Annotated in this window: 52 protein-coding genes, 5 tRNA genes and 2 pseudogenes (2 of these 59 running past the window's edge); 25 read left to right on the top strand and 34 right to left on the bottom strand. The window is 59.3% G+C overall.

Annotated features, from left to right (window positions below; genetic code table 11):
* The 5 genes from CKW15_RS16805 to CKW15_RS16825 all read right to left on the bottom strand — a co-directional run.
* Positions 1-1502, bottom strand: partial view of an FAD-binding protein gene (locus CKW15_RS16805; RefSeq protein WP_095059641.1) — the 5' portion only. 202 nt of this gene lie to the left of the window's left edge; the window shows 1502 of its 1704 coding nt (coding positions 1-1502); it begins with the start codon at positions 1500-1502; the stop codon falls past the left edge of the window.
* Between the two features lie 8 nt (positions 1503-1510).
* Positions 1511-3220: an FAD-dependent oxidoreductase gene (locus CKW15_RS16810; RefSeq protein ID WP_095059642.1), complete on the bottom strand. Its 1710-nt coding sequence runs from the start codon at positions 3218-3220 to the stop codon at positions 1511-1513.
* A gap of 298 nt (positions 3221-3518) precedes the next feature.
* Complete coding sequence (locus CKW15_RS16815; RefSeq protein WP_095059643.1) at positions 3519-5087, bottom strand: amidase; 1569 nt, start codon at positions 5085-5087, stop codon at positions 3519-3521.
* 89 nt (positions 5088-5176) lie between these two features.
* The gene (locus CKW15_RS16820) at positions 5177-5368 is read right to left on the bottom strand and encodes a hypothetical protein (RefSeq protein WP_256580363.1); all 192 of its coding nucleotides are present in this window, start codon (positions 5366-5368) and stop codon (positions 5177-5179) included.
* Between the two features lie 35 nt (positions 5369-5403).
* Complete coding sequence (locus tag CKW15_RS16825) at positions 5404-6867, bottom strand: coniferyl aldehyde dehydrogenase (RefSeq protein ID WP_256580365.1); 1464 nt, start codon at positions 6865-6867, stop codon at positions 5404-5406.
* A gap of 169 nt (positions 6868-7036) precedes the next feature.
* Here CKW15_RS16825 and CKW15_RS16830 point away from each other — a divergent pair, with 169 nt between their 5' ends.
* The 5 genes from CKW15_RS16830 (at position 7037) to CKW15_RS16850 (ending at position 12271) form a co-directional block, all read left to right on the top strand.
* Complete coding sequence (locus tag CKW15_RS16830) at positions 7037-8020, top strand: flavin reductase family protein (protein WP_095059645.1); 984 nt, start codon at positions 7037-7039, stop codon at positions 8018-8020.
* 17 nt (positions 8021-8037) lie between these two features.
* Positions 8038-9345 (top strand): MFS transporter, encoded by a 1308-nt coding sequence (locus tag CKW15_RS16835; RefSeq protein ID WP_095059683.1) that lies wholly within the window; start codon positions 8038-8040, stop codon positions 9343-9345.
* Between the two features lie 3 nt (positions 9346-9348).
* The gene (locus CKW15_RS16840) at positions 9349-9960 is read left to right on the top strand and encodes a TetR/AcrR family transcriptional regulator (RefSeq protein ID WP_095059646.1); all 612 of its coding nucleotides are present in this window, start codon (positions 9349-9351) and stop codon (positions 9958-9960) included.
* Between the two features lie 136 nt (positions 9961-10096).
* Positions 10097-11227 (top strand): carbon-nitrogen hydrolase family protein, encoded by a 1131-nt coding sequence (locus CKW15_RS16845; protein WP_095059647.1) that lies wholly within the window; start codon positions 10097-10099, stop codon positions 11225-11227.
* Positions 11228-11230: 3 nt separating this feature from the next.
* Positions 11231-12271, top strand: coding sequence for an AraC family transcriptional regulator (locus CKW15_RS16850; protein ID WP_095059648.1), 1041 nt, complete (start codon positions 11231-11233; stop codon positions 12269-12271).
* Between the two features lie 342 nt (positions 12272-12613).
* On the opposite strand, the gene CKW15_RS16855 is transcribed toward CKW15_RS16850, so the two are convergent.
* The 12 genes from CKW15_RS16855 to CKW15_RS16910 form a co-directional block, all read right to left on the bottom strand.
* Positions 12614-13459, bottom strand: coding sequence for a DUF2242 domain-containing protein (locus CKW15_RS16855; protein WP_095059649.1), 846 nt, complete (start codon positions 13457-13459; stop codon positions 12614-12616).
* 203 nt (positions 13460-13662) lie between these two features.
* Complete coding sequence (locus tag CKW15_RS16860) at positions 13663-15534, bottom strand: SurA N-terminal domain-containing protein (protein WP_095059650.1); 1872 nt, start codon at positions 15532-15534, stop codon at positions 13663-13665.
* A 102-nt stretch (positions 15535-15636) separates the two neighbouring features.
* A tRNA-Leu gene (locus CKW15_RS16865) sits at positions 15637-15717 on the bottom strand.
* Positions 15718-15770: 53 nt separating this feature from the next.
* Positions 15771-16043 carry an HU family DNA-binding protein gene (locus tag CKW15_RS16870; RefSeq protein ID WP_002552737.1) on the bottom strand — a complete coding sequence of 91 codons (273 nt, stop codon included), beginning with the start codon at positions 16041-16043 and terminating at the stop codon, positions 15771-15773.
* A 148-nt stretch (positions 16044-16191) separates the two neighbouring features.
* Positions 16192-18588, bottom strand: a complete 2397-nt coding sequence (gene lon, locus CKW15_RS16875; protein ID WP_095059651.1) for an endopeptidase La — start codon at positions 18586-18588, stop codon at positions 16192-16194.
* A 247-nt stretch (positions 18589-18835) separates the two neighbouring features.
* Positions 18836-20119, bottom strand: a complete 1284-nt coding sequence (gene clpX, locus CKW15_RS16880) for an ATP-dependent Clp protease ATP-binding subunit ClpX (protein ID WP_007982210.1) — start codon at positions 20117-20119, stop codon at positions 18836-18838.
* A 112-nt stretch (positions 20120-20231) separates the two neighbouring features.
* Entirely contained in the window at positions 20232-20867 is a 636-nt protein-coding gene (gene clpP / locus CKW15_RS16885) for an ATP-dependent Clp endopeptidase proteolytic subunit ClpP (protein ID WP_017339698.1), read from the bottom strand.
* A 93-nt stretch (positions 20868-20960) separates the two neighbouring features.
* Entirely contained in the window at positions 20961-22271 is a 1311-nt protein-coding gene (gene tig / locus CKW15_RS16890; RefSeq protein ID WP_095059652.1) for a trigger factor, read from the bottom strand.
* Positions 22272-22657: 386 nt separating this feature from the next.
* A tRNA-His gene (locus CKW15_RS16895) sits at positions 22658-22733 on the bottom strand.
* 76 nt (positions 22734-22809) lie between these two features.
* Positions 22810-22894, bottom strand: a tRNA-Leu gene (locus CKW15_RS16900).
* A gap of 57 nt (positions 22895-22951) precedes the next feature.
* Positions 22952-23027, bottom strand: a tRNA-His gene (locus CKW15_RS16905).
* A gap of 32 nt (positions 23028-23059) precedes the next feature.
* Positions 23060-23136 (bottom strand) — tRNA-Arg (locus CKW15_RS16910).
* A gap of 274 nt (positions 23137-23410) precedes the next feature.
* Between CKW15_RS16910 and folD the strand changes: the two genes are divergently transcribed.
* Positions 23411-24265 carry a bifunctional methylenetetrahydrofolate dehydrogenase/methenyltetrahydrofolate cyclohydrolase FolD gene (gene folD / locus CKW15_RS16915; RefSeq protein WP_095059653.1) on the top strand — a complete coding sequence of 285 codons (855 nt, stop codon included), beginning with the start codon at positions 23411-23413 and terminating at the stop codon, positions 24263-24265.
* Positions 24266-24489: 224 nt separating this feature from the next.
* On the top strand, positions 24490-25428 hold the full coding sequence (gene pbpG, locus CKW15_RS16920; RefSeq protein ID WP_095059654.1) for a D-alanyl-D-alanine endopeptidase: 939 nt from the start codon (positions 24490-24492) through the stop codon (positions 25426-25428).
* A gap of 118 nt (positions 25429-25546) precedes the next feature.
* Here pbpG and CKW15_RS16925 read toward each other — a convergent pair whose 3' ends face one another.
* The 3 genes from CKW15_RS16925 to CKW15_RS16935 all read right to left on the bottom strand — a co-directional run bounded on the left by CKW15_RS16925 (position 25547) and on the right by CKW15_RS16935 (position 26800).
* Positions 25547-25762, bottom strand: coding sequence for a hypothetical protein (locus CKW15_RS16925; RefSeq protein WP_095059655.1), 216 nt, complete (start codon positions 25760-25762; stop codon positions 25547-25549).
* 11 nt (positions 25763-25773) lie between these two features.
* The gene (locus CKW15_RS16930; RefSeq protein WP_095059656.1) at positions 25774-25986 is read right to left on the bottom strand and encodes a DUF6021 family protein; all 213 of its coding nucleotides are present in this window, start codon (positions 25984-25986) and stop codon (positions 25774-25776) included.
* Between the two features lie 94 nt (positions 25987-26080).
* Positions 26081-26800, bottom strand: coding sequence for a peptidase C39 family protein (locus CKW15_RS16935; protein WP_095059657.1), 720 nt, complete (start codon positions 26798-26800; stop codon positions 26081-26083).
* Between the two features lie 178 nt (positions 26801-26978).
* Between CKW15_RS16935 and CKW15_RS28500 the strand changes: the two genes are divergently transcribed.
* Positions 26979-27149 carry a hypothetical protein gene (locus CKW15_RS28500; RefSeq protein ID WP_177408841.1) on the top strand — a complete coding sequence of 57 codons (171 nt, stop codon included), beginning with the start codon at positions 26979-26981 and terminating at the stop codon, positions 27147-27149.
* Positions 27150-27228: 79 nt separating this feature from the next.
* Here CKW15_RS28500 and CKW15_RS16940 read toward each other — a convergent pair whose 3' ends face one another.
* Together CKW15_RS16940 and CKW15_RS16945 are read right to left on the bottom strand one after the other, a co-directional pair.
* Positions 27229-27975 carry a TerC family protein gene (locus tag CKW15_RS16940; RefSeq protein WP_095059658.1) on the bottom strand — a complete coding sequence of 249 codons (747 nt, stop codon included), beginning with the start codon at positions 27973-27975 and terminating at the stop codon, positions 27229-27231.
* A 28-nt stretch (positions 27976-28003) separates the two neighbouring features.
* Entirely contained in the window at positions 28004-28246 is a 243-nt protein-coding gene (locus CKW15_RS16945; RefSeq protein ID WP_095059659.1) for a hypothetical protein, read from the bottom strand.
* A 161-nt stretch (positions 28247-28407) separates the two neighbouring features.
* Here CKW15_RS16945 and nhaR point away from each other — a divergent pair, with 161 nt between their 5' ends.
* A complete protein-coding gene (gene nhaR / locus CKW15_RS16950; RefSeq protein ID WP_095059660.1) occupies positions 28408-29307 on the top strand; it encodes a transcriptional activator NhaR in 900 nt (299 codons plus the stop codon).
* A gap of 4 nt (positions 29308-29311) precedes the next feature.
* Here nhaR and CKW15_RS16955 read toward each other — a convergent pair whose 3' ends face one another.
* Positions 29312-30466 carry an MFS transporter gene (locus CKW15_RS16955; protein WP_095059661.1) on the bottom strand — a complete coding sequence of 385 codons (1155 nt, stop codon included), beginning with the start codon at positions 30464-30466 and terminating at the stop codon, positions 29312-29314.
* 308 nt (positions 30467-30774) lie between these two features.
* Between CKW15_RS16955 and sstT the strand changes: the two genes are divergently transcribed.
* Positions 30775-32007 (top strand): serine/threonine transporter SstT, encoded by a 1233-nt coding sequence (gene sstT / locus CKW15_RS16960; RefSeq protein ID WP_095059662.1) that lies wholly within the window; start codon positions 30775-30777, stop codon positions 32005-32007.
* Positions 32008-32192: 185 nt separating this feature from the next.
* Here the strand turns inward: sstT and CKW15_RS16965 are convergent, their stop codons facing one another.
* Entirely contained in the window at positions 32193-32702 is a 510-nt protein-coding gene (locus tag CKW15_RS16965; protein WP_095059663.1) for a DUF1993 family protein, read from the bottom strand.
* A 125-nt stretch (positions 32703-32827) separates the two neighbouring features.
* Between CKW15_RS16965 and CKW15_RS16970 the strand changes: the two genes are divergently transcribed.
* Positions 32828-33475 carry a YceH family protein gene (locus CKW15_RS16970; RefSeq protein ID WP_095059664.1) on the top strand — a complete coding sequence of 216 codons (648 nt, stop codon included), beginning with the start codon at positions 32828-32830 and terminating at the stop codon, positions 33473-33475.
* 116 nt (positions 33476-33591) lie between these two features.
* Here the strand turns inward: CKW15_RS16970 and CKW15_RS16975 are convergent, their stop codons facing one another.
* The gene (locus CKW15_RS16975; RefSeq protein ID WP_095059665.1) at positions 33592-34410 is read right to left on the bottom strand and encodes a shikimate 5-dehydrogenase; all 819 of its coding nucleotides are present in this window, start codon (positions 34408-34410) and stop codon (positions 33592-33594) included.
* 244 nt (positions 34411-34654) lie between these two features.
* Between CKW15_RS16975 and CKW15_RS16980 the strand changes: the two genes are divergently transcribed.
* The 3 genes from CKW15_RS16980 (at position 34655) to CKW15_RS16990 (ending at position 35767) form a co-directional block, all read left to right on the top strand.
* Positions 34655-35020 (top strand): hypothetical protein, encoded by a 366-nt coding sequence (locus CKW15_RS16980; protein ID WP_095059666.1) that lies wholly within the window; start codon positions 34655-34657, stop codon positions 35018-35020.
* Positions 35021-35265: 245 nt separating this feature from the next.
* Positions 35266-35460 carry a hypothetical protein gene (locus tag CKW15_RS16985; protein ID WP_095059667.1) on the top strand — a complete coding sequence of 65 codons (195 nt, stop codon included), beginning with the start codon at positions 35266-35268 and terminating at the stop codon, positions 35458-35460.
* Positions 35461-35575: 115 nt separating this feature from the next.
* Positions 35576-35767 (top strand): hypothetical protein, encoded by a 192-nt coding sequence (locus CKW15_RS16990; protein WP_095059668.1) that lies wholly within the window; start codon positions 35576-35578, stop codon positions 35765-35767.
* On the opposite strand, the gene CKW15_RS16995 is transcribed toward CKW15_RS16990, so the two are convergent.
* Entirely contained in the window at positions 35764-36825 is a 1062-nt protein-coding gene (locus CKW15_RS16995) for an AI-2E family transporter (RefSeq protein ID WP_095059669.1), read from the bottom strand. The genes CKW15_RS16990 and CKW15_RS16995 overlap by 4 nt on opposite strands.
* Positions 36826-36987: 162 nt before the next feature.
* On the opposite strand from CKW15_RS16995, the gene yegQ reads away from it, so the two are divergent.
* On the top strand, positions 36988-38313 hold the full coding sequence (gene yegQ / locus CKW15_RS17000) for a tRNA 5-hydroxyuridine modification protein YegQ (RefSeq protein ID WP_095059670.1): 1326 nt from the start codon (positions 36988-36990) through the stop codon (positions 38311-38313).
* Between the two features lie 101 nt (positions 38314-38414).
* On the opposite strand, the gene CKW15_RS17005 is transcribed toward yegQ, so the two are convergent.
* Positions 38415-39278 (bottom strand): LysR family transcriptional regulator, encoded by an 864-nt coding sequence (locus CKW15_RS17005; RefSeq protein WP_095059671.1) that lies wholly within the window; start codon positions 39276-39278, stop codon positions 38415-38417.
* A 96-nt stretch (positions 39279-39374) separates the two neighbouring features.
* On the opposite strand from CKW15_RS17005, the gene CKW15_RS17010 reads away from it, so the two are divergent.
* On the top strand, positions 39375-40286 hold the full coding sequence (locus tag CKW15_RS17010; RefSeq protein WP_095059672.1) for a DMT family transporter: 912 nt from the start codon (positions 39375-39377) through the stop codon (positions 40284-40286).
* Between the two features lie 85 nt (positions 40287-40371).
* On the opposite strand, the gene CKW15_RS17015 is transcribed toward CKW15_RS17010, so the two are convergent.
* Positions 40372-41082: a FadR/GntR family transcriptional regulator gene (locus CKW15_RS17015; protein ID WP_095059673.1), complete on the bottom strand. Its 711-nt coding sequence runs from the start codon at positions 41080-41082 to the stop codon at positions 40372-40374.
* A gap of 280 nt (positions 41083-41362) precedes the next feature.
* On the opposite strand from CKW15_RS17015, the gene CKW15_RS17020 reads away from it, so the two are divergent.
* From CKW15_RS17020 to CKW15_RS28150, 4 genes are all read left to right on the top strand, one after another.
* Positions 41363-42697, top strand: coding sequence for an MFS transporter (locus CKW15_RS17020; RefSeq protein ID WP_095059674.1), 1335 nt, complete (start codon positions 41363-41365; stop codon positions 42695-42697).
* A 12-nt stretch (positions 42698-42709) separates the two neighbouring features.
* Positions 42710-44053 (top strand): glucarate dehydratase, encoded by a 1344-nt coding sequence (gene gudD / locus CKW15_RS17025; protein ID WP_095059675.1) that lies wholly within the window; start codon positions 42710-42712, stop codon positions 44051-44053.
* Positions 44054-44158: 105 nt separating this feature from the next.
* Entirely contained in the window at positions 44159-45292 is a 1134-nt protein-coding gene (gene ampC / locus CKW15_RS17030; RefSeq protein ID WP_095059684.1) for a class C beta-lactamase, read from the top strand.
* Positions 45293-45460, top strand: coding sequence for an autotransporter outer membrane beta-barrel domain-containing protein (locus tag CKW15_RS28150; RefSeq protein ID WP_143498461.1), 168 nt, complete (start codon positions 45293-45295; stop codon positions 45458-45460).
* 143 nt (positions 45461-45603) lie between these two features.
* Here the strand turns inward: CKW15_RS28150 and CKW15_RS17035 are convergent, their stop codons facing one another.
* The 3 genes from CKW15_RS17035 to CKW15_RS17045 all read right to left on the bottom strand — a co-directional run bounded on the left by CKW15_RS17035 (position 45604) and on the right by CKW15_RS17045 (position 48054).
* Positions 45604-46155 carry a DUF4174 domain-containing protein gene (locus tag CKW15_RS17035; RefSeq protein ID WP_095059676.1) on the bottom strand — a complete coding sequence of 184 codons (552 nt, stop codon included), beginning with the start codon at positions 46153-46155 and terminating at the stop codon, positions 45604-45606.
* A gap of 253 nt (positions 46156-46408) precedes the next feature.
* On the bottom strand, positions 46409-47194 hold the full coding sequence (locus CKW15_RS17040) for a sulfite exporter TauE/SafE family protein (RefSeq protein WP_095059677.1): 786 nt from the start codon (positions 47192-47194) through the stop codon (positions 46409-46411).
* Between the two features lie 110 nt (positions 47195-47304).
* Complete coding sequence (locus tag CKW15_RS17045) at positions 47305-48054, bottom strand: hypothetical protein (protein WP_095059678.1); 750 nt, start codon at positions 48052-48054, stop codon at positions 47305-47307.
* Positions 48055-48155: 101 nt separating this feature from the next.
* Here CKW15_RS17045 and CKW15_RS17050 point away from each other — a divergent pair.
* Positions 48156-48635 (top strand): annotated as a pseudogene (locus CKW15_RS17050) (aldo/keto reductase); the annotation flags it as partial.
* Between the two features lie 29 nt (positions 48636-48664).
* Positions 48665-49135 carry a DUF1810 domain-containing protein gene (locus tag CKW15_RS17055; protein ID WP_095059680.1) on the top strand — a complete coding sequence of 157 codons (471 nt, stop codon included), beginning with the start codon at positions 48665-48667 and terminating at the stop codon, positions 49133-49135.
* Here CKW15_RS17055 and CKW15_RS17060 read toward each other — a convergent pair.
* Entirely contained in the window at positions 49100-51460 is a 2361-nt protein-coding gene (locus CKW15_RS17060) for a DNA polymerase II (RefSeq protein WP_177408842.1), read from the bottom strand. The two genes, CKW15_RS17055 and CKW15_RS17060, sit on opposite strands and share 36 nt — an antisense overlap.
* Positions 51461-51729: 269 nt before the next feature.
* Between CKW15_RS17060 and CKW15_RS17065 the strand changes: the two genes are divergently transcribed.
* Positions 51730-52170, top strand: coding sequence for a CBS domain-containing protein (locus CKW15_RS17065; protein ID WP_015094223.1), 441 nt, complete (start codon positions 51730-51732; stop codon positions 52168-52170).
* Positions 52171-52286: 116 nt separating this feature from the next.
* Here CKW15_RS17065 and CKW15_RS17070 read toward each other — a convergent pair whose 3' ends face one another.
* A complete protein-coding gene (locus CKW15_RS17070) occupies positions 52287-52910 on the bottom strand; it encodes a glutathione S-transferase (RefSeq protein WP_095059139.1) in 624 nt (207 codons plus the stop codon).
* Between the two features lie 134 nt (positions 52911-53044).
* On the opposite strand from CKW15_RS17070, the pseudogene CKW15_RS28810 reads away from it, so the two are divergent.
* A pseudogene (locus tag CKW15_RS28810) lies at positions 53045-53170 on the top strand (phage infection protein); the annotation flags it as partial.
* Between the two features lie 31 nt (positions 53171-53201).
* Here the strand turns inward: CKW15_RS28810 and CKW15_RS17080 are convergent.
* Positions 53202-54299, bottom strand: a complete 1098-nt coding sequence (locus CKW15_RS17080) for a DUF1615 domain-containing protein (protein WP_095059141.1) — start codon at positions 54297-54299, stop codon at positions 53202-53204.
* A gap of 208 nt (positions 54300-54507) precedes the next feature.
* Here CKW15_RS17080 and CKW15_RS17085 point away from each other — a divergent pair, with 208 nt between their 5' ends.
* Positions 54508-56613: the 5' portion of a TonB-dependent siderophore receptor gene (locus tag CKW15_RS17085; protein WP_095059143.1), read on the top strand. Its footprint extends 105 nt past the window's final position; the window shows 2106 of its 2211 coding nt (coding positions 1-2106); the start codon lies at positions 54508-54510; its stop codon lies off the right edge, out of view.

Below are 56613 nucleotides of genomic sequence, written 5' to 3' on the forward strand. Positions count from 1 at the left end.
CCGCTGCGCTCATCCACGCGCAAGCCGCCCAGGGTCAGGGCACCGAGGGGGAATACCGGATTGGTCACGGAGATATCGCAGGCATAGAAAGGTCCTTGCTCCAGCACCTGGCGCCCGCCCTCGGACTTGCCGAACGGCTCCGGCGCCTCGCCACGGGCGGCGGCGTTGGCGGCCAGCACCGAGGCCCGCAGCACGGCAGGGTCCATGGACGTCGCGTCGGCCAGCTCGCTCAGGCTCTTGCCCTTGCGCACCTTGAACAGCATCAGCGCCAGAGCCGGAAAACTCTGGAACCACCAGTAGCCACCAAACAGCGCCTCGCGAATGGCCTTCTTGCGCAACGGCGCATCCAGCACCAGCCACGCCTTACCGCCCTGCTCTTCCATCAAGGGTTGGCCGAGGGTGGCACCATAGACCTCTTCATTGCAGAAGCGCCGCCCCTCGCGATTGACCACAATGCCTTTGTGCCAACTGTACGGAGGGTTGAGGAATCGCCACGCCGATACCCGCTCAAGCCCACGACTCTGGCCGCCGACACTGGCACCCAGGCGCAAACCACTGCCATCGCAACCGGTGGCTCCAACCTTGAAGTTGCGCAGGAACTTCGGTGCATGCTGCTGAATCATCTGGCGATTGAAGATGAAACCACCGGTACTCAGGATCACCCCGTTGCGCGCAAGCACCCGGCGTGACTGGGCGAAATCCCGTTCAAGCTGACAGACTTTCTGGCGAAGTTTGTTGCAATAGCCAGGGGCGAAGTTTTGCAATCGTTCGGCGCGGGCCGCCAGTCGTGCATGCAACTGCGCTTGCTTGCTGCCAACGGGCATACACCAAAACTCGGCACCCAGTACCCGCCCCCGGGGATCGATCACCAGCCGTCGCGCCGCCGCCTGCAACAGCGTCTTCGCTCCGGCCTTCAGGCACGCTGCCTTGAGGTGGGAATAGAGCACCGCGCCGCCCTGCCCCTTGCCCACGGTGCGATGCCCTCGTGGTGCCGGAGGCAGGGGACCACCGTGGTCAGGTACCAATTCGTTACCCGAGTAATAGAGGAAGTAGCCGTCGGGCGGGTACGAGGTCTTGCCCCCGCCCGGTGGCATCTGGTGGGCGTAGGGCGCGCCGTGGCTTTCCAGCCAATTGAGGTTACTCACGCTGTCATCACAGAAGCGCCGCAACGTGTCGTCACTGACAACGCCCTGGGTTTCGTGCTTGAGGTAATCGAACATGGCATCGGGACTGTCGTTAAAGCCCGCAGCCTGCTGATGGCGAGTGCCGCCACCGGCGTAGACCACCCCACCACTTTTGGCGCTGGCACCGCCGCCGGTGAAGCGGTCGGCGATCAGCACATCGGCGCCTTGGGCGCGAGCTTCTAGCGCGGCGCAAGCACCGGCCGCGCCCCAGCCAACGACCAGCACATCGCATTCTTCGTCCCAGGTCACGCTGTTGCTATCAGCCACCTGCAAGGGCGGCAGCGCTTCGGTGCTGGGGAGGTTATCGGACATTGACATACACGCTCCTATCGCTGGCTGGCCAAGTGGTTGGCGGCGACATAGCCGAAAGTCATCGCCGGCCCCAGGGTGCCACCCGCGCCCGGATAGCTGGTGCCCATCACCGACGCCGAGCAGTTGCCGATGGCGTACAAGCCGGCGATGGTCGTGCCGTCATCACGCACCACCTGGGCGTGCTCGTTGGTTAACAGGCCACCCTTGGTGCCGATGTCACCGGCATCCAGGCGCATGGCGTAATACGGACCTTTGCGCAGCGGCGCCAGGCAAGGGTTGGGCTTGACGTTGCAGTCGCCGTAGTAACGGTCAAAGACGTTGCCGCCACGGGCGAAGTCGAGGTCGACACCGCTTTGGGCATAGGCGTTGACCTTGCTGACGGTGGCTTCCAGCCCGGCACTGTCGACGCCGATCTGCCGGGCCAGCCCGGCCAGGGTGTCGGCCTTCCAGTACAGGTTGTTGAGCCACTCTTTGCGCAAGCGGCTGTCGGGCATGATCTGGCCGGGCATCAAAGGGCCCATGGCGTAGTTGAAGCGGAAATGCGCGTCGAAGACCACCCAGGCCGGCACCGACTTGCCACCGGTTTTCTGGTTGTCCTGATGCATGGCATCGACGAACTCCAGGTACGGCGCCGCCTCGTTGACAAACCGCTGCCCCTCACCGTTGACCACGATGGCGCCAGGGAACGCTCGCTCGGCGAAGATCCCCCGGGGCTTGTCCTCTCCCGGTACGGCAATGGTCGGCGCCCACCAGGCCCAATCCATCAATGCGGTGGCCGCGCCCTGAGCCATGCCTGCTTCCAGCGCCGCGCCAGTATTGTTGCCAGGCGGTGTCGCGCTCCAGGACTTGCGGGTCGGCTTGGGCAGGTACTGGTCGCGCAGCACCTGGTTTTGTTCGAAGCCACCCGAGGCCAGAATCACCCCCAACCGCGCGCGCAGTTGCAGCTCGGCGCCGTCACGCCGCACGGTGATGCCGCTGATCCGTCCGTTGTCAGTGATCAGGTCGCAAAAATCGGTGTTGAGCCACAGCGGCACATTGCGGTCCATCAGCGAGCGACGCAACGAGGCGACCAACGAACTGCCCAGGGACGCACGGCGATCAATCTTGCTTTTGCGCCGCCACTTGAAGTCCAGCTTGTAGCGCAGCATCAGTTTCATGATCAGCAGACGCCAGCCGAAACTGCGGGCCATGACCTTGTGCGCATCACGCGCCGTCCAGGCGATACAACCCATCAGCAGCGTTGAAGGCGACGGCTTGCGCAGGTTTGCCAGTTCGTCACCCAACAGACTGGTGTCAAAAAATTCAGGGTCCAGGGTTCGCCCACCGGCAAGGGCTCCCGGTAGATGCGGATAGTAATCAGGGTATTTGGCCGCTACTGCATAACGCACCCGACTGTTACGGGTGAGCAGTTCGATCATCTTTGGCGCATTGTCCAGATAGGCACGCAGGCGCACTTCATCGACATGCTCCCCTGCCGCCGCCTTCAGGTAGGTCAGCGCCGTGGCGTAGCTGTCGGTGCCACTCATGCGCGCGAAGTAATGGTTGTTCGGAATCCAGATACCGCCGCCGGAGATCGCCGAGGTGCCACCATACTGGTCGCTTTTCTCCACCACCAGCACGCGCAACCCCTGGTCGGCGAGGAACACCGCCGAAGTCATCGCACCTGCACCCGAACCGACGACGATCACGTCGTAGTGGGTCTGAGACTGAACTTGAGCCGTCATTGTTGTTATGCCATTAGCTGAGGTCAGAAAGAAACCGCCGACCACGCAGGGTGCGCTGGCGGAGTGCAGCCCATGATCGGGGCTGCGGGGGGATGGGCTCATCGTCAAAGTGGACTAGGGGGTGCCCAGCTGGCTTACCAGCGATACGGTCGGCACATCCAACATCTCACTCGCCTGACACACCGCCTTCGCCGGCAAGCCGGCTCCTACAGGGGATCACCGTCAGGCGCAAATCCCGGCAACGCCCAATAAACCTGTAGGAGCTGGCTTGCCGGCGCCTACAGGGTGAGGGGGCGGGTTAAAGAGTGGCACGTCTGGCAGCCCACGGGTGGGCCTGTTCCAGTTGACTGGCCAAGCGCAGCAGCACGTCTTCGCCACCCAGGCGAGCGGTGAACATCATGCCCACCGGCAGGCCGTCGTCGCTCTGGCCCAGCGGCAGAGAAATGGCCGGCTGGCCGCTGACATTGGCTATCACGGTGAAACCGGCGCTGCCCATGGCCTGATGGACGTAGCTGTCCCAAGGCTGGTCAAGCGACAACAGACCCAGCTTCGGGGTCAGGCTGCCGGTAACCGGCGACAGGATCACGTCGTAGCGTTCGAAGTGCTGCTCCATCGTCGCGCCAATACGCTCGAATGCTTGCCGCGCGCGGTACAGGTCTTCGCCGCTGGTCGCTTTCGAACGTTCGAGATTGACCAAGGTGATCTTCTCCAGATCCTGAGCCGTGGCAGCCCGTCCGAGTACCTGCTCGCGGTCATGAATCTGCACACGCAATGCCATGCCGAGCGCAGCGCCATGGGCACCGAACAACTGGCGTGGATCGATGTTCAGCGTCAATTCGTCGAGTTGATGCCCAAGGGCCAACAGTTGCTTGATGGTCTGTTCCAGCGTGGCGGCAATCGCCGGGTCCAAGGGGGCGCCGGTCAGTGATTGGCGCACCACGGCCACGCGCAACTTGCCCGGATCACGTTGCAATTCTTCAATATAAGGCCGAACCAACGGTGCGCACCAATAGGCACTGCCCGCCTCATGACCCTGACCGGCATCGAGGAACAGCGCGGTATCGCGCACCGTGCGCGACACCACATTGGCAGCGCTGGCTCCAAACGAACCCTCGAATTGCAGTGGCCCGCTGGGGGTGCGATAGCGGGTCGGCTTGAGCCCGACCACGCCGCAGTACGAAGCGGGAATGCGGATCGAACCGCCGCCATCAGTGGCATGAGCCACGGGAACGATCCCCGCCGCCACCGCAGCGGCCGAGCCCCCCGAAGAACCGCCTGCGCTCATGGCCAGGTTCCACGGGTTATGAGTCTGGCCCCAGGCCAGGGATTCGGTGGTGGTGGTCAAGCCGAACTCGGGGGATGTGGTCTTGCCGAATGGCACCGCACCAGCCTGCTCGTACCGGGCGATCAGGGTACTGGTGCGAGCAGCGGGCGGTGAGTCCTTGAACATCCGGCTACCGTTACTGGTGATCGTACCTTGTAGCGTGGTGTTCAGGTCCTTGAACAGCAGCGGCACACCGGCCAGAGCGCCCTGGTTATAGGTGCCGGCGGCGCGACGCTGGGCGAGCAGTGTACGTGCGTAGGCTTCATGCAGCATGTTCACCGCATTGACCTTGGGGTTGACCTCGTTGTAGCGGGCCAGCGCCGCTGCCAACAGGTCCTCGGCGCTGAGTTCGCCACTGCGGATTGCCTGGCTCATGGCCCAGGCATCCATGGCTTGGTAGTTGCTCGCCGACAGCCCCGCCGCGCGGGCATCGGCAAACCGTCCCAGAAGCCCGACGCCGACAGCCACGGCACCGGCCTTGAGTACGCTGCGGCGCGGCCAGCCGGTGATGGAGTTGAGTGGTGCGTTTTCGTGGTTATCCATGGTGATGAGCGCGCCCTGATTGTGGGTTGTTAAGGGATTGAGGTCCTGCTCCTTGTGGGAGCGGTATTCAGACGGAACAAGGCAGATGATCACGCGACATTAAAGCGTGCCGACAACTGATCCAATGCCCGCGCCAGTTGTTCCAGGTCCGCGGCGGCCACCGCGCTGCGCCCGGCGTTGGCCGGCAGCGCTCCGATGCCGGTCGAGACACTCTCGACCCGGCTGACCATTTCCCGCGTGACGCGCACCTGTTCGGTAATCACGGCGGCAATGGTGTCCACGCTGCGGATGAGGGCGCAAGGCCCCCGCGCTGAAATCAGTCGGAGGTGACCCCGGCCAGCATGGCCGCCAGGTAGTGCTCGCCATAAGGCGGCAGCAGGCCCCATTCGCGGCGCGGGTCATGGGCCGACGCCTTGAATACCGTGCGCATATGACTGAACTCGAGAAAGCCTTCGCGGCCATGGTAATGACCCATGCCCGAAGCGCCGACACCACCGAACGGCGCATCGTGCAAAGCGGCATGCATCATCACATCGTTGAGGGTGACGCCGCCGGACAGGGTGTGCTCCAGCACATGACGTTGTTCTTGTGCATCCTCGCCGAAGTAGTACAACGCCAGCGGACGCGGTCGGCCGTTGATTTCAGCGATGACCTGATCGAGGTCGTCATAGCTGAGCACGACCATCGCAGGGCCAAAGATTTCCTCGTGCATGATCAGGCTGTCCGGAGCCGGATCGATCACTACGCGCAGCGGACGACGACGGTCCTGGGTATCCACGGCCAGAGGTTCGGGCAGGCACTCAATACGCGCACCGCGTACCTGCGCGTCCTCGATCAGGTCCTCGACCCGGTCCAGATGACGCTGGTTGACCACCGCCACCACATCCGGGTTACCGGCCACTGTCGGGTTGAGATCGCGATAGACACTGCGAAGCGTGTCGAGAAACGATTCAAGTTGAGCCGTGGGCACGTAGACCAGATCCGGGTTGATGCAGACCTGCCCACCATTGCAAATCTTGCCCGCCGCGATGCTGAAGGCCGTTTTGTTCAAGTCAGCCGTACGCGAAACGATCACCGGCGACTTGCCGCCGAGTTCCAGGGTCACCGGCACCAGGTTTTTTGCAGCATTGCCCATCACTAGCCGGCCAATCGCTGTACTGCCCGTGAACACCAGGTGATTGAAGGGTTGGCTGCTGAATGCTTCGCCCAGTTCCGGCCCACCGTTAACCACCGCCACCACCAGCGGATCAAGGTATTCGGCGCACAGGCGCGCCACCAGTTCGGCGGTGCGAGGCACGACTTCGGAAGGCTTGAGGATGGCCCGGTTGCCGGCCGCCAAGGCCGAAGCCAATGGGCTGAACAATGTGTACAAAGGCGCGTTCCAGGTCCCGAGGATGCCCACCGTACCTTTCGGCTGGTGCATGACCCAGGCCCGGGCGCCGAGCTGGTCATAGGGGGAAAACATCTCGCGCGGTTCGTCCTGCATCCATTCCTGCAAATGGTCACGGGCATATTTGAGCGAGGCCAGTGCACCCAGCACGTCATTCATCAACGAAAATCCGGCGGGCCGCCCGCCAAAATCCAGGTCGATCGCCGTGGTCAATGCTTCGTGGTTTTGGACCAGCAGGTCGATCACTTGCTGCAGCCGCTGGCGGCGGGTGTCGGCGCTGACACTGCCAGCGCTGGCAAAGGCGCTTTTCTGTTGCGCCAGCAGGCTGGAAAGGTCTTGGACACAAGATGCGGCTGTACTCATTGTTATCCCCTTGCAGGTTGGCTCGATGGCCGTTGAGCGCCCGATGCGCCTGGCGCCACCCTAGCCTCGCCGCCACCTGCGCCGCCTCGTCCAATCGGACGAGGCCGTACATTAGCGTTAGTCCGTTGAGACGATGTTCTGCGCCTGCAAACGCACAATACTGGCCATACGAAAACCCCACTCCATGAGGCCAGTCATGGCAATGCAAAACATCAGCTTCGACCCCCAGGCATTTCGTGCCGCGCTCGGCACGTTCACCACCGGGGTCACGATCATCACCACCCAGAACGAAGACGGCTCGCCCGTGGGCATCACCGCCAACAGCTTCAACTCGGTGTCACTCAACCCGCCGCTGGTACTCTGGAGTTTGTCCAAGCAAGCGCGCAGCCTTCCGGTGTTCAGCAACGGCAAGCATTGGAATGTGCATGTGCTGTCCACGGAGCAGGAGACGCTGTCGGGACGTTTCGCCACCCAGGGCGAGGACAAGTTCGCCGAGATCGAACTCGATCATGGCGTCAGCGAGGCCCCCCTGCTGCAGGATTGCACGGCTCGCTTCCAGTGCCGCACGGCGTTTCAATACGAGGGTGGTGACCACGTGATCTTCGTTGGCGAAGTGCTCGCCTTCGATCACAGCGACCGCGCGCCGCTGGCGTTCCAAAGTGGCCAATATGCCTTGGCCACGCGCAAGCCGCGCAGCGAACTGCGCCTGGCAACTACGCCGCCACCTCCGGAGTGCAGCTACACCGAGGACTTGCTTGGCTATCTGTTGGGGCGCGCGCATTACCAGGCACTCAACGCCTTGCGCCAATTGCTGAATAGTCAGCAACTGGACGAACAGACGTTTTTCGTCCTGTCGATCTTGTGTATCCGCGACAACCTGACCCTTGAGGAAATCAACACATTCGTTAACTACACCGGTCGCGAAGTGACACTGGCGAGCATGCGTTTTCTCGAGCGTCAGCGTCTGGTCGCGTTCGAGGGCTCAGCCGATTCCATCCGGTTTGTTCTCACGGCCCAAGGTCGTGAGGTTTCACTGCATCAACTGGCATTGGCCAAGGCCGTTGAAGAGGACCTCTCGGTCAAACTCGGTCCCGCTGACGCCCAAGCCTTGAAGGTCTTGCTCAAGCGTCTGATCGTCGTCAGTGACCCGGGCTTGCCTGATCTGTGGGCACCGCGGTGACAGCCCGCGCAGGATTGTTGTCACCGGTCAGTGTTGGCTGGGGCAGCCATGGCTTGCTATTGCTGCTGGCCATGGTATTTGCCGACAACTTCGTCGGACGACAAATACTCGCAGTCATGGTCGAACCGATCAAAGCGGAATTCGCAGTCGGCGACACCGCCATCGGCCTGATCTCGGGCCTGGCCTTCGCTGCAGTTTATGCACTGATGGGCCTGCCAGCGGGGCGGTTGGTGGATCGCATGCCACGTATCCGCCTGCTGGCTATGTCTTGCCTGTTGTGGTCTGTGGCGACCATGGCTTGCGGGTTGGCCGGCAGCTTCCTGGCGCTGGCCTTTGCACGGATGCTGGTTGCCGTCAGCGAATCGCCGACGACGTCGGCCTCGCTGTCCTTGATCGCTGACCTGTATCCACCACAACGACGCTCATTCGCGATCAGTTGTTTTACCGCCGCACCGACCTTTTCTTCGATCATCGGTTTAAGTATTGGCGCCTGGGTGGTGGAGCACTATGGCTGGCGCAGTGCGTTCGTTGCCCTTGGCGTGCCGGCGCTTTTGTTCAGCGCCATCCTGGCGTTTGCCGTGCGCGACCCGCAACGTGGCCGCTGGGACCTCACGCCACACTCCCATACGCAACCTGCACTACTGGGCATGCGTGCCGAAGCACGCAAACTCTGGGCATTGCCAGCCTTTCGTTGTCTTATCCTCGCGGGCGGCCTGACCACGCTCAGCTCCTATGCCATTGGCATGTGGAACACCAGCTTCCTGGTGCGCTCCCACGGCTTGTCACTGCAACACGCAGGGTTGCTCGCGGGTGTGATCTGCGGAACCTCAGCCGGGATCGGTGGCTTGTTCAGTGGCTGGTTGAGCGACCGTCTCTGCCGCCGCCATCCACACTGGCAAATTTCGATTCCAGTGGTGGGCCACCTGGCGGCCATCTGCGCGTTGGTTCCCTACTTGCTTTGGTCTGACTCCCTGCTGGTGCGTCTGGGTGATGTGCCGATTCCTGGCGCCATGCTCTGGTGCGCGCTTTATTCGTTCTTTGCCGTGTGGTGGGTTGCCCCGTCCTACAACCTCGTCACCCAATTGGTCCCCGCGGGTCGACGCGGGACCGCCATGGCGCTGCAAACGATTGTAAGCACGCTGCTCGGCGTCGGTGTCGGGCCACTGATAACCGGCTTGTTCAGCGACATGCTGCTACCGGCGTTTGGCCACGAATCACTGCGCTATGCGTTGCTGTTGGTGAACTTGCCGGTAATTTGCGCGGTTTTGTTGCTTATCCGCACCGCTCACCATGCTTCCAAAACAGACTATCGCCACGCGGAATAACTCATGCCAATCACTTCAAGACACAGCGCCCGCGACCGAGTACTTGATGCGGCAACTGAACTCTTCGCCACACATGGTTTTCAGTCTATTGGCTTGCGCGATCTGGCGAGCTACGTGGGTCTGCAAGCAGGATCGCTCTACCATCACATCGAAAACAAACAGGCTTTGTTGTTCGAACTGATCGAGTCAGCCTTATCGGACTTGTTACTGGACACCACGCGCCGAATGAAAGGAGCACGCAGCCCTGAAAAGCGCCTGTTGCGCTTCATCCAGGCCTTCGTTTCTTTCAGTTTTAACGAAAGGCACAGACTGACCCTGATGACCCGCGAGTTTTCCAACCTCAATGACGAACAACAGCAGCATATCCTCCAGCTGAAAGACAGATATTCGTCCGTTCTAAGCGCCATCATCACTGACCCACTCGGCGAGAAAAACAAACCTTCGGCAGGTACCTGCCCGACCACCAGCGCGGTCATTGTCATTCTGTTTGGACAGTCACAGTGGTATGGCACTCAAACAACCGAAGTGCAATTGACAGAAACGCTCACAAATCTTGCTACTTGCATCATTGCCAGTAGCAAGAAAACGCAAGTGACCATAACGCAGCAGCGTTGACCTATCCTGCTCCAGAGCAAGGTAAAAAACCTCAAACGTGGGAGAATCCTATCCTTACCCCATGGTTTGCCGTAGGCTCGATACCGATCCGAAGGCAAAATATGAAACCTCGCACACGGCTGTTAATTGTTTCCCAATGCGCAAACTTCTGTACCTGACATTGTCCATGGCGTTACTCGCCGCTATTACGACCTACGCCATGTGGGCCGCGGATCGTCCGGTGGGCCACTACCTCTCCGATCTTCGGATCAGTCTCGCGGTCGATCAAGGTACGCCCTCTGATCGCGGCAATCTGCTGGGCATCCAGCCCGAGCTGTTTCCCACCGACTATCAAAGCCCCGAGCGCCTGCATCGCAAACTCGCAGCCTACCTGCACTCTGCCCGGGACCAGGGTTTGTTGAACAACAAGACCATCGTCGTGCTGCCGGAGCATGTCGGCACCTGGCTGATGATCAGCGGTGAGAAGGATGAGCTGTATCAAGCCCCCACCCTCAAAGAAGCCATGAACTGGCTGGCGGTGAGCAATCCCGTCAAATTTGTCCGCGCCCTGATCAGCGCCGAAGGCGGAAGCCGACTGGACGATGCTCATCTGCGCATGAAGGCCAAGGTAATGGCCAGAGACTACCAGGCATTGTTCGGAGGACTGGCCAGGGAATTCCACGTGACGCTGGTAGCGGGTTCGATTGTATTGCCCGAACCGAGCATCATCGACGGCGCCCTGAAAATCGGCCACGGCGCGCTCTACAACACCAGTGTGGTGTTCAACAGCGAAGGCCTGCCGATGGGCCAGCCTCAGCGCCAAATGCACCCGGTGTTCGCCGGGCAGGATGGGGTCAAGGCGAATGGCGAGCATTCGCTTAACGTTGTCGACACACCGGCCGGGCGCCTGGGCGTGCTGATCGGACGTGACAGCTGGTATCCGGAAAACTACCGCAAGCTCGATGACCAGAACGTCCAGCTCGTCGCGGTTCCGGCGTTTGTCGCCGGCCGCGGCACCTGGGAACAACCGTTTCAGGGTGACCGAAATTCACCGAAGCCAACGTCAGGCGGCCTCAATGCCGCAGAACTCAGCGAAGGCCAGGCCTGGGAGCGCCTGACCCTGACCGGCCAGATGCCAGCCAGTCAGGCCGTCGCCGGCATGAGTGTGTTCCTGCGCGGTCAGTTCTGGGATCAGGGCAGCGCCGGCCATAGCTTCCTCAGCCGCAACGGCCAGCACTTTGCCGACGGCAACGCCCAAGGTGCGCGCTTGCTGAACCTCTGGCTGTAACCCATGAAACCTCAGCCGATGCGTCTTGGTGATCTGTCCGTAGGTTTTGTTCATAGCCTGGCCGACGCCGTGCGCAGCCATGGAATCGACCCGCAGCCGCTACTTGAACAGTATGGCCTCGACACGGCGCGTCTGAGCGAAGCGGGAGCGCGTCTATCGATCCCGCGCTACATGCGCTTGGGACACGCAGCCATACAACTCACCGGCAACCCGGCACTGGGCTTGCGCATGGGTCAACTCAGCCGCTTGAGCCAACTAGGGCTTGCCGGGGTCACCGCCGCCCAGGCGCCCACGGTCCGTGAGGCGGCCCGTTACCTGATTCGCTTCGAGGCCTTGTACGGTTCCAACTATCGCGGTCAATCCAGTTTTCACGAAGACGCCCGGGGCGCCTGGCTGCGTTTCTATTCGATCAGCCCCTACAACGCGTACAACCGCTTCGTCGTGGACTCGATCATTGCTGGCTGGTTGCAGCATTTATCCTGCATAAGCCCTGCCCCGCTTAGCGCAGAACGCATCGAGATAGAGTTCGAAGAACCTGAATACCGCGCAGCCTATGACGTTTTGGGTGATGGCCCGATCCAGTTTGGCAGCGAACACAATCAGCTACGGCTGAGTCTGGCAAGCCTCGCCCAGCGCAACCCCGAGCATTGCCCAAGCACCTGGCGGCATCTGCTGCAATTGTGTGAACGGGAGCTGGAACAACTGACACACACCCGCAGCCTGCGTGAACGCATCATCGCGTTGCTGGGGCCTTTGCTCAGTGGTGGCCGGGAACCCGACCTCGAAGAAGTGGCGGCACGCCTGAAGCTGCCCACCTGGACCTTGCGCCGCAAACTGGCCGAGGAAGGCACGCAGTTTCGCGCAATTCTCAACGACACCCGCCGTGACCTGGCCATGACCTACATACGCGACACCGAACTGGCGTTCGGAGAAATCGCCTACCTGCTGGGCTTTGCCTCAGCCGAAGCGTTTCAACGCGCCTTCAAACGCTGGAACGGGCAGACACCCGGCGAGTTTCGCCGCAGCCATCGCCAGTCCGTCTGACGCTTACAACTCGGTGGCGTCTTCCGCTGGTTCCAATGGGTCCAGTTCAAACGCCTGATATTCAAGCAGCTCTTCTTGATAATCGTCCATTCTTGAAGCCCCCGACGCGTATTGAAAACGCCTGAATTAATGACCAGTCCCTTGAGCATAAAGTGCCTGCGTGAAAGAAAAATGACGCAGACACGACACTCCGTCGCTACAGAATAAAACGTAGCAGCTGATCAGAAATTTATCATTGGCTTTTTTGCGGCAGGCCTCAGAACAGTGGCCTGGCTTGATACGGGTCAATCTTTCCAGCAATCACAGGACCGGGTCATCCGAACCGGTCCTGTAACGTCACGCTCACTGGCTGGAAGCAGGCATCACCGGAATGGGTTCACTCGGCGGCGGCATGTCGCTCGGGTTCGAGACTGGCGTGATGGTTTCTGTGGACGGGGCAGGCTCAACACGCTCGACCGGCGTTATCGGCGCTGCTTCAGCGGGCGGGGCCACCGTTTCAGAGGCTGCTGGCGTCGCTTCAACCGGCGCAGGTGCAGCGGGAGCCGGCTCGGCAACAGGAGCCGCCGGTGCGGGTGCCAGCGGAGCCGGTGTTGCCTTGGCCTCAGGCATGCCCAAGGGATCGGTTTTCGGTTGTTCGGGAATGTGCGCGGCCTTCTTGGCTTCCGGCGGCAGGAACAGCTCAACCAACGCAAAGAAGCGCTCGTAGAACTTGGCGGAAGATACGGTTTCGCTGGCGACCTTGACCATCGAATCGTCCGACGAGCCAATCGGCATCGACACCGAGCCCAGCACACCCACGCCCAAGCTCGCGGAGTTGTTGGTCTTCTTCAGCGCATAACGGTCCTGCAACGCATTGGCGAACATGGTGGCGTGATGCCCTTTGCTGCCGTCATCCGCGCACACCACGCTGAAGCTGATCTCCATGTGATTCTCGCCGGTCTGCTGGAAGCTCTTGTGCCCGCTGATCAGCTTCGGATCATTGCTGGTGATGATGTAGCCCTGGCTGAGCAACGCGCGACGAGCGGCTTCGCAGGTCTGCACATCAGTCACCGGATAGTTGCGCGAAAACGTTCCGGAATCGTCGAAGTTCTCATGCTCGTAGATAGCGGCCTTGTCCGAGGAACAACCGGCCACCGCGGCCAGCATCGCCACCAGCCCGGCAACACGCATGGGAAATGATTTAAACATTGAACATCCTGAGGAAAACGGTTCGGGGCATATTGTGCAACAGATCGATGCATAGCGGAGCATCGATCGTGTCTTAAAAGAGTTACAGGTGGATTGACCCCGTTTACGATGAAACGTCACCCCGCTAAATGACATACGGCCAAACAAAAAACCCCGACCTATTGGGCCGGGGTTCTCTGTGCAACGCAAAACTCAGTCAGGCATCAGAACCGCTTGATGTCCGCCTCGCTTTCGAGCTGCTTGCGGTAAGCCGCAAAGTCTTGCTGGCCGATGCGAGAAGCGAGGTAGCGACGATACTGCGCTTTCTCTTCCTCTGTCGGCGCTGCCGCTTCGTTCACGCCATTGAGGCGCACGATCATCAAGCTGCCGTCAGCCAGCGTCACGCTGGTGAAGGTCGGCTTGTCTTTGGCAGCAGGCTTCGGCATACGGAACAGCGCCTGCAACACAGCCGGGTCAACCCCTTCCTGAGCGCGGGTCGCCGCTTCCGTGACTTTCCAGTTCTGACCATCGACCGCCTGGTTGAGCGGCGTCTTGCCCTCACGCAGGCTGACGATCAACTGCTCAGCCTTGGTCTTGGCAGCAGCACTTGCGTGCTCCTTGGTCAGTTGCACACGGATGCTGGCAGAGACGTTTTCCAGCGGCAACTGCGAAGGCTTCAGGTGCTCCTTGGCGCGCAGCACGATCACGGTTTCCGGATCGAGCTCAATCGCGGTGCTGTTGGCGCCCTCCTCCAGAACTTCCTGGCTGAAGGCTGCGGTGATCACGGCACGGTTAGCCGCAATGCCTTCGCCGCCTTCACGACCGAACGGCGCGGAAGTGTGAACGGTCAGCTTCAGGTCCTGTGCAGGCTGGGCCAGGTCGGACGCTTCGAAGGCGGCGTCTTCCAGCTGTTTGCTCGCTTCAACGAAACGCTGCTCGACCTGCTGGGTTTTCAGCGCTCGGGTCAGCTTGTCTTTCAGGCTGGCAAACGTTGGCACTTCAGGCGCTTCGACACCCAGCAGCTTGATCAGGTGGAAACCGTAGTCGGTGCGAACCGGCTCGGACACCTGATCCTTGGTCAACGAATACAAGGCTTTTTCGAACACAGGATCGTAAACGCCAGGACCGGCAAAACCCAGGTCACCGCCGTTGTTAGCCGAACCCGGATCCTGGGAGAATTCCTTGGCCAGCGCCTCGAACTTCTCACCTTTGGCCAGACGCGCCTGGATCTCGTCGATCTTGGCCTTGGCTTGCGCCTCGGTCATCTTGTCGTTCACTTCGATCAGAATGTGCGCAGCCCGACGTTGTTCGGACAGGTTCGCGGTTTCTTTCTGATAAGCCGCTTGCAGGTCTTCGTCGCTGACGCTGACCTGATCAAAGAAGGACGCCTTCTTCAACTCGAGGTAATCGATGACTACCTGATCCGGCGTCATGAATTCCTTGGCGTGCTCGTCGTAGTAGGCCTTGACCTCATCGTCGGTCAGCTTTACTGCCGCTGGGTCCGCCTTGATGTTCAGCGAGGCGAAATCGCGGGTCTGTTTTTCCAGACGGGCAAAAGCCAGTACCTGCGCGTCGGTGACGAAACCGCTACCGGCCAGGCCTGCACGCAGCTGGCCAATCAGCATTTCCTGAGCCAGCATCTGGCGGAATTGCATGCGGCTGTAACCAAGCTGACGAATCACCTGATCGAAACGCTCGGAGTTGAACTTGCCATCCACCTGAAACTCAGGGGTTTGCAGCATGACCTGATCCAGAGCCGCTTCGGAAAAAGCGAACTTCGAGTTTTCTGCGCCTTGCAGCAACAGTTTGCGATCGATCAGGCCCTTGAGAGCCGAATCGCGCAGCATTTTCTCGTCAAGCAAGGAAGCGTCGAAATCTTTGCCCAGCTGTTGCATGAGCTGGCGGCGTTGCATATCGACCGCCTGGCTCAGCTCGTTCTGGCTGATTTCTTCACCATTGACCTTCGCCGCTTCATTCGTGTTCGTCGTGGCTTGAAAAATGGCATCGACACCAGTCAAAGCCATCAGTGCAACGATGACCCCGATAATGGTCTTGGCAATCCAGCCTTGTGAATTGTCCCTGATATTCTGCAGCATGCGTCCCCCAGAAACGGTTGAACTTCAAAATTAGGCAACCGTGGAGCGTGGGTAGAATCCGGATAGAAGAAAGGCGCATCCGAGGATGCGCCTTCTCGTAACTGGCGGAGCGGATCGAGGGCGGCTTGAACTCATGGCCCTCGGCGTCTGTAGCCGGCGACCTGCCGTCTGGACTGCCGCTCCGCTGCCAAGTCAGGCATGACCCCGACCCGGATGGGTAAAAACCTGAATCGAACTTAGTTGACAGCTTCTTTCAGTGCTTTACCGGCTTTGAAACCTGGTTTTTTGGCTGCTGCGATTTCCAGCGTCTTACCGGTCTGTGGGTTACGACCAATGCGAGCTGGACGATCAGTTACGGAGAAAGTACCGAAACCAACCAGAACAACAGAGTCACCAGCCTTGAGAGCGCCAGTGACGGATTCGATTACAGCGTCCAGCGCACGGCCAGCAGCAGCTTTCGGGATATCAGCGGATGCAGCGATAGCATCAATCAGTTCCGACTTGTTCACTCTAAGTCCCCTTATATCTATTTGAGTATGATTCTAAGTTTTTTTGGTGAAAGCAAAACGAGTGCTGAATGGCCTACAGACACTTAAGAGCCGCTTTATAACAAGGGCTCTAAAAAACTGTCAAGGAAGCCCCCCAGGCAAATACGTACTAATGCGTGCTAATTCTTTCCTTGGAATCCGCGTCGCGTTTCTCATCCTTCGCGACTATCTCCGGAGCCACATCCGGCAAGGGCTCCGGCGCGTATTGCAGCGCAATTTGCAGGACCTCGTCAATCCATTTAACCGGTTTAATCTGTAGATCCTGCTTGATATTGTCCGGAATCTCTTTGAGATCACGCACGTTCTCTTCAGGAATGATCACAGTCTTGATTCCGCCACGGTGAGCGGCCAGCAGTTTTTCTTTCAAACCGCCAATCGCCAGCACCTGACCACGCAAGGTGATTTCGCCGGTCATGGCGACATCGGCGCGAACCGGAATGCCGGTCAACGCCGACACCAGGGCCGTGCACATGCCCACGCCCGCGCTCGGGCCGTCCTTCGGAGTCGCCCCTTCCGGCATGTGGATATGCGTGTCGCGCTTCTCATGGAAGTCCACAGGAATCCCCAGGCTCTTCGCCCGGCTACGGACAACGGTCAAGGCAGCCGTGATCGATTCGACCATGACGTCACCCAGGGAGCCGGTCTTGATCAATTGGCCCTTGCCGGGAACGACTGCGGCCTCGATGGTCAGCAGTTCGCCGCCCACTTGCGTCCACGCCAGGCCAGTCACCTGACCGATCTGATCCTGCTGCTCAGCCAGGCCGTAGCGGAATTTACGCACGCCCAGGAAGTGTTCCAGCATGTCGGCCGTGACCTTCACCGAGAAGCGTTTTTCCAACGCATGCTCTTTGACGGTTTTGCGGCAAACCTTGGCGATCTGGCGCTCCAGCCCCCGTACACCGGCTTCGCGGGTGTAGTAGCGGATGATGTCGCGAATCGCGTCGGCGTCGAATTCCAGCTCGCCTTTCTTCAAGCCGTTGGCAGTAATCTGCTTCGGCGAAAGGTATTTGACGGCGATGTTGATCTTCTCGTCTTCCGTGTAGCCCGGCAGACGAATCACTTCCATCCGGTCCAGCAGCGCCGGCGGAATGTTCATGGAGTTCGAGGTGCAAAGGAACATCACATCGGACAGGTCGTAATCGACTTCCAGATAGTGATCGTTGAAGTTGTGGTTCTGCTCCGGATCGAGCACTTCCAGCAACGCCGACGCTGGATCGCCACGCATGTCGCTGCCCATTTTGTCGATTTCATCGAGCAGGAACAGCGGGTTGCGAACGCCCACTTTTGTCATCTTTTGAATCAATCTACCTGGCATCGAACCGATGTAAGTACGGCGATGACCACGAATTTCAGCCTCGTCACGCACACCGCCAAGGGCCATGCGCACGAATTTGCGGTTGGTGGCGTGGGCAATCGACTCCGCCAGAGAAGTTTTACCCACCCCCGGAGGACCGACCAGGCACAACACAGGACCGCGAATTTTCTTCACGCGTTTTTGCACGGCGAGGTATTCGAGGATGCGTTCTTTGACTTCTTCCAGGCCATAGTGGTCCGCGTCGAGGATGTCCTCTGCACGCGCCAGGTCCAGACGGACTTTGCTCTGGGCCTTCCACGGCACCTGAACCAGCCAGTCGATGTACGAGCGCACCACGGTGGCTTCGGCGGACATTGGCGACATTTGCTTGAGCTTGTTCAGCTCGGCCGTTGCCTTGGCCAGCGCGTCTTTCGGCAGGCCAGCGGCATCGATGCGCTTTTTCAGCTCCTCGACTTCGTTGTGACCTTCCTCGCTGTCGCCGAGCTCTTTCTGAATAGCCTTCATCTGCTCGTTCAGGTAGTACTCGCGCTGACTGCGCTCCATTTGTTTTTTGACACGACCGCGAATGCGCTTTTCGACTTGCAGCAGGTCGATCTCGGCATCCAGCAACGCCAGGACGTGCTCGACCCGGGCCGACAAATCGATGATTTCGAGAATTTCCTGCTTCTGTTCGATCTTCAGGGCCATGTGCGCAGCCATGGTGTCCACCAGGCGACCTGGTTCGTCGATGCTGTTGAGCGACGACAGGACTTCAGCCGGGACTTTCTTGCCCAGTTGCACATATTGTTCGAATTGAGACAGCAGGCTGCGAACGAACACTTCCGACTCGCGCTCAGGCGCGTCGACTTCGTCGATCAGGGAGACTTCGGCGCGGCAGTGGCCATCCACTTCGATGAAACGCTCTACAGCGCCCCGCTGCTCACCTTCGACCAGAACCTTGACCGTGCCGTCAGGCAGTTTCAGCAGCTGCAGAACGGTGGCAATGGTGCCGACGCGATAAAGGGCATCTTCACCGGGATCATCGTCAGCCGGGTTTCTCTGGGCCAGCAGAAGAATCTGCTTGTCGCCCGTCATCGCGGCCTCGAGGGCTTCGATGGATTTCTCGCGCCCCACGAACAGCGGGATAACCATGTGCGGATAAACCACGACATCACGCAATGGCAGGAGAGGCAATTCGATGGTTGTCTTCATGATTTCGCCTCTACGGCGGCCATAAGGCCGTAAACAGATGGAAGTAAGCTTGAAACCAAGATGGGGGCTGCTTTGGAAAAAAACAAGCTGATAAAAGTACCAGTTAAAAGAATGCTGCCTGCGGTGGCCCGGGCACGACCGAAAAAGCCGCCTGTCAGGCCGCGATCACAGGCAAAGCCGGCCCCATACGGGGCCCACAATAGCAAAGGGGCCCGAAGGCCCCTTCTTTATTTCAGCTGCGTGACGCTTAAGCGTCTGGCGCGGCCTTGGCAGTCGGCTCACTGTTTTCGTAGATATACAGTGGCTTGGATTTGCCTTCAATTACGCTTTCATCGATCACTACTTTGCTCACCTCGGACTGCGAGGGGATCTCATACATAGTGTCGAGCAATACACCTTCGAGAATCGAGCGCAGGCCACGGGCACCGGTTTTGCGTTCCAGGGCACGTTTGGCGACCGACTTGAGAGCGTCGGAACGGAACTCCAGATCAACGCCTTCCATCTCGAACAGCTTGGCATACTGCTTGGTCAGAGCATTCTTCGGCTCGGTGAGGATCTGCATCAGCGCAGCCTCGTCAAGCTCGTCCAGCGTTGCAAGAACCGGCAGACGACCAACGAATTCAGGGATCAGACCGAACTTGACCAGATCGTCAGGCTCGACTTCACGCAGGGACTCACCAACCTTCTTGCCTTCTTCCTTGCTGCGCACTTCTGCGTTGAAACCGATGCCACCCTTGGTGGAACGGTTTTGAATGACTTTCTCAAGACCAGAGAACGCACCACCGCAGATGAACAGGATATTACGGGTGTCGACCTGCAGGAATTCCTGCTGCGGATGCTTGCGGCCACCTTGAGGCGGTACGGAAGCGACCGTGCCTTCGATCAACTTGAGCAAGGCCTGCTGCACGCCCTCACCGGAAACGTCCCGGGTGATCGACGGGTTGTCAGACTTGCGGGAAATCTTGTCGATTTCGTCGATGTAGACAATACCCATCTGGGCTTTTTCTACGTCGTAATCGCACTTCTGCAGCAGTTTCTGAATGATGTTCTCGACATCTTCACCCACGTAACCCGCCTCGGTGAGGGTGGTTGCGTCGGCGATGGTGAACGGAACGTTCAGCAAACGGGCCAGTGTTTCGGCAAGCAGGGTCTTACCCGAGCCTGTCGGGCCGATCAGCAAAATGTTGCTTTTGCCGAGTTCGACGTCGTCATTCTTTTTGTCACGCTGGTTCAGGCGCTTGTAGTGGTTGTACACCGCTACGGCCAGAACCTTTTTTGCACGCTCCTGACCAATCACGTACTGATCAAGGATGCCGCTGATTTCTTTAGGCGAAGGCAATTTATGCGCGCTGCTTTCGGCCTGGGCTTCCTGCACCTCCTCACGGATGATGTCGTTGCACAGGTCGACGCACTCGTCGCAGATAAAGACCGAGGGGCCGGCAATCAATTTGCGCACTTCATGCTGGCTTTTGCCACAGAAGGAGCAATAGAGCAGCTTGCCGTTGTCCTCGCCGTTGCGGGTGTCAGTCATTCGTTCGATCCAAATCCGATAGGCTTGCAACACAAGATGAAGGCTATTGCGGGCTTTTTCAAGCCCGCTGGTGATCGGACCCGCCGACCAACCTTATTTTGAGCTGCTTAATTTAAGCGGGGCGCTGGGTGATGACTTCATCGATCAGCCCATACTCACGCGCGGCTTCTGCACTCATGAAGTTATCGCGGTTGGTATCGCGCTCGATTTCTTCAAGCGTACGGCCGCTGTGTTTGGCCATCAGCGTGTTGAGACGCTCACGAATGAAGAGGATTTCCTTGGCATGGATTTCGATATCCGATGCCTGCCCCTGGAAGCCGCCCAGTGGCTGGTGAATCATCACACGCGAGTTAGGCAGGCAGAAACGCTTGCCAGGAGCACCGGCCGTCAGCAGGAACGCGCCCATGCTGCACGCCTGACCGATACAGGTGGTCGACACGTTAGGCTTGATGAACTGCATGGTGTCGTAGATCGACATACCCGCCGTCACCGAACCGCCCGGGGAGTTGATATAGAGATGGATGTCCTTGTCCGGGTTTTCCGCTTCAAGGAACAGCAGCTGCGCACAGATCAGGTTGGCCATGTAGTCCTCTACCGGACCAACCAGAAAGATCACTCGCTCCTTGAGGAGACGCGAGTAGATGTCATAGGCGCGCTCGCCACGAGCGGACTGCTCGACAACCATCGGGACCAGGCCGCCTGCGGCCTGGATATCAGAGTTCTGCTGAATATACGAATTACGGAACATGCTCTGCAGTCACTCCCAAATAGTTATGTCTTGAATACGCATAAGCCAGCTCGAGAGCTGGCTTATGGTGTGTGCTTCTTACCGCAAGAAAGATCAGTCGGCTTGTGGTGCTTCTACCGGCTTGACTGCTTCTTCGTAAGAGACCGACTTGTCGGTCACGCTAGCTTTCTGCAGAACAGTATCCACAACTTGCTCTTCCAGCACAACAGAACGAACTTCGTTCAGCTGCTGGTCGTTCTTGTAGTACCAGGACACAACTTGCTCAGGCTCTTGGTAGGCCGAAGCCATTTCCTGAATCATCTCGCGAACGCGGGCTTCGTCAGGCTTGAGGTCGAATTGCTTGACCACTTCAGCCACGATCAGACCCAGCACTACGCGGCGCTTGGCTTGCTCTTCGAACAGCTCGGCCGGCAGTTGGTCAGGCTTGATGTTGCCGCCGAACTGCTGAACAGCCTGCACGCGCAGACGGTCAACTTCGTTGGACAGCAGAGCCTTTGGCACTTCGATCGGGTTGGTGGCCAGCAGACCGTCCATTACCTGATTCTTGACCTTGGATTTGATCGCCTGACGCAGCTCGCGCTCCATGTTCTTGCGAACTTCGGTGCGGAAGCCTTCCAGGCCGGTTTCCTTGATGCCGAATTGAGCGAAGAATTCTTCGTTCAGCTCAGGCAGCTTAGGCTCGGAAACGGTGTTCACGGTTACGGTGAACTCGGCGGTTTTGCCAGCCAGGTCGAGGTTCTGGTAGTCCTCTGGGAAAGTCAGGTTCAGAACGCGTTCTTCACCAGCTTTAGCGCCAACCAGGCCTTCTTCGAAGCCAGGGATCATGCGGCCGGAACCCAGCACCAGCTGAGTGCCCTTGGCGGAACCACCGGCGAACACTTCACCGTCAACCTTGCCGACGAAATCGATGTTCAGCTGGTCTTCGTTCTGGGCAGCGCGATCGGCCACTTCGAAACGGGTGTTCTGCTTGCGCAGGACGTCCAGCATCTTGTCCAGATCGGCGTCAGTCACTTCGGCGCTCAGGCGCTCGACAGTGATGCCTTCGAAACCGGCAACGGTGAACTCAGGGAACACTTCGAATACGGCTACGTATTCCAGGTCCTTGCCAGCTTCCAGGGATTTTGGCTCGATCGACGGCGAACCAGCCGGGTTCAGCTTCTGCTCAACCACAGCTTCGTAGAAAGAAGACTGGATCACGTCGCCTACAGCTTCCTGACGAGCGTCAGCACCGAAACGGCGCTTGATTTCGCTCATTGGCACTTTGCCTGGACGGAAGCCAGCAATCTTGGCCTTTTGGGCGGTCTGCTGCAGACGCTTGTTGACCTGAGTCTCGATGCGCTCAGCCGGCACGGTGACGCTCATGCGGCGCTCAAGAGCAGTAGTATTTTCAACAGAAACTTGCATGGATATTCCTCGTTGCACAGACGTTAGCCGGCCGTTTCCGACCCCAGAATCAAGGGCATGCATTCTAGTGGGTCAAACTCAAGAAGTCACCCTACTGAAAACGGGTAAAAACGCAGCAGGCAATTTATAGGTGCGAATGCACGAATGCACCTCGCCCCGATGGCAATTACAGCCAATCACGCCAGGGCTCTGCGCCACCCCTTCTATATATAGAAGAGACTGCCAATCATCTCCCTGACAGCCGATCTTGCAAGCAAGGCCGGCGGGCAGCGCGGCATCATCGAGAAACATAAATACGACGAAACGCCCCGCCGCTGCGACTCAGAACCTGCAGCCACTAAAACAAAAAAGGCGCCAGACTGTTAAATCTGGCGCCTTTCGGAATATGGGGTGGACGATGGGGATCGAACCCACGACAACGGGAGTCACAATCCCGTGCTCTACCAACTGAGCTACGCCCACCATATTGCATTACAAAGAATGAACGACTTCCTTGTGAAACCCCATTCATGCCAACCGACATGAGCGAAGCTTTATTTGGTGCGGATGAAGAGACTCGAACTCTTACGCCTCGCGGCGCTGGAACCTAAATCCAGTGTGTCTACCAATTCCACCACATCCGCGGATTGAAGCTTTTAAAGCAAAGGCGCCAGACTGTTAATCTGGCGCCTTTCGAAATATGGGGTGGACGATGGGGATCGAACCCACGACAACGGGAGTCACAATCCCGTGCTCTACCAACTGAGCTACGCCCACCATATCGCGTTACTTGTGCCAAAGCTGCCTAATGGCGCACCCGGCAGGACTCGAACCTGCGACCATCCGCTTAGAAGGCGGATGCTCTATCCAGCTGAGCTACGGGCGCCTTGTTAGCTGTAACCTTGAAGGACTACAAACTAAGTGCTTTTCGGTCTTGCAGAACTGTGATTCCGCTCGACCTTCTCAACCAGTGCTAGGCTGTGCCCGACAAGTGCGACGAATAGTATAGAGCGCCCCGGAGGTCGTCAAATCCTTTTTATAAAAAATTCATTTAATTAAAGGGGTTAGAGGAATTTGCAGACCAAGCGCCTTTGCCCTCACCTCATGACATGCGAGAATGCGTTCTCTTTTTTTCCCCTCTCGATGGTTAATCACGCGCAATGACTGCACAACTTATCGACGGCAAATCGATCGCCGCCAGCCTGCGCCAGCAGATCGCCCTACGCGTCACCGAGCGTCGCCAGCAAGGCCTGCGCACACCGGGCCTCGCGGTGATCCTGGTCGGCAGCGATCCTGCCTCTCAGGTTTATGTCTCGCACAAGCGTAAAGACTGTGAAGAGGTCGGCTTCCTTTCTCAAGCTTATGACCTGCCTTCCGAAACCACTCAAGAAGCGCTGACCGATCTGATCGATCGTTTGAACGACGACCCGGCGATCGACGGCGTTCTCCTTCAGCTTCCACTCCCAGAGCATCTGGACGCCTCCAAATTGCTGGAGCGCATTCGTCCAGACAAGGACGTCGACGGCTTCCATCCTTATAACGTCGGTCGCCTGGCCCAGCGCATTCCACTGCTGCGTCCTTGCACCCCTAAAGGCATCATGACCTTGCTGGAAAGCACCGGTGCCGATTTGTACGGGATGAATGCAGTCGTTGTCGGCGCATCCAACATTGTTGGTCGTCCGATGGCGATGGAGCTGTTGCTGGCCGGTTGCACCGTGACCGTCACCCACCGCTTCACCAAGGATCTGGCCGGCCACGTGGGTCGCGCCGATCTGGTCGTGGTCGCGGCCGGCAAACCGGGCCTGGTCAAGGGTGAGTGGATCAAGGAAGGCGCGATCGTGATCGACGTCGGCATCAACCGTCAGGAAGACGGCAAGCTGGTGGGCGATGTGATCTACGAAACCGCCCTGCCCCGCGCAGGCTGGATCACGCCGGTGCCGGGCGGCGTTGGCCCGATGACCCGCGCCTGCCTGCTGGAAAACACGCTGTACGCAGCTGAAACACTGCACAGCTGAGTTGCAGATTGGCATGAAGAGAACCCCGCCCATCGCGGGGTTTTTTTTGCCTGAAAAAAAAGATCGACCATCCGCCGGAAAATGACGTTTTTTTCATGTTTCCAAGGACTTTCACCTGTTAGTTGAACAACCATCGACAGTTATTCAGCCATACTCCAGAATGTCGCGCTTTTGAGAAATAGCCCGTTACAAACGGCTTATCAACACCTTATGAGTCTGCCAGCGTGAAAATCCGCCTCTCTATCCTGAGCCTATTGTTTGCCGTTACAGGGATTCTCATCACGCCAATCGCCAGCGCTGGCGAAACGACCGCGGCGCCGCGGGACAACACACGACTCAAGCTCGCGTCCGGCAGCACTTTGCTGGTGGATTTACAGACCAACAAAGTCATCTATGCCAATAACCCGGACGTGGTGGTACCCATCGCTTCCGTCAGCAAGTTGATGACCGGTCTGGTGGTGGTCGAAGCCCGCCAAAATATGGACGAGTACATCAACATCAACATCAGTGACACCCCGGAAATGAAGGGCGTGTTTTCCCGGGTCAAGCTCAACAGCGAGATGCCACGCCGGGAAATGTTGCTGATTGCGCTGATGTCTTCGGAGAACCGTGCCGCCGCGAGCCTGGCCCACCACTATCCGGGCGGCTACGTAGCGTTTATTGCCGCCATGAACGCCAAGGCAAGGGCACTGGGCATGACCAGCACGCACTTTGTCGAACCGACCGGCCTGTCACCGCGCAACGTGTCCACCGCGCGCGACCTGAGCAAGCTATTGGTCGCCGCGCACAAGCACCCCTTGCTGACAGAGCTGAGCACCACCAAACAAAAAACCGTGTCGTTCCGCAAACCCAATTACAGCCTGGGTTTTCGCAACACCGATCACCTGGTCAACAAGCCGAACTGGAACATCGAACTGACCAAGACCGGTTTTACCAACGCTGCTGGTCACTGCCTGGTGCTGGTGACCCATATGGCTAACCGCCCGGTTGCGCTGGTCATTCTTGACGCATACGGCAAGTACACCCACTTCGCCGATGCCACGCGCATTCGCAAATGGGTCGAAACCGGCAACAGCGCGACGGTGCCGTCCGTAGCGTTGCAGTACAAATCGGACAAAAACCTCAAGCAACGCCAGAGCGGCGTGGTTGAAGCCTCGAAGTAACAACGCGACACGAACCTGTGGTGAGGGAGCCTGCTCCCGCTGGGCTGCGAAGCGGCCCCATGGGACAGCTACGCTGTCCAGCAGAAGCAGGCTCCCTCGCCACAGTTTTTTCTAGCGATTAATCATTAGGCAGCGGCATCTGGTCATCATCCGGAATGCCGTCGCCAGTGCTCGGATCTCGCCATCCCTTTGGATGCTCAGTCGGCACCACCGTTGGCCGCACCAGCGGATCGCGTAACGGGCTGTTCGGGTCCATCACCGGGTCAGGGTCTTGCTCGGGAGTGGTAGGAACCGTTTCCGGACGCTTGTCATCGAAACTCGAATCGGTAGACATACACACCTCCATCAAGTCCGTGGTTTCAGATCGCCAAGGGGATCGTAGGGCTTCGCCGGAACCTTGGAGTTGTCGCCCGGTTTTATATCCCGCGGCGCTTTGGCCGGACCTGTGGGATCGACTTGAGGATCAGCCAGATCCGGAGAGTCGGGGTCGAAACCAAGTTCATCCCCGGAAGACTGTTCAGACGAGTGTGGGCCCTCGGGCGTAGTGGAATGAGCCATGGGCGCCTCCTGATCGTATGGCCCGAAACAATTCGGGCCTGTACAGATCAGAGGTTGTTAACGGGCGCAGGTGCCCGGCAGGTGACGAACGGAGTTACTGTCCGGCCAAGGCTTGTTTAGCTTTGGCGGCTGCCTGTTCCTGACCGGCCTGGGCCAGGTCGTTCGCGGCCTTGAGCCAGCGCTGTTGATCGACCTGGGCCGGGATTTGCGTCGGGCTCTGGATCAAGACCGCCCAACCGCCAGCGTCCTTGAACGCTGATTCGAACGAGCTGAAGCTCATCCGCGTGTTTCGATTCATGCCGGCCCGCAGCAGGACGGTCTGTTTCTGGCGATTGTATCCGGAAAGAATCGCGTAACGAGGCTCGGTCCACATCACAGAGCCTTCCGTGAAGCGCACCATCACCGGATAACCGGCCGCCACCTGGGTCAACAAGGCGGGCAGATTACTGTCGAGTGGATAAACAACCATTCCATATTCACGGGCAAGGTTTTGCATGTTCTGTTGCAGCTGCGCTTCTGCGCCCGGCAAATGCAAAGGCTTATCGAGCAGGCCCGGCGTGATCACGATCCCCTGCTGGGACAACATGCTCGCCAGCACTTGCGGCCCACTCTGGTTCGCGACGCCTTTGTAGAAACGACCACTGAGCTCGACACGCTCCGGCAGGCGTTTGACCTGCGGATCAACGCTCCCCGCACAACCCGCCAGGCTGGCCACGATCAGCGCCACCGATAGCGTTCGAGAAATCACTCGCACCATCATCACTCTCTTATTCAGTTGCCAGGCAATCCCATTCCCGGCTTGGCCGACGATCATAGGGGGCGGCGCGGCGTCGGTATAGCCTTAAACGGTAGTTGAGTGTATTGGATAGAGCGAACTGGTTGGTGGTAGCCGACCTTTGGTCAATAGCCTGAAATACAGCAACGGCTAGACTGTGTTCTAAAGAGCAGAAGCACAGCGAGTGCGCCCGCAGCAGGGCAAAGAGGAGGCACAGATGAGCCTGGCAATGACCATCGTGATGTTGATTTCCGGTTGGCTGGCCGTCGCCGCCGCCATGTTATGGGGGGTTCTGCGAGTTACCCGCCGCCACCATCACCACCCTGTTCAGCCAGCGCCGCTGGCGAAAAACGAAGAATCGCCGGTTTCACACGCCAGCGCACACTGACGATTTTTTAACGGGACACAAACAAAAACGGCCGCCTGTACTCCCTTGGAGTCCAGGCGGCCGTTTCATTTAGCGAGGATCAGGCTTCAGCAGCCAAGCGCTGATGCCGGTTGCGACGCAGTATGTTCAGCACCTCGACTGTCGCCGAGAATGCCATCGCCGCATAGACGTAACCTTTCGGTACGTGGGCCCCGAAGCCTTCGGCGATCAGCGTCATACCGATCATGATCAGGAAGCCCAGGGCCAACATCACCACGGTCGGGTTGTCGTTGATGAACTTGGCCAGCGGATCAGCCGCGAACAACATCACCAGCACCGACACCACCACTGCGATGACCATGATCGGCAAATGCTCGGTCATGCCGACAGCGGTAATAATGCTGTCGATGGAGAACACCATGTCCAGCATCAGGATCTGACCGATCGCCGCAGCAAAACCCAGGGTCACGGTCGATGTCGCCGACTTCGGATCTTCTGGCGCCGGGTCCATGCTGTGATGGATCTCGGAGGTTGCCTTCCACAACAGGAACAGGCCACCGGCAATCAGGATCATGTCCTTCCAGGAGAGCGCATGGCCGAGTATCTCGATCACCGGCGCGGTCAACTGGACGATGAAGGCGATGGTGCTCAGCAAGCCCAGGCGCAGGATCAATGCCATGCCGATACCGATACGGCGTGCCTTCTGCCGATTTTTCAGGGGCAGTTTGTTGGTCAGGATCGAGATGAAGATCAGGTTATCGATGCCAAGCACGATTTCCATCACGATCAGCGTCGACAAAGCGACCCAGGCAGCGGGGCTGGCGGCAAGTTGTAAAAGGTATTCCATGGGTCAGTCCTGACTCGTTGTAAGACGTTTAGATTTCCTGGGAAGAAGATTCGGTTTTTTCCGCATCTTTTTCCGTTGATTCTTTCTTGCTGATCAAACTGCCCGTGGCATCGCTGAGCGCTTGCTCGGCGGCTTTGTGGGTATCGTCAATCGCCTGTTTGGCGCTTTCGGCAGCCTTGCCCATCAATTGTTGAGCGCTTTTCTCGGCCTGGTCGCAACCGGCCAGTACCAGTAAAGACGTAATCAGCAGTGCCGTGGCTTTAACCTTCATGATGTTTTCCTCGATAGAACAAACGAGGCCGAAACGATGGCCCGTTAATAGCGATGCATTCTAGGGGGACAAACACTTCAGGAAAATTCGTATTTTTAGCGGCTATACTTCGGTTTTTACGAATCCAGCGAGCAATCGCTGTATGTAGGGGGAACTCAGCCATGCTCAACTATCGGCAACTGCATTACTTCTGGGTGGTGGCCAAAACCGGCAGCATCGTGCGCGCCTGTGAACAGCTGAACCTCACGCCGCAAACGATCAGCGGGCAGATTTCACTGCTGGAACAGACCTATGGCATCGAGTTGTTTCGCCGGGTTGGTCGGCAACTGGAACTCACCGAGGCCGGTCGGCAGACCCTGCCCTACGCCGAACAAATGTTTCAGCTGGGGGGCGAACTGGAGTTGATGTTGCGCGCCCAACCCAATGAACAGCAAATCCTGTTTCGCGTTGGCGTCGCCGACGTTGTCCCCAAATCCATCGTTTATCGCCTGATCGCACCGACCATGGAACTGAGCGAGCCGCTGCGTATCACCTGCCGCGAAGACAAACTGGAGCGCCTGCTCGCCGACCTGGCGATCCAGCGCCTGGACCTGGTGATTTCCGACAGCCCGATGCCGTCGCACCTGGACATCAAGGGTTATAGCCAGAAGCTGGGGGAATGCGGGATCAGCTTTTTCGCCACTCCGGAACTCGCCGCCCGTTACGGCGAAGATTTCCCGCGTAACCTGCACGGTGCGCCGTTGTTGATCCCCGGTCCGGAAACCGTGGTGCGCAGCCGTTTGCAGCGTTGGTTCGCCGAGCAGCAGATCCAGCCGCAGATTGTCGGTGAGTTCGACGACAGCGCCTTGATGCAGGCCTTCGGCCAATCCGGCAGCGGGATTTTCATTGGCCCGAGCGTGATTGCCGATGAAGTGAAACGCCAATGCGGCGTGGCGGTGATTGGCCAGACCGACGCGGTGACGGAGTCGTTCTACGCCATTTCGGTCGAACGCAAGGTCAAGCACCCCGGCATCGTCGCCATTACCGAAGGTGCCCGACGCCAGTTGTTTACCGAGTTGTGACGTTTCAGGCACAGACTTCGCGAGCTTTGAACGACATCAGCGCAATTGCCAGCAGGATCGAGGCGAGGATAAAACCGGCCGCCGCGAAGCCAAGACCTTGCAGGCCAACGCTGTCGATCACCCGCCCGCCGATCATGGCGCCCAGGCCGATGCCGAAGTTGGCCCCGGCAATGTTCAAGGACGCGGCGAATGCCGGCGCTTCCGGCGCGACTTTCATCAAGCGCACATGGCTGACCAAGAACAGCGCGGCCTGAGTCACGCCCCAGATGCCCATGGCCGCCGCCAGCCCGACGGGCGAATGAATGTTCGGCACCAGCGCCACCAGGCCGGCGATCATGAACGCGCAGAACATCATCGATGCCACCAGCGGGTGACGATCCACCGCGCGACCGCCCAACGAGTTGCCGATCAGCCCGACCGCACCGAAGCCCATCAGGCACCAGCCAACCACCGTGCCATTGAAACCGGCGAGCCGCTCAAGAATATCCGCCAGATAGGTGTACGCGGTGAACATGCCGCTGAACACCACGACCGATAGCAAGATGTGCCCGAGTATCAGCGGGCTGCGCAGGATGCTGAATTGCGAGCGAAAGCTCGCCTGATGCTGGTGCAAGTTGGTTTTCGGCAAATAGATAAACAGCAGCAACGCCTTGGCGAAAGCGATGACCGCCAGAATGCCGAACGCACTGCGCCAGCCGAATGCATCCGAAATCAGCGTGCCCACCGGAATGCCGAACACCGTGGCGCAGACGATGCCGAAGCCGATCTTGGCAACGGCGCGCCCGGCATAGTCCGGCCCAACGATGTCCACCGCCGTCTCGCTGGCCAAGGCCCAGAACACTGGCAGCCCCAGCGCCGGGACCAATCGGGCAAACGCCATCACCCAGATATTCGGTGCCAGCGCCGCGACCGCGTTGGCCATACCGAACAGGATCAACACCGAAATGAACAGCTTGCGCCGCTCGAAGCGGGAGAAATACGCGGTAAGGAACGGCCCGAATGCGGCGACGGTGAAGGCGAACAGGGTCACCAGTAAACCCGCTTGCGGGATGCTGACGTCCAGATCCCGGGCAATCGCCGGCAACAGGCCAACGATGATGAATTCCGTGGTCAGCACCGTAAAACCGGCGGCGGACAACAGAAGAATCGGCAACAGCATGCAGAACTCCAGAAAAAACGACGACACCAGCGATAGCCCGAAGGCCCACTGGCAGAGATGAAAATGAGGATGGCGAATCTTAACAGAGTGCTTCCACAGGCGGTTGCACGAACCTGCATTTCGCGTTGATTGCCATGGTGGCAGTTCGTCACAGGTCTGAAAGATCCTGCCTACGCTGTGATAAAGTCCGCGCCCTGAAAAACGTACACCCAGTGTTTCCTTTTCGGTTTCCCGCCTGCGGCCTGCCCCGTTTGTTGCTGCAACCACGGTGAAACCACGCACTTATAAAAATTCAGAGATGCCGTTTTATGACTGCTTCATCCCCTTCTCTACTGCTCCGCCTGAAACGCCTGAGCCTGGTCACGCAAATCGTGATCGGCCTTATCGCCGGTATTGTCCTGGCCTTGATTGCGCCTGAAGCGGCGAAGTCGACTGCGTTTATCGGCAAAGTGTTTGTCTGCGCGCTGAAAGCGGTCGCGCCGATTCTGGTGTTTGTGCTGGTCATGGCCTCCATCGCCAACCACAAGCACGGCCAGGAAACTCATATCCGGCCGATTCTGTTCCTTTATCTGCTGGGCACTTTCGCCGCCGCGGTGGTCGCGGTGGTGGCCAGTATGATGTTTCCGTCGAGCCTGGTGCTGTCGACTCAGGACGTCGCGGTGACGGCACCGGGTGGTATCGGTGAAGTGCTGCAAAGTCTGCTGCTGAGCGTGGTCGATAACCCCGTCAGTGCGCTGATGAATGCCAACTTCATCGGCATTCTCGCCTGGGCCATCGGCATGGGCATCGCCATTCGCCACGCGGGCAACACCACTCGCGAAGTGCTGGGCGACCTGTCCAATGGCGTGACCGTGATCGTGCGCCTGGTCATCAGCTTTGCCCCGCTGGGTATTTTCGGTCTGGTGGCCTCGACCCTGGCCACCTCCGGTTTCGGCGCGTTGATCGGTTACGCTCACCTGCTGGCCGTGCTGCTGGGCTGCATGCTGTTCGTGGCACTGGTGATGAACCCGCTGATCGTGTTCTGGAAACTGCGTCGCAACCCGTACCCGCTGGTGCTGACCTGCCTGCGCGAGAGCGGCATCACCGCGTTCTTTACCCGCAGTTCGGCGGCGAACATTCCGGTCAACCTGGAATTGAGCAAGCGTCTGGGCCTGCACGAAGACACTTACTCGGTGTCGATCCCATTGGGCGCGACCATCAACATGGCTGGCGCCGCGATCACCATCACCGTGCTGACCCTCGCCGCCGTGCACACGCTGGGGATCGCCGTGGACATTCCAACGGCCATTCTGCTCAGCGTCGTTGCCGCAATCTGCGCCTGTGGCGCCTCGGGTGTGGCAGGCGGTTCGCTGCTGCTGATTCCGCTGGCGTGCAGCCTGTTCGGCATCCCGAGCGAAATCGCCATGCAGGTGGTGGCGGTCGGTTTCATCATTGGTGTGTTGCAGGACTCGGCGGAAACCGCGCTGAACTCGTCCACCGATGTGTTGTTCACCGCGGCGGCTTGCCTGGGTGAAGAGCAGAAAGCCGAACGTCTGGCCTGACACAAATCCTGTAGGAGCCCGGTTTGCCGGCGATGGCGCACTTAAGACCGCCATCGCCGGCAAGCCTGGCTCCTACAAAGGAACGGCTTGAGGCTGCCATCTCCAATGAGCCGGGCGTCCACAGAAAGCACAAAAAAAGCCCGCCAAGGCGCAAACCTTGGCGGGCTTTTTTGTAGCTGGGCGGTTTAGAACGCGCCCATGTAATCGCGCTTGCCCACTTCCACGCCGTTGTGGCGCAGCAGTGCGTAAGTGGTGGTGACGTGGAAGAAGAACTGCGGCAGGCCGTAGGTCAGCAGGTAAGCCTGACCGGAGAAGCGCTTCTCTTTAGGCGTGCCTGGACGGGTGACGATCTCGATGCCTTCCTTGCCATTGATCTGCTCTGGCTTGATCTCGCCGATGAAGGCAAGGACCTTGGCGATCAACGCTTGCAGCTCGGCGAAGGTGGTTTCGGTGTCGTCGTACTTCGGCAGTTCGATTTCGGCCAGACGCGCGGATACGCCTTTGCTGAAGTCAACGGCGATCTGCACCTGACGTACCAGCGGGAACATGTCCGGGAACAGGCGCGCTTGCAGGAAGGCGTTCGGGTCGATGTTCTTGGCGGTGGCGTGGGCTTCGGCTTTCTTCAGCACATCGCTCAGGGCGTTGAGCATTTGCTGGAAAACAGGCACCGAAGCGTCGTACAGGGAAATGGTCATGGCAGGTCTCGTGTGGTGACGGGAGGAAACGTGGGCCGATTATAGCCATCCCGGACCGGCCTGCGGCTTGTCTTTTATCCTGCAAGGATTAGGCTAGGCTGCTTCGACGGCATAGGGAAAGCGCGATGAGCACTGATCAAGAGCAAACCTTCGACGAGCCACGGCTCAGCAGCACGGAAATCCGCATTCTGGGTTCGTTGATCGAAAAACAGGCCACCAGCCCGGAAACCTATCCGCTGACGCTCAACGCCCTGGTAACCGCCTGCAACCAGAAGACCAGCCGCGAGCCGGTGATGAACCTCACCCCCGGCCAGGTCGGGCAGAGCCTGCGCGCCCTTGAGGGACGTGGTTTCGCCAAGCTGGTGATGGGCAGCCGCGCCGACCGCTGGGAGCACAAGGTGGACAAGGCGCTGGAGCTGGTGCCGGCGCAGGTGATTCTGACGGGTTTGATGTTCCTGCGCGGCCCGCAGACGGTCAACGAACTGCTGACCCGCAGTGGTCGCATGCATGAGTTTGAAGACACCGAACAAGTGGTGCATCAGCTAGAGCGTTTGATTGCGCGAGGTCTGGCGGTATTGATCCCGCGCCAGGCTGGCCAGCGTGAAGATCGTTATACCCACGCATTGGGTGATCCGGCAGATATCGAAGCGATTCTCTCGGCCCGACAGAACCCGTCGGAGCGCAGTTCGGGCAGCGGCGTTTCAATTGAACGGATCGAAGAGCTGGAAGCACGGATTGCGGCGCTGGAAGAGCGGTTGGAGCGACTGGAATAGAGTGAGCTTTCAGTCACTTTAATGCTGGATGCACCGCCGCCATCTCGAGCAGGCTTGCGGTGCACACCTGTAGGAGCAAACTTGCTCGCGATGGCGTCCGTACAGTCAATACCGGTTCAACTCCGGGCAAATTCCACCGCTTTGCGAAACTGCCCCTCAGTCGGCCGCACGCCGGTGTACAACACAAACTGCTCCAGCGCCTGGATGGCGATGACTTCGAGCCCGGTGATCACCCGTTTGCCTTCGGCACGACCGCGCACGATCAGCGGTGTCTCCGAGGGAATAGCCACCACGTCGAAAACCGTTTCAGCCTGCGTGATGGCATCCGGCTCAAACGCCAGTTGATCAGCCTCAGGGCCACCGGTCATGCCGATCGGTGTGACATTGATCAGCATCTGCGGGCGCCGCTCTCCCAGCTCCGCTTGCCATTCATATCCCAACGATTGCGCCAATGCCTGCCCTGCGCGCTCGTTGCGGGCCACGATCAGACCATGGGTGTAGCCGCCGTCACGCAGGGCACTGGCCACCGCTTTGGCCATGCCGCCGCTGCCACGCAGGACGAAGGTCGAGTCCTTGGGCACTTCGTGGGTCTGGAGCAATTGAGCGATGGCGATGTAGTCGGTGTTGTAGGCCTTGAGATGACCGTCGGTGTTGACGATTGTGTTGATCGATTGAATGGCGGCCGCCGATGCATCCAGCTCATCGACCAGGGCAATGCAATCTTCCTTGAAAGGCATCGACACGCCGCACCCACGGATCCGTAGCGCTCGAATGCCAGCGACTGCACCCGGCAGGTCCTGGCTGGCAAAGGCCTTGTAGTAAAAATTCAGGCCCAGTTGCTCATACAGATGATTGTGAAATCTCAAGCCAAAGTTCCCAGGCCGCCCTGAAAGCGACATGCACAACTGGGTGTCTTTGTTGGGGTTCATCTGCATGGAAATCTCCTTCAAACGCACTTTCGGATGGACGGGATTAGCCAGCCCATCGGTTCTGATCGATCATGTTTATGCAGCTGTTTGCGGCCTCTCTCGACCGTCTGCAAACCGGTACAGACCTTACACAATATTTACCCAACGGCTGTGCTGATTTGCAAAAAAAAGCTGTCTTAGAGGTATCCCCACGACAATCCTTATGTCTATCGCAGACACAAGCGCCGGGGCGAAGTAACGAGGAACTATCATGATCCGTAAAATCCCCACAGTTGCCTTGCTGATCGGCGCACTCGCGATCGCAGGTCAGGCGCAAGCCCATGGTGGTGGTAATGACGCAGCGGTATACGGAGCAATTGTCGGTACTGCCATCGTCGGTTCAGCCCTCATCAACGCGAATCGACCGGTGTATGTCGCGCCGCAACCGGTCTACGCCCAACCCGCGCCGGTTTATTACGCACCGCCGCCTCCGGTTTACTACCAGCCGGCCCCGGTCTACGTGCAACAACCCATCTATTACCGACCGGCCCCGGTTTACTACGGCCCACCTCGTGGTTATTACGGCCCGCCACGCGGCTACTACTATGGCCCGCATCGCGGATACGGCCGCTGGTAACAGGTACATCAGAAAATGCTGACCGCTTGATTGCAACGTTGAACCTGTGGCGAGGGAGCAAGCTCCCTCGCCACAAGGTCTGGATAAATCTCGTCGAGGTCGCTCTCAGGAATGCGCGGTAGACGCAAATTGGCAAGACTGATTCGTCACTGTTTCTGCCGTGCGGTAGCAAGCGGTCATATTTCTGTCATGTCAGGTCCGCAAGCTCGGGCTTGTCTGTCAAAACCAACAACAAGGACGACGCCATGCCCACGCAAAACCCGCACCGCATTGTCGGTCTGTGCACCTCCAGCAAGGTGTACAACGTACTGACCGAGCTCAAGCACCTGGAAGGTCACCGAAACGCCAAGTTTCTCTCGCTGCTGACCCAGAGCCTGGTGCGTAAAGGTCTGCTCAATGAGCAGGAAGTGGTCCATTTGCTCGATCAGGTGGTCGACTGAGCGACAGCCGGTCGTTTGCCCACCGTCGCATCAATGTCCACTATCAAACGCGTTGATTTTTCGTTGCCGCCCCGCGAACGTAAGGTACCTCCACAGATTGATGGAGGTTCTCAGCATGTCTCAGGTTCAAATCATGTCCGTTATCGGCAGCGCCGTTCCCGCCTCGCTCAGAGCATCGGGCCTGCTCGCCTGCTGGTACCTGATGCAGGACGGCGAACCCATCAGCGGCCCGCTCACTTCGCTGCCCGACGCCCAGGTGCTGTCGCAACGGGTCGGCACCGGCCAGCCCGGAAAAATCAGCGCCTAAGGCAGCTGAACCCGCGGTTTGGTTTCGATGAAAATGGCCCAGCTCGACATGAACAGGGCCGCAATCAACGGGCCGATGACGAAACCGTTCAAACCAAAAATCGCCAGGCCGCCGATGGTTGAGATCAGGATCAGGTAGTCCGGCATCTTGGTGTCCTTGCCCACGAGGATCGGGCGCAACACGTTATCCACCAGGCCGATCACAAACACGCCGAACAATACCAGCGTCACCCCTTGCCAGATCGCACCGGTGAGCAGGAAAAACGCGGCGACCGGCGCCCAGATAATCCCCGCCCCCACCGCTGGCAACAGCGACAGAAACGCCATCAACACCGCCCAGATCAATGCGCTGGGAATGTCCAGAAACCAGAAAATCAAACCGCCCAATGCACCCTGCGTGATCGCCACCACCAGGTTGCCCTTCACTGTGGCCCGCACCACGCGATTGAGCTTGAGTTGCAACCGGCGCTTTTGGTTTTCCTCAAGCGGCACGGCCATGCGCACTTTGCGTGCGAGCTCCGCACCATCGCGCAGGAAGAAAAACAGCATGTACAGCATGATAAAAAAACTGAGGATGAATTCGAATGTCCCCTGACCAAAACTGAAGGCCTGGGTGGCGACGAACTCATTACCGGACATGGCGCTCTTGATGATTTTTTCGCGCAACCCGTTCAGCTCGCCCATGTCGAAGCGGTCGAGCAAATTCTGGAAATAAGGCGGCAGGCTGTGCTTGAACTGCAACACATACCCGGCGATGTCCAGCTCGCCGCTTTCAATGCGCTTGTAAAGCTCGGTACCCTCCTGGACCAGGAAAATACCGAGGATAATCACGGGCAGGATCGCAATCAGCAAACAGATGCTCAATGTGAGCAGCGTCGTGAGATTGCGCTGCCAGCCGAATTTCAATTGCAGTTGGTGCTGCAAGGGCGCAAAGAGGATCCCGAGGATCACCGCCCAGAACACCGCGCCGTAAAACGGCAGCAGTATCCAGATGAACGCGATGCTCACCAGAAACAGCAAGATGGCCAACGATTTGTCTCTGAGCGATTCTTCGTTCATGTCCGATCCATGCCAGTGCGCCGGACGTAAAAGGTACGTCCTGATGCTTAGGCCACCGCAGCGCGCACGAGTGCCCTCCGTTGGTGAAGAAAGCATAGATCCAGATCAATAAACCCCAGGCCCAAGACGTTTACCCTGCGCGGCTTTTGCGATCGACTCACCATGAACCTCATTGCTCCGGAACTGCTTGCCCCCGCCGGCACCCTGAAAAACATGCGTTACGCCTTCGCCTACGGCGCCGATGCGGTGTACGCCGGCCAGCCGCGCTACAGCCTGCGGGTGCGCAACAACGAATTCGATCACGCCAACCTGGCCCTCGGCATTCACGAGGCCCAGGCCCAGGGCAAGCGTTTCTACGTCGTGGTGAACATCGCGCCGCACAACGCCAAACTCAAAACGTTCCTCAAGGACCTGGCCCCCATCATTGCCATGGCGCCGGACGCGTTGATCATGTCCGACCCCGGCCTGATCATGCTGGTGCGCCGGCACTACCCGCAGATGCCGATTCATCTGTCGGTTCAAGCCAACACGGTGAACTGGGCCAGTGTCGAGTTCTGGCAGTTACAGGGTTTGAGCCGGATCATCCTGTCGCGGGAGCTCTCCCTGGAGGAGATCGCCGAGATTCGCCAGCAAGTCCCGGCCATGGAGCTGGAAGTGTTCGTCCACGGCGCATTGTGCATGGCCTATTCGGGTCGTTGCCTGTTGTCGGGCTACATGAACAAGCGCGATGCCAACCAGGGCAGTTGCACCAATGCCTGTCGCTGGAAATATGCGGCGCAACCGGCCATGGAAAACCTGGTCGGGGACATCGTTCAACACTTCGAACCGGAACCGACACTGGGCATCGGCGCTCCCACCGAGCAGCTGTTCCTGCTGCAGGAGGCCAATCGCCCCGACGAGCTGATGCCGGCGTTCGAAGACGAGCACGGCACGTACATCATGAACGCCAAGGACCTGCGCGCTGTACAGCATGTCGAGCGTTTGACGCAGATGGGCGTGCATTCGCTGAAAATCGAAGGCCGGACCAAATCGCATTTTTATTGCGCGCGAACCACGCAGGTGTATCGCCGGGCAATCGACGACGCGGTGGCCGGTCTCGAGTTCGACCGCAGCCTGATGACTGATCTGGAATCGCTCGCCCAACGCGGCTACACCGAAGGCTTTCTGCGCCGCCATGTGCATGACGAATACCAGAACTACCAGAACGGCAGCTCGGTGTCGGAGCGGCAGCAATTTGTCGGCGAACTGACCGGCGAGCGGCGCGAGCGGTTGGCGGAGGTGAAGGTGAAGAACCGCTTCGCCCTGGGCGATCACATGGAACTGATGACACCCAAAGGCAATTTCCACTTCGATCTGCATCAATTGCAGAACAGCAAAGGCGAGCCCATCGAAGTGGCGCCGGGTGATGGGCACACGGTTTACCTGCCGATACCGGATGCGGTGGATCTGAGCTTCGGCTTGTTGATGCGCGATATCCACGCAACATAATTCCCCTGGAGCTGGCTTGCCAGCGATTGCGGCCTGCCAGTCGACATTGTAGTGACGGGGCGATCGCTATCGCTGGCAAGCCAGCGCCTACAGGTTCTGCGTCAGGCAAACTCTTCGCGGAGCATCGCCACAAACGCCTCTCGCGCCGGGTGCACCCCGGCGTTTTCGTGCCAATAGAACAGGTTTTCGATGGCGGTCAGTTCGGAAAACTCATAGCCCACGCAACCGGCGCCCTTGGCGTACTGATCGAAAATCCCTTTCGGCACCAGCGCCACCCCGGCACCGGCACTGACGCAACCGACGATCGCGCCATAACTGGCCAGGCTGACAATCGGCAACGCCAGTCCTTGCCGCAACAGCCAATGTTCCAGCGCGGCCCGATACGGACAGCCCTGGGGCCACATGAACACGGTTTTGTCCTGCAAATCCGTCATGTCGCGCACCGGCCCCAGCGACGTCGAGGCAATCAGCAGAAGGTCTTCGCGGTACATCGGCGTGCGCTTGAGGTGCGAGCGCTCGACATCCACGGCGACAATCGCGCCATCCAGCCGATGGCTCAGCGTGTCATCGAGCAACTGGCCCCAACTGCCGGTGGTCAACTCCAGCGCCACCGCCGGATAGCGCTTGTGAAACTTGGCCAGCAACCGCGGCAAACGACCAGTGGCCGAAGACTCGATAGCGCCGATGCGCAACGGGCCGGACGGCTCCGCCGAAGGGTCCACGGCGCGCTTGGCTTCGGCGGCCAGCGCCAGAATTTTCGAAGCGTAGGCCAGGAAGGTTTGCCCCGACGGACTGATGCGCAGTCCACGTCCCTCACGCAGGAACAGTGCGACACCCAACTCCGCTTCCAGCGACTTGATCCGCGCCGTGATGTTCGACGGCACGCAATGCAGCAACTCGGCGGCACGCGTGATGCTGCCCTCCTCGGCCACGGTCTTGAACATGCGAATCTGCGCCAACTCCATACATCACCCAAAGTGAACGTTTAGCGCAGTATAAGTCAGTTGTGGTGAACCAAGAGCCTTCTGATACTGGCCGCATCCGCCCACAGGTGCACGACCATGACGCCGCTCATATCCGCCCACGTTTCCCCTCTGAAAATCATTCTGGCCATGGCGTTTGTCGTGGCTTGCTGGGGGTATTCCCCAACCGGTATTCATATCGGTTTGCAAGCCTACGACCCCGGACATCTGGCGCTGCTGCGCTTTCTGATTGCGTCAGGGTTCATGGCCGTGGTCGCGATGTTCAGAGGCATCCGCCTGCCGGCCCTTCGCGATTTGCCGCTGCTGTTCGGGCTGGGGTTCTTCGCGGTGAGCCTGCATCACGTAGCGATCAACTTCGGGCAACAAGGGGTCAGCGCCGGCGCGTCGAGTGTCTTGGCGCAGACAACTCCGTTGTTCAGCACCCTGATTGCGCGGTTCGTATTCAAGGACCGGGTGAGCCTGTGGCGCTGGGGTTGTGTCTTGCTCGGGCTGATCGGCGCGGTGATTGTGGTGGCGGGTGATCACGGGTTGGGCAGCCTCGATGCCCACGGTTTGTTGATCCTGTTGGCGGCGGTGTCCTGGAGTCTGTACTTTGCCCTGCAAAAACATCACACCGGGCGTTATGACGGACTGACGCTGGTCTGCTACACGGTCTGGTCAGGGACCGCGTTGCTGCTGTTTTTCCTGCCGGGGCTGGCGGATCAGGTGGTGAATGCGCCGTTGCGCGTGCAGTTCGCGGTGTTTGCCCTGGGGATTTTTCCGAGTGCGCTGGCGTACCTGGCCTGGGCGTACGTGCTGGCGCATGTCGACCTGAGCCGGGCGACCATGACGCTCTATCTGACCCCGCCGACGGCGATGGTCATTGCGTCGTTTGCCCTGGGCGAGCGGCCGACGCTGATGATTGTGGTCGGTGCGCTGGTGGTGTTGGCGAGTGTGCTGGCGTTGAATCTGGAGCGGCGGGTGGTGGTGGTTCAAGCGGCCGAAGCTTGATTCGGATTTTTCGTTTTCAGGTGCGACGCCATCGCGCGCAAGCTCGCGATGAACGATGACTCCGTCTCATTGAAAACAGCCAGACTCAGCTCGGCGAAAACCGGTCGCGGCTGTTGCTCAGGTGCAGCCACATCGCCGCCCGCGCCGCGTCCGGGTCCTGGCGTTTGATGGCGTTGAGAATCGCCTCGTGCTCAAGGTTGGCCAGTTCCCCAAGCTTGCTCAAATCCACCGCGCCGCGCTCGGCGGCGTTAACCCGGGTTCGCGGGATCATGGCGCTGCCCAGGTGCTGCATGATTTCGGTAAAGCAGACATTGCCGGTCGCTTCGGCGATCAACAGATGAAAACGCCGATCCGCCTCGACACAGCTGTCATTGTTGGCCAACAGGCGTTGATAGTCGTCGAGGGCTTCGCGCATTTGCGCCAACTGTTGATCGGTGCGACGCGTTGCTGCCAGCGCCGCCGCCTGGGTTTCCAGGCCCATGCGCAACTCCAGAATACTGCGCACCCCCAGCGCGGTATCGACGTTCAGCCGTAAGCCCTGCTCCGGCGCACGCTCGATCACGAACGTGCCGATACCGTGCCGCGTTTCCACCAGCCCCGACGCCTGCAACTTTGAGATGGCTTCGCGCACCACCGTACGGCTGACGCCGTGTTCCTGAACGATGGTGTTCTCCGACGGCAGCTTGTCGCCGGGGGACATCTGGCCAAGCAGGATGCTCTGGGTCAGCTTCTCGACCAGATCATGGGCCAGGTTGTGGGTGCGCTTGCGGGCAGGCACGTCGAAATCTTCTTGCATGAGGATATCCGGAAAACGGGGCTACCGAATCGTAGCACCACACCGGATGGGAATTCTGGAAAAACATCACTCAGCTTGTATGACAACACTCAACAAACAGCATTAATACCGCCTGAAATCAGATTGCCACAGACCAAAATGAGCCTCACAAACTTCACGATCAGCGCTATTTTATTGAGAAAAGACGCTTGCACAGCAAAAAAACCTAGTTGTATGATGTCTATCAACAACGCAGCATCCGTCACGCCCCGCATAACAATAACGAGTGGGAGAAAACGCAGTGAATACATCCATCTCCGGGATGAACGACAACGCCAATTCGGTGCTGAAGTCCGCCATCGCCAAGGTCAAACGTCACGTCTTGCCGCTGTTCGTCATCATGTTCATCGTCAATTACATTGACCGGGTGAACATCGGCTTCGTCCGCGCCCACATGGAACACGACCTGGGCATCGGTGCTGCCGCCTACGGCCTCGGTGCCGGTCTGTTCTTCATCGGGTACGCGCTGTTCGAAGTGCCCTCCAACATCCTTCTGCAAAAAGTCGGCGCACGTATCTGGCTGACCCGCATCATGCTGACCTGGGGCCTTGTCGCTGCGGGCATGGCCTTTATCCAGAACGAAACCCACTTCTACATCCTGCGATTTCTGCTGGGCGTGGCTGAAGCCGGTTTCTTCCCCGGGGTGATTTATTACTTCACTCGCTGGTTGCCCGGCGTGGAGCGCGGCAAGGCGATCGCGATATTCCTCAGTGGCTCGGCGATTGCCTCGCTGATCTCCGGCCCGTTGTCCGGGTTGCTTCTGCAAATCAGCGGCCTGGGCATGCACGGCTGGCAATGGATGTACTTCATCGAGGGCATGTTCTCGGTCGGGTTGTGCGCCTTTGTCTGGTTCTGGCTGGACTCCAAACCCCACGATGCCAAATGGCTGACCCGCGCCGAACAGGACGCCTTGGTCAAAGCCATCGACGACGAACAACTGGCCCGCGAAGCCGCGACTCCGATCAAACCGTCGCTGGGCAAGCTGCTCAAGGACCGGCAGATCATCCTGTTCTGCGTGATCTACTTCTTCATCCAATTGACCATCTACGCCGCGACGTTCTGGCTGCCGAGCATCATCAAGAAGATGGGCGACCTCAGCGACTTCCAGGTCGGGATGTTCAACTCGATTCCGTGGTTGCTGTCGATCATCGGCATGTACGCCTTCGCCACGCTGTCGGGCAAATGGAAGCACCAGCAAGCCTGGGTTGCCGCGGCGCTGTTGATTGCAGCGGCCGGGATGTTCATGTCCACCACCGGTGGGCCAGTCTTCGCTTTCGTGGCGATCTGCTTTGCGGCGCTGGGTTTCAAATCGGCATCGTCGCTGTTCTGGCCAATTCCCCAGGCCTATCTGGATGCGCGCATCGCTGCGGGCGTCATCGCGCTGATCAACTCGGTGGGCAACCTGGGCGGTTTTGTCGCGCCGACCACGTTCGGCCTGCTGGAAGAACGCACCGGTTCGATTCAGGGCGGGCTCTACGGCCTGGCCGCAACGTCGATCATCGTCTTCGCCGCCCGCAACAAACCCAAATCCGCGCCTGCCGTCGAATCGGCCAAAACTGCGCCACGTCACGCCTGAAAGGATAAACAAATGACCGTACAAGAAATCGCCAAGGCCCCGATCATCACCAGCATGCAGATTGTTCCGGTGGCCGGCCACGACGGAATGCTGCTTAACCTGAGCGGCGCACACGGCCCGTTTTTCACCCGCAACATCGTCATTCTCAAGGACAACGCCGGCCACACCGGCGTCGGCGAAGTACCGGGCGGCGAGCGCATTCGCCAAACCCTGGAAGACGCACGCAGCCTGGTGGTCGGCAGCCCGATCGGCACCTACCAGAAAATTCTCAATCAGGTGCGCCAGACCTTCGCCGACCGCGATGCCGGTGGTCGCGGTTTACAGACCTTCGACCTGCGCATCACCATTCATGCTGTTACCGGCCTTGAAGCCGCCCTGCTCGATTTGCTCGGCCAGCATCTGGATGTGCCGGTCGCCGCCCTGCTCGGCGAAGGTCAACAGCGCGATGAAGTGAAGATGCTCGGCTACCTGTTCTACGTCGGTGATCGCAACGAAACCGACCTCGCCTATCGCAGCGAACCGGACGCCGACAACGACTGGTTCCGCGTGCGTCACGAGAAAGCCATGACCGCCGAAGGTGTTGTCCGTCTGGCGGTCGCGGCCCACGCGAAATATGGCTTCAAGGACTTCAAGCTCAAGGGCGGTGTGCTCGCCGGCGATGCCGAAATCGAAGCGGTCACCGCCCTCGCCGAACGCTTCCCCGATGCGCGCATTACCCTCGACCCGAATGGCGCGTGGTCACTGAAGGAAGCGATTCGCCTGTGCCGTGACCAACACGACGTTCTGGCGTACGCCGAGGACCCATGCGGTGCGGAGAACGGTTATTCGGGGCGCGAAGTCATGGCCGAATTCCGTCGCGCCACGGGCCTGAAAACCGCGACCAACATGATCGCCACCGACTGGCGTGAAATGGGTCATGCGATCCAGTTGCAGTCGGTCGACATCCCGTTGGCCGATCCACACTTCTGGACCATGCAGGGCTCGGTGCGCGTGGCGCAGATGTGCCACGAATGGGGCCTGACCTGGGGCTCGCACTCCAACAATCACTTCGACATTTCCCTGGCGATGTTCACCCACGTTGCGGCCGCTGCGCCGGGCGAAATCACCGCCATCGACACTCACTGGATCTGGCAAGACGGTCAGCGCCTGACCAAGGCGCCGCTGCAAATTGTCGATGGCTGCGTGCAGGTGCCGCAGAAAGCGGGGCTGGGCGTTGAGCTGGACATGGATCAAGTGGCCAAGGCCCATGAACTCTATAAAGGCATGGGCCTGGGTGCGCGGGACGACAGCGTGGCGATGCAGTTTTTGATTCCGGGCTGGACGTTCGATAACAAGAAGCCGTGCCTGGTGCGCTGAATGCCGGTTTTGAAACCCACTCCCGGCCGCGCATGAAAAACCGTCCGCCATTGCATTCAACCGCCTAAAATGGCGCGCACTGAATCAATGGCGGACCTCATCCACATGAACAAGCTGAAAACACTTGCGGCCTGCATGGCCATGCTTGCTACTGGCCCCTGCATCGCCGCAGATCCAATCGAGACAGCCGTGAACGCCGCTGTTCAACCGGTGATGCAAGCCCAGAACATTGCCGGCATGGCCGTGGCGGTGACCGTCAACGGCAAACCGCAGTATTTCAACTATGGCGTAGCCTCGACAGAAACCGGAAAACCGGTCTCGGAAAACACCCTGTTCGAGATCGGCTCCGTCAGCAAAACCTTCACCGCCACCCTCGCCGCCTATGCCCAGGCCACCGGCAAACTGTCGTTATCGGACAAGGCCAGCCAGGTTTGGCCAGCCCTGCGCGGCAGCGCGTTCGACCGCATCAGCGTGCTGCAATTAGGCACTTACAGTGCCGGGGGCCTGCCCCTGCAATTTCCGCCTGAGGCCGACTCCGCCGACACCATGCTCGGTTACTACCAGCAGTGGAAACCGCTCTACCCTGCCGGCACCCATCGCTTGTATTCAAACCCCAGCCTGGGCCTGTTCGGCTACCTCGCCGCGCATAGCATCGGGAAGCCGTTTGATGATGCGATGGAGAAAACCCTGCTGCCGAAACTCGGTTTGAAGCACACCTATGTGAACGTGCCACAGGACCAGATGAGCCTCTACGCCCAGGGCTACAACAAGGACGACAAACCGGTGCGAGTCGGCCCCGGCGCACTCGATTCCGAAGCCTACGGAGTGAAAACCAGCGCGGCGGACCTGTTGATGTATGTTCAAGCGAACATGAAGCCGGCCAGTCTGGCAAAACCGTTGCAACAGGCCATCGCCTTGACCCACACCGGCTACTACACCGTCGGCGACATGACTCAGGGATTGGGTTGGGAGTTGTATGCCTATCCGGTTTCGCTGGACCGCCTGCTCGAAGGCAACTCGAAACCCATGGCCATGCAAGCGCACAAAGTCCAATGGCTGAACCCGCCACAACCACAGCCGAGCAGCGTACTGATCAACAAGACCGGATCGACCGGTGGTTTCGGCGCCTACGTCGCATTTGTACCGTCGAAGGACATCGGCATTGTGATTCTGGCGAACAAGAATTTCCCGATTGCAGAGCGGGTCAAAATTGCCCATCAGGTACTGAGCGCCTTGTAGGTGCGAGCTCGCTCCGGGCGGCGTTGCGACAAATGGGCCGAGATCGGTGGTGGTTTGAGCGTGGCGGCGAAGCAGAATCATCATTTCTACGCCGAGGGTGGATACACCAAGGGCAGTGACATCGAACAGCCCTGGGCGGTGACGGTGGGGTATCGCTACAACGGGTAGCTTTACGGACTGATGCAGATGCTTTGGAGAGAGCCTATCGGAGCGCCGGGCAGAGCTGCCGGTGTATCTGAAGCGGGGCCGCTTCGCAGCCCAACGGGGGCAAGCCCCCTCGCCACCTGCTGTTACAAGGATTTCGCGCCGGATCAATCATCCGGCATTTCAGGCGGTTTGACGGGTTTGGTCGATTTAGCCTGCTTGGTGTTCTTGGCGCCTTTAGCCGCGGGCGCTTCTGGCGCTGGAGTGGCCACTGTTGGCGGTGGGGTTTCTTTCTCGGCCGCGGGTAGTTGGTCGACGGCGCTGAAAATATCTTCCAGCTTGATGTTCTCTGACTGTTCGAACTTCTTTTCGCCATCCTTGCCGACCAGAATCACCTTGCTCTTGGACCCGGCCCCCAGTTTGAGCGAGCGGATCAACGCTGCCGTGTCCTGTGGCCCCAGGTCCTTGCCTTCGCGCTGTCCCATCAGGTTGAGCACGGTGTACAGCACCATGTTGCGGTCGGTGAAACCCTTGCGATTGGCCGGCTCGTCCAGTGACTGTTTCAGGCTGACCCACATAGGGTCAACAGTGCTTGGGGCGATAACAATCAGCGGACGGGACCGGCCCTTGTCCATGTCCAGCGGTGAGTCGCCATCGGCGGCGAACAGGGGGCCGGCGATTGCCAGCAGGGTAGCCAGGGTCAGTGACCTGATGAGCATGCGCCTCTCCTTTTGATATCCACGCTCTAATGATTGCGCATCGCGGCGTTCGTTCCGGTGACGCTCGGCAAATGTGCTCTGCCTTGCCCCAAGCTTAGGTCAGCGCGGTCATTGCGCAACAGCTCGGGGCAATCTTGGGCGTGAACCAATGCGAAGGAAGATCAAGGATTGTGCGACAGGACGACGGGTGAATTTCGATACCCATGTCGGGCATCTGCTGGAAATATTCACCCGCCAAAAGGAGGGGGTCGAATCAGAACGCCAGTTTGTAGCCGATCAGCATCAGCATGGTTGCCAGGCAAGGGCGCAGCAGTTCATCGGAGATCCGCCCGGTCAGGTGGCTGCCCAGATAAATCCCCGGCAACGAACCGACCAGCAAGTAACCCAGCACCTGCCAATCCATGTTACCCATGCTCGCGTGACCGAGACCGGCGACCAGCGTCAGCGGAACGGCGTGGGCAATTTCTGTCCCCACCAAACGGCGAGTCGGCAACAACGGATAAAGAATGAACAGTGCCACGGTGCCCAAGGCGCCGGCGCCGATGGACGTCAGCGCAACCATGGTGCCAAGAATCAGACCGGTAATGACGGTCATGACATTCAGGCGCGGGCCAGTGGGGTTGTAGTTGCCACCGGCGCGCTTGTGGGCGAAATCCAGCAAGCGCTTCTTGAACAGGATTGCCAGCGCCGTGGCAAACAGCACAAAGCCCAGGGCTTGTTTGATGATGGCGTTCATCGCGTCGGGACTTTCGTGCAACGTGCTGAGGAACCACAACGTCAGCAGCACCGCCGGCACGCTGCCCAGGGTCAGCCAACCGGTGATCGCCCAATCGATGTTGTTGTTCTTTCGGTGAACCAGCACACCACTGGATTTGGTGATGGCCGCGTAAAGCAGATCGGTACCGACGGCCGTGGCCGGATTGATGCCGAACCACAGCAGGATCGGGGTCATCAGCGACCCGCCACCCACACCTGTCATGCCGACGATAAAACCCACCACCAACCCTGCAATGACCAACCCGATGTTCAGTAAATCCATTGATACGTCCACAAAGATCGCAGGGAAATCCGGCCCGCAGCATAGCGAGATTTCTTATAACCAGTTATATCGATGCGATCTATCTTTATTCCCGAACCTCCTACAAGAATTTACTGCACCGGCAGGAAATTCAGAAACAGCAGGCTCTGGGCATAATTCAGCCCGATACGCCGGTAGCGCTCGTCGAGCATCTGCGTCAGCAAGTCCAGTCGGGCGACGATCTTGCCGAACTCGACGGCAAAGCTCAGGTTGCTGCCCTCCTCGGAAATCTCGTTGGAGAACAGCAACGGCTGGCCCTCCTTGTTTTGTCGCTGGCTCAGAATCCAGGTGGCGATCTCGATGTTGCGTGCGGCGTTGCTGACGAACACCGGGTTGATCGCGTCCGTCATATAGAACTCCAGGCGATTGCCGTGAGCGGTGACGAGCATGCTGCCGATGGCGTAAATGAACGCCCCGACCCGGTCCCCGAGAAACTCCGGGCTCATGGCAAACCGCAGGGCCGCCAGGTCCTTCTTGCCGCCGAGGGTGGGCAACGGCTCTTGCTGTTCGATGGCCATGCGCACTTGCTTGCTGGCGGTGCGGGCGTCGAGGAAACCGGATTTTTTGAGTTCTTCGGGATTGCGCAGGTACAGCTTGCTCATCAACACGTAAAGGCTGTCGAGGTTGTCGCGCATCGCCAGGGTCGCCATGCGGTCAACACTGGTTTGCAGAAACTCCTGGGGCCGGCCTTCGCGCATCTGGGTAAAAATGTCGCTGCCTTGCTGCTGACTGCAACCGGTGAAGAGGCACATCGACAGGCCGACCAACAGCCAGCAATTCTTTGTGAATAGCGCGGTCATGAAAGGTAACGCTTGGGCCATAAATGCTTGAACTTGGGCATGGGCCAGCGGTGGGGATCGCCGCAGGCAACCAAGGATAGAGCCGGTCATTTGGAAAAAGTGCAGTGTCGGCCGACACCAATCGATCACCGGCACAGGAAGTCGCTGCGTTGCGCCTGGGCATCGAGATGGGCATGACCCTGATCGACACGGCGCAAATGTACGCCGAAGGTGGCGCCGAAGAAGTGGTGGGCGACGCCATCGCCACCAGTCAGGTTCTCTACAACCTGGAGCAACGCGGTATAGAGTTTGATGTGTTGCCCTGGAGCCAGCAGCAACGGCTGCCCACCATGGCTTACTGCCCGATTGGCCAGGGCGGAAAAATGCTGGCCAATGCGCTGCTCAAGCAAGTAGCCGCCCGTCACGATGTGACACCGGCCCAAGTGGCGCTGGCATGGATTCTGCGTCAGGACAGCGTGATCGCCATCCCCAAGGCGGTCCGCCCCGAGCATGTGCGACTCAACGCCCAAGCGGCACTGTTGCAGCTTGAAGCCGGAGATCTGGAGGCGCTGGACCAAGCGTTTCGTGCGCCACAACACAAGCAGCGGCTGGCCATGGTCTGAGCCATCGCGGAGTGTCAGAGGACATCGGCATGAGAAGTACCGATCCGCTGGACGCCTTTAATCTGCAACGTTTCATCCAGGCACAGGACCCGGTGTTTGACCGCGTCCAGGCCGAATTGAATGCCGGTCACAAACGCAGTCACTGGATGTGGTTCATCTTTCCGCAGTTTTCCGGGCTGGGCGGCAGCGAGATGTCGCGACATTTCGCCATCCGCTCCAGGGAAGAAGCCCAGGCCTATCTGCAGCATCCATTATTGGGCGCCCGGTTACGCACCTGCACCCTGGAAGTGCTGAACATCCCACAGCGCTCGGTGGCCGGGATATTCGGTCATCCCGACGACCTGAAATTTCATTCATCCATGACCCTGTTTGCCCAGGTCGCGGCCGCCGACAGCGTCTTTCATCAAGCGCTGAATCAGTATTTCCACGGCATTCTCGACGCCTGGACCCTGGAGTTGATGGACTCAAAAAAGCCCCAGTTGCCCACCAATCAGCGTTGAGAAATCGTCGTCGACAAACGGCAATATCGCGTCCGCCACCGGTTGCAGCTGCCGGCTGATGTAATGGTCGTAATCGATGGGCGCGCTGCGGATCTCCAGCGGCTCGGGGCCGGCCACGGTGATCACGTAACTGATCCAGCCGCCATTCTGGTATTGCCGAGGGCGGCCCTGGCGGTCGTTGTAGTCATCGGCGATACGCGCCGCGCGTACGTGGGGTGGCACGTTGCGTTGATAATCGTCGAGGGTGCGGCGCAGGCGTTTGCGGTAAATCAGCCGATCATCGAACTCGCCCGCCAGGGTTTTGCGCACGTAGTCGCGCACATACTCTCGATACGGCTGGCGCTGGAAAATCCGCAAGTACAACTCCTGCTGGAATTGCCGGGCCAGCAACGACCAGTCGGTGCGCACGGTTTCCAGACCTTTGTAGACCATTTCCTCGCTGCCATCGGCGCGGGTCACAAGCCCGGCATAGCGTTTCTTGCTGCCCTCCTCGGCGCCACGGATGGTTGGCATCAGAAAGCGTTTGTAGTGGGTTTCGTACTGCAGTTCGAGCGCGCTCTGCAGGCCGTATTCCTCCTGCACATGTTCGCGCCACCACTGGTTGACGTGATCCACCAGCGAGCGGCCGATTTGCGCGGCATCCTCCTGGTCATGGGCGCGGCGCAGCCAGACGAAGGTCGAGTCGGTGTCACCGTAGATCACCGCGTGGCCCTGGGCTTCGATCAGTTGCCGGGTGCGCAACATGATCTCGTGGCCGCGCAGGGTGATGGACGACGCCAGGCGCGTGTCGAAGAAGCGACAACCGCTGGAACCCAGCACACCGTAAAACGCGTTCATGATGATTTTCAGCGCTTGGGACAGCGGCGCGTTGCGCTCGCGCTTGGCCGTTTCCCGACCTTCGGCGACCCGCGCGACGATCGATGGCAGGCAATGCCGGGTGCGCGAAAAACGCGCCCCGCGAAAACCCGGCACAGACGCGCTGTCATCCGGGTGCGCGAGGCCTTCGATCAGGCCCACGGGGTCGATCAGAAAGGTGCGGATGATCGATGGATAGAGGCTTTTGTAGTCGAGCACCAGCACCGATTCGTAAAGCCCAGGCTGCGAATCCATGACAAAACCGCCGGGGCTGGCTTGCGGCGGTTTGCTGCCGAGGTTCGGTGCAACGAACCCCTGGCGATGCATCAGCGGCATGTACAAATGGGTGAACGCCGCCACCGAACCGCCCATGCGATCGGCCGGTAGCCCGGTGACGCTGGCCCGCTCCAGCAGGAACGTGAGCAACTCGGTCTTGGCGAAAATCCGTGTGACCAGTTCACAATCCTTGAGGTTGTACTTGGCCAGCGCCGGCTTGTCCTCGGCGAACATGCGGTTGATTTCGTCCATGCGCTGGTACGGATTGTCGATCGACTTGCCCTCGCCGAGCAGGGTCTGAGCAACGTTTTCCAGGCTGAATGACGGGAAACTCCAGGTTGCCGACCGCAGGGACTCGATGCCGTCGATGATCAACCTTCCGGCAGCGGAGGCGAAATAGTGGTTGCCGCTGCCATGTTCACGCCACTGCATCTCCTCGCCCTCACGCCCCAGCCGCAACGGCACCGCCAGGCGGCGGGCGTGCTCGTGAAGTACCCGCAAGTCAAACTGCACGACGTTCCAGCCAATGATTGCGTCGGGATCGAAACGGGCAAACCAGTCGTTGAGCTTTTTCAGCAACGCCACCCGGGAGTCGCAATACTCGAGCTGGAAATCCACCTCGCTGTCGTCACCATTGGGCGGACCGAGCATGTACACCTGGCGTTCGCCGCAACCCTCCAGCGCGATGGAATACAACTCGCCCTGGGCCGTGGTTTCGATGTCCAGGGACACCAGTTTGAGGTTGGGCCGGTACATCGGGTCGGGTTTCATCTGGGCGTCGAGCAGCAGGCCATCGGCGCCTGGCGTACCGTTGAAGCGCACGGGAGCGGTGATGAAACGCTCCATCATGTAGCGCTCCGGCGGCCGCACGTCGGCTTCAAACACCTCGACGCCGGCCTTGCGCAGCGCGGTTTCCAGGCGCATCAGCTGACCGTGCTGCTGGCAATACAGGCCCAGGACCGGGCGATGCTCGAAATCCTGCAAGGCCAAGGGCCGCAGCTCGACGTTTTTTTCGTCGTGCAGCAGCGCTTCGGCTTGCACCCTTTGCTCGGCGGGCACGAACGCCACCGACGGTTGATGAGGCAGGCGGATGCGCCGGGGACCGCTGTCGGTCGCCAGCCAGAACTCGACTTCCGTACCGGCCGGGGTGTCGCGCCAATGCCGGGTCAGGACGAAGCCCTGCGGTAAATCCACCACTGCAAACCTCAGATTTGATTCAGGGTGATGATTCTACCCGTGATCACCCAGACTTAGCGGCCAGCCGGGAAAAGATCGCAGCCTTCGGCAGCGCCTATGCGTTCCCGCGTTCTCCTGGAGCTGCCGAAGGCTGCGATCTTTTCGAGGATTGCAGAAGAAAAACCGCCAAATGACGTTTTTTGCGTGTTATCTGCCGCATTCGCCCTTGCCCTCTGCGCTTGGGTCTACGATTCTTCAGGAACAACGACAACACCCGAGTAACCACCATGAAAACCGTCGCCCAGCTGCTCAAGTTGAAAGATCAGAAGAATCAGGAAGTGCACCAGATCAAACCCGATCACATGGTGCTCGAAGCGCTGATGAAGATGGCCGAGAAAAACGTCGGCGCCTTGCTGGTGGTGGAAAATGACGAAGTGCTGGGCATCATCAGCGAGCGGGACTACGCGCGCAAACTGGTGCTGCACGGCCGTTCTTCGGTAGGCACACCGGTGCGCGACATCATGGTCTCGCCGGTGATTACCGTGGACACCCATCAAACCGTCGACACGTGCCTGGGCATCATGTCCGACAAGCGCCTGCGTCACCTGCCGGTGGTGGAAGGCGGCAAGTTGATCGGTTTGCTTTCAATCGGCGACCTGGTCAAGGAAGCCATTGCCGAGCAGGCTGAACTGATTCGCCAACTCGAGCAGTACATTCGCGGCGAGTAATGCGAGCCCCGTAGGAGCTGGCTTGCCAGCGATTGCTATGGATCATTCAACATTGAAGTTGACTGATACACCGCTTTCGCTGGCAAGCCAGCTCCTACAGGGGATCGACGGAGTTCTCAGGCGGGCCAATGCCGCTCAAACACCGGCGCCAGCACCGGGTGCCGGTCAATCCGTTCCAGCCAGGCAAAAAAACCGGGGCGGGCATTGCGCAAATGCTCGCGGCTGCCCGCCCACCGCGATATCACCGCCGCCAGCACATCCAGCGCCCGGGGCGTCTCACTGCCCAGATAAAGATCCCCCGAAAACTGATCGGCAAACACCTCCCAGCTCCAGTGCAAGCGCTGTCGGGCACCGGCCATGAGATTCTGCCTCGACGATTCATCGGCCACCGCCAGCCAGCGCTCGGGGTAATCGATGATGCCGATGGCGGCATAGCAATTGGTGACGATGTACGTCATGCCCCGAATGGCCTGGTCACGCTCGGCCGGGTCTTCCGGCAACAGCCCCGACGAGGGAAACGTCAGGCCGAGGTGAATCAGAATCGCCGCGCTCTCGGTCAGGACGCCGCCGTCGGGCCGTTGCAGCGTCGGGATCTGCTTGAGCGGGTTGAGCTTCTCAAGCGCGTGGGCCGCTTCTGGCGATACCTCAACGTCAATGAATCGATAAGGAATCTCGCAAAGCTCCAGTGCAGCCTCAATCGCCGCCGCACCGGAATTCTGATGGCCGTAGAGCTGGTACATAAACATCTCCTTGCGGACCGGGTGAGCCTGGACGCCAGCTATCCAGTGTAGAAGCCGTCGCCGTCACCGCCGTGACCATCCGACGACCGCACCATCACGCTCACCGGAGGTATCGCGCAGCGCCCATCATTGCCATGAAACGCCAAACCCTTCTCGGCATCGCTTTCTCGGTTTGTGCAGTTAACGCTTTCGCTGCAACGTCTACTCACCCGGTTGTCGCTGAAGGCGGCTCGGATCGTCTGATTGAAAACCGCGCTGCCTGACTGGATGTACCGATAGCCTCGACCGCTCCTACAATTTTCCGGCCCGCGTCATGCAACGTTGATAACGCTCATCGACCCGTTTGGCGAACCACGCCGTGGTGAGTTTGCGGGTGATTTTCGGGCTTTTCAGCACAATCCCCGGCAACACCGCACGCGGTAACGTCCGCCCCTCTGCCTGTTCGGCCAGTTCGAAAACCCGCTGATACAGCGTGGTGTCTTCGAACGCCAGGCTATTGCCCTTCTCCAGTTGATCGCGAATCGTCGGATTACGCATGTCCAGGCGCTTGCCGAGGCTGCGCACGGCCAGCTCCGTGGTGCCGGGCATGATCGAATCGTGGCGAACCAGATCACCATCCAGCGCCAGCGTAATTCCCGAAGCACGGCTCACCGCGTTCTGAAAAGCAGCATTGCGACTGGCGTACCAACCGGCGTTGAAATCGGCGAAGCGATACAACGGCTGTTGATAGCTGACCGGGTAACCGAGCAGATGGGCGATGCCGAAATACATGCCGCCACGCCGGGTGAACACTTCATGGCGGATCGAGCCATCCACCGGGTAGGGATAACCCTTGGCGTGTTGCTCGGCAAAATCGATGCTGACCTGCATTGGCCCACCGGTGTGCACCGGGTTAAAGCCGCCGAACAGGGTCTTGCCCATGGGCACCATGCCGATGAAGTCATCGAAAATCGCGCTCAACTGCTTTTCACTGCGCGCCGCATTGAGGCGATCGTTGTAGGTTTTGCCGGTGGGTGAATTGAGCCGCAACGCACCGCTGACCAGTAACCCCGGGATGTGTGCCGTGGCGGCACGACGGTCGATTTCCTCACGGGCGATCTTGCCCAGGCCCGGTACAGACGGGTCGACCTGAAAGGTCGATTCCTGCTCAGTCACGGCCAGTACCGAACACAGGTTCTGAGTGCTCGGGTAAATGTCTTGCGCGGCAAATGCCGCATAGATATCCGTGGCCCAGCCCTGGCGGTCGACGGTCTTGGCCGGCAGTAAACGCACGATCTCGGCGCGCACCTCGGCGGGCTTGCGCGGTGCAGGTTCCTGGCTCCGCTGACCGGCGCAACCGGCCAGTACCAACAACGCGGCAACGCTTGTAATCAATCGATTGGCTTGCATGTAGCTCCATCAAATCCGTTAAGCCGCCGTCACCATACGACCAATGGCCGATTTGTGCACAGGCAGAAATTTCCTGTGTACCTCGCAGAAAGCGCATAGCACAACGTTACTGAGAACACCTACCATTTGCGTCTGGAGTCGCATTTGCGCAAGGAGATTCGCGCCGCCCCTTTTTCCAATCGGCCGCGCGCCGCCTCAGGATCGAAACATGACCACTCCAGCCCGACTCCGCGTGCCCTTTCGTGCGACGCTACTCGCGCTTTTTTGCTCCCTGTCCGTGACGGCGCATGCCGAAACGCCTGAAGCGCCCGAAACCCAGGGCAAGCCGCTGATGCTCGGTGACGTCAATGTCAACGCCCAGGCACCGACAGCGTCCGACCTGCCCCCGGTGTACGCCGGTGGTCAGGTTGCACGCGGCGGCCAACTGGGCGTGCTGGGCAATCAGGACATCATGGACGTGCCGTTCAACATGACGGCCTACACCGAAGAATTGATCCGCGACCAGCAATCCGAAACCATCGGCGACGTGCTGCTCAATGATTCATCGGTGCGTCAGGCTTCCGGATATTCCAACCAGGCCCAGACCTTTATGATTCGTGGCCTGCCCCTCAATGGCGACGACATTTCCTTTAATGGCCTGTACGGCATCCTGCCGCGACAGATCGTTTCCACCGATGCCCTGGAACGTGTCGAAGTGTTCAAAGGCCCGAACGCCTTCATCAACGGTGTAACCCCGACCGGTTCCGGTATCGGCGGTGGCGTCAACGTGCAACCCAAGCGCGCCGGTGATGAACCGTTGCGTCGTTTCAGCACTGACATCAGTGATGACGGACGCATCGGCGAACACCTGGATATTGGTCAGCGCTTCGGCGAGGACAACCAATTCGGCGTACGCCTCAACCTGTCGCAACGCGAAGGCGATACCGCCATCGACGATGAAAACCAGCGCTCCAAACTGTTGGCCCTCGGCCTCGACTACCGTGGCGATGCCCTGCGTGTTTCCGGTGACTTCATCTATTCGAAAGAACGCATCAACGGTGGCCGCAGCTCGGTAAACCTTGGCGACACCACGCACATCCCCGATGCACCGTCGGCCGATACCAACTATGCGCAAAAGTGGGGCTTCAGTGAGATCGAAGACACCTTCGGCATGTTGCGCGCCGAATATGACCTGAACGACAGCTGGACCGCCTACGCTGCTGCCGGTGCCAAGCATACCCGTGAAGTCGGCAACTTCGACTCCACCACGCTGGTGGGCAACGATGGCAGCTCGGTGACCAGCGGCTCGTACATTCCGCACAATGAAGACAACAGCAGTGCCATGACCGGCCTCAATGGCAAATTCGCCACCGGGCCGGTCACCCATAAACTCAACTTCGGCCTGGCTGGGATCTGGACCCAACAGCGCAACGCCTACGATTTCGACCAGAATGATTACTCGAATAACATCTATCACCCGATCGACGTTCCGGCGCCAGGCGGCGGTTTCTCAGGCGGCGACCTGGGTGATCCGGGCATTACCGGCAAAACCTTCATGCGCAGCGTCGCCGTGTCCGACACACTGGGCTTTATCGATGATCGCCTGCTGATCACACTCGGCGCACGCCGCCAACAGTTGGTCGTCCAGGGCTACGACTACGACACCGGTAGCCGCACGTCCAACTACGACGAATCGATCACGACCCCGGTGTACGGCATCGTGTTCAAGCCGTGGGACCACGTGTCGTTCTACGCCAACCGTATCGAAGGGCTGGCCCAGGGTCCGACGGCACCGACCACTTCAGGCTCGCGGGTCGTGGTCAACGCCAACGAAGTCTTTGCCCCGACACGTTCCAAACAGATCGAAGCCGGCGTCAAGGTCGACATGGGCACCTACGGCGCAACGCTCGGTGTGTACCGCATCGAACAACCGGCTGACGGTTATACCCAGATCATCGACGACACCACTGCGGTGTTCGTTCAGGACGGTGAACAGGTCAACAAAGGCGTGGAGCTCAACGTGTTCGGCGAACCCCTCGACGGTCTGCGGGTAATCAGTGGCGTGACCGTGATGGACACTGAGCTGAAGCAGACACAGGACGGCCTCAACGACGGCAATCAGGCCATCGGCGTGCCGAGCTTCCAGTTCAATGCCAACGTCGATTGGGACGTGCCCGGCCTGCAAGGCGTGACCCTGAGCGGACGGATGCTGCGCACCGGCGGCCAGTACGCCGACGCCGCCAACAACCTCAGCCTGCCGACCTGGAACCGCTTCGATGCCGGTGCCCGTTACGCGTTCAAGGTCCAGGAAAAAGACGTGACCGTGCGCTTCGGC

The sequence above is a fragment of the Pseudomonas sp. Irchel s3b5 genome, assembly GCF_900187435.1.
GTDB lineage: Bacteria > Pseudomonadota > Gammaproteobacteria > Pseudomonadales > Pseudomonadaceae > Aquipseudomonas.

Bases quoted from the DNA above. Each gene is read 5' to 3' on its own strand.
- CKW15_RS16810 (WP_095059642.1), bottom strand. From the start codon at position 3,220: ATGACGGCTCAAGTTCAGTCTCAGACCCACTACGACGTGATCGTCGTC.
- CKW15_RS16815 (WP_095059643.1), bottom strand. From the start codon at position 5,087: ATGGATAACCACGAAAACGCACCACTCAACTCCATCACCGGCTGGCCG.
- CKW15_RS16830 (WP_095059645.1), top strand. From the start codon at position 7,037: ATGGCAATGCAAAACATCAGCTTCGACCCCCAGGCATTTCGTGCCGCG.
- CKW15_RS16840 (WP_095059646.1), top strand. From the start codon at position 9,349: ATGCCAATCACTTCAAGACACAGCGCCCGCGACCGAGTACTTGATGCG.
- CKW15_RS16845 (WP_095059647.1), top strand. From the start codon at position 10,097: ATGCGCAAACTTCTGTACCTGACATTGTCCATGGCGTTACTCGCCGCT.
- CKW15_RS16850 (WP_095059648.1), top strand. From the start codon at position 11,231: ATGAAACCTCAGCCGATGCGTCTTGGTGATCTGTCCGTAGGTTTTGTT.
- CKW15_RS16855 (WP_095059649.1), bottom strand. From the start codon at position 13,459: ATGTTTAAATCATTTCCCATGCGTGTTGCCGGGCTGGTGGCGATGCTG.
- CKW15_RS16860 (WP_095059650.1), bottom strand. From the start codon at position 15,534: ATGCTGCAGAATATCAGGGACAATTCACAAGGCTGGATTGCCAAGACC.
- lon (WP_095059651.1), bottom strand. From the start codon at position 18,588: ATGAAGACAACCATCGAATTGCCTCTCCTGCCATTGCGTGATGTCGTG.
- clpX (WP_007982210.1), bottom strand. From the start codon at position 20,119: ATGACTGACACCCGCAACGGCGAGGACAACGGCAAGCTGCTCTATTGC.
- clpP (WP_017339698.1), bottom strand. From the start codon at position 20,867: ATGTTCCGTAATTCGTATATTCAGCAGAACTCTGATATCCAGGCCGCA.
- tig (WP_095059652.1), bottom strand. From the start codon at position 22,271: ATGCAAGTTTCTGTTGAAAATACTACTGCTCTTGAGCGCCGCATGAGC.
- folD (WP_095059653.1), top strand. From the start codon at position 23,411: ATGACTGCACAACTTATCGACGGCAAATCGATCGCCGCCAGCCTGCGC.
- CKW15_RS16925 (WP_095059655.1), bottom strand. From the start codon at position 25,762: ATGTCTACCGATTCGAGTTTCGATGACAAGCGTCCGGAAACGGTTCCT.
- CKW15_RS16930 (WP_095059656.1), bottom strand. From the start codon at position 25,986: ATGGCTCATTCCACTACGCCCGAGGGCCCACACTCGTCTGAACAGTCT.
- CKW15_RS16935 (WP_095059657.1), bottom strand. From the start codon at position 26,800: ATGATCGTCGGCCAAGCCGGGAATGGGATTGCCTGGCAACTGAATAAG.
- CKW15_RS28500 (WP_177408841.1), top strand. From the start codon at position 26,979: ATGAGCCTGGCAATGACCATCGTGATGTTGATTTCCGGTTGGCTGGCC.
- CKW15_RS16940 (WP_095059658.1), bottom strand. From the start codon at position 27,975: ATGGAATACCTTTTACAACTTGCCGCCAGCCCCGCTGCCTGGGTCGCT.
- CKW15_RS16945 (WP_095059659.1), bottom strand. From the start codon at position 28,246: ATGAAGGTTAAAGCCACGGCACTGCTGATTACGTCTTTACTGGTACTG.
- nhaR (WP_095059660.1), top strand. From the start codon at position 28,408: ATGCTCAACTATCGGCAACTGCATTACTTCTGGGTGGTGGCCAAAACC.
- CKW15_RS16955 (WP_095059661.1), bottom strand. From the start codon at position 30,466: ATGCTGTTGCCGATTCTTCTGTTGTCCGCCGCCGGTTTTACGGTGCTG.
- sstT (WP_095059662.1), top strand. From the start codon at position 30,775: ATGACTGCTTCATCCCCTTCTCTACTGCTCCGCCTGAAACGCCTGAGC.
- CKW15_RS16965 (WP_095059663.1), bottom strand. From the start codon at position 32,702: ATGACCATTTCCCTGTACGACGCTTCGGTGCCTGTTTTCCAGCAAATG.
- CKW15_RS16970 (WP_095059664.1), top strand. From the start codon at position 32,828: ATGAGCACTGATCAAGAGCAAACCTTCGACGAGCCACGGCTCAGCAGC.
- CKW15_RS16975 (WP_095059665.1), bottom strand. From the start codon at position 34,410: ATGCAGATGAACCCCAACAAAGACACCCAGTTGTGCATGTCGCTTTCA.
- CKW15_RS16980 (WP_095059666.1), top strand. From the start codon at position 34,655: ATGATCCGTAAAATCCCCACAGTTGCCTTGCTGATCGGCGCACTCGCG.
- CKW15_RS16985 (WP_095059667.1), top strand. From the start codon at position 35,266: ATGCCCACGCAAAACCCGCACCGCATTGTCGGTCTGTGCACCTCCAGC.
- CKW15_RS16990 (WP_095059668.1), top strand. From the start codon at position 35,576: ATGTCTCAGGTTCAAATCATGTCCGTTATCGGCAGCGCCGTTCCCGCC.
- CKW15_RS16995 (WP_095059669.1), bottom strand. From the start codon at position 36,825: ATGAACGAAGAATCGCTCAGAGACAAATCGTTGGCCATCTTGCTGTTT.
- yegQ (WP_095059670.1), top strand. From the start codon at position 36,988: ATGAACCTCATTGCTCCGGAACTGCTTGCCCCCGCCGGCACCCTGAAA.
- CKW15_RS17005 (WP_095059671.1), bottom strand. From the start codon at position 39,278: ATGGAGTTGGCGCAGATTCGCATGTTCAAGACCGTGGCCGAGGAGGGC.
- CKW15_RS17010 (WP_095059672.1), top strand. From the start codon at position 39,375: ATGACGCCGCTCATATCCGCCCACGTTTCCCCTCTGAAAATCATTCTG.
- CKW15_RS17015 (WP_095059673.1), bottom strand. From the start codon at position 41,082: ATGCAAGAAGATTTCGACGTGCCTGCCCGCAAGCGCACCCACAACCTG.
- gudD (WP_095059675.1), top strand. From the start codon at position 42,710: ATGACCGTACAAGAAATCGCCAAGGCCCCGATCATCACCAGCATGCAG.
- ampC (WP_095059684.1), top strand. From the start codon at position 44,159: ATGAACAAGCTGAAAACACTTGCGGCCTGCATGGCCATGCTTGCTACT.
- CKW15_RS17035 (WP_095059676.1), bottom strand. From the start codon at position 46,155: ATGCTCATCAGGTCACTGACCCTGGCTACCCTGCTGGCAATCGCCGGC.
- CKW15_RS17040 (WP_095059677.1), bottom strand. From the start codon at position 47,194: ATGGATTTACTGAACATCGGGTTGGTCATTGCAGGGTTGGTGGTGGGT.
- CKW15_RS17045 (WP_095059678.1), bottom strand. From the start codon at position 48,054: ATGGCCCAAGCGTTACCTTTCATGACCGCGCTATTCACAAAGAATTGC.
- CKW15_RS17055 (WP_095059680.1), top strand. From the start codon at position 48,665: ATGAGAAGTACCGATCCGCTGGACGCCTTTAATCTGCAACGTTTCATC.
- CKW15_RS17065 (WP_015094223.1), top strand. From the start codon at position 51,730: ATGAAAACCGTCGCCCAGCTGCTCAAGTTGAAAGATCAGAAGAATCAG.
- CKW15_RS17070 (WP_095059139.1), bottom strand. From the start codon at position 52,910: ATGTACCAGCTCTACGGCCATCAGAATTCCGGTGCGGCGGCGATTGAG.
- CKW15_RS17080 (WP_095059141.1), bottom strand. From the start codon at position 54,299: ATGCAAGCCAATCGATTGATTACAAGCGTTGCCGCGTTGTTGGTACTG.